Below are 57,229 nucleotides of genomic sequence, written 5' to 3'. Positions count from 1 at the left end.
GGCGTGCTCGGCCTCATGCCGAACGCTGCCCGACTTGCACCTGACGTTGGCGTCAGGTTTTAGCGTGGTGGCTGTTGGCGCTCCGCGGCTCCCTGCGGACATCGCCTTTCTACGTCAGTGATCTTCCGCGTCTGCTGTGAGCAGGTGCGACCGACAGCAGGAGTACTCATGCGCGCAGCCGTTTACCGTTCGCTCGGCGGCCCGGACGTCGTCGAGGTCGCCGAAGTCGAGAAGCCTGTTCCGGGCTTGAGCGAGATCCGTATCAAGGTCCAGGCGGCCGCGCTCAATCCGACCGATGTGGCGGCCTGGAGCGGGGGCTTCTTCCCCGCTCCGCCGGAGGGGGCCGCCTATGGCCTCGGCTGGGATGTCGCCGGCATCGTCGACGCCGTCGGCCCGGGGATCCACTGGACGCCCGGACAGCCGGTCATCGCGTTCAGTCACGGCTTGCCCCTGGGGCTGAACCGGGGCCAGGCCGAGTACATCGTGGTTCCTTCTCAGGCGATCGCCGCGGCGCCCGCCGGCGTCGACCCCGTCCATGCCGCCACCATCCCCCTCAACGGCCTGACCGCGGCCCAGTCCGTCGAACTGCTCGGCATCCAGGCGGGCCAGAGCGTGCTCATCACCGGTGCGGAGGGAGCGGTCGGCGGCTACGCGGTGCAGCTGGCCAAGCGCCGGGGAGCCGTGGTTATCGCCAGTGACCTCTCGTCCGACGGCGAGTTCGCGACGAAGGTGGCGGGGGCTGACGTATACGTGCCGGCGTCGCAGCCGCTCGTCGAGACCGTCCGCACGGTGCGCCCCGAAGGAGTCGACGCCGTTCTCGACACAGCCAGGCTGGGGCAGACCGCCATCGGTGCGGTGGCGGACGGCGGCAGGTTCGTGACCACACGGCTCGACGCCCTGCCCCAGACCGAGCGAGGTATCCGGGTCCTCCTGACGCAGGTCGGCCCGGACGCAGCGATGCTTTCGACGCTGTCCGATCTGGCCGCGGCCGGACACCTGGCGCTCCGCGTGGCCGAGACCTACCCGCTGCAGGAGGCCGCGCAGGCATACGCCCGCATGACCAGGGGCGGGCTCCAGGGACGTGTCGTCCTCACCATGGACTGAGCACGACACCCACCCTCTCGCACGACGGCCTCTGTCCCAGCTGGGACAGAGGCCGTCGCCGTCCGGTACCGGACGCACAGACCGTGACGAGGCCGTGCAGCCAGGCGGGCGACGTTGCGCGCGCAGCGACCCCACCGAGGCGACGACGGGGTCGGTCGCTGAGGCGTTCTTGTCGCACACCACTCATCAGCGGTGTGCGACAAGAACGCCTCAGGCGGTACTGGCGGCAGCGCCGCCGCGTACGGGGTGGCTGTGGTGCGGGTGGCTGGGGTCTGTCGCCACCGCGATGATCTCGTCGAGGCGGGCGCGCACTGCTGTGAGGTCGCCGATCTGGCGGTCGATGCGGGCCCGTTCGGTGATGAGGCTGTCGCTGAACCCGACGGGCGATTCACCCTCGTTCATGCACCGCGGCAGGACCTCGCGGACGAGCCTGCTCGACAGGCCGGCGGCGTACAGCTGCTGGATCATCCTGACCCGGGCGACCGCGCCGTCCGGGTACTGTCGCTGCCCCCCACCAGTACGGGTGGCGCCGAGCAGCCCCTGCTCCTCGTAGTACCGCAGTGCCCGGACGCTGACCCCCGCCTGTTCGGCGACCTCTCCGATCCGCATTGCTCCTCCTTGCCGGGTTGGCGTGGCGCCAGAGTTGCCCCTGACGTCAGTGTGAGGTTTCAGCGTAGCTGACGTCGTCATCACGGGCCTTTCTTCTTGTCCGGCAGCAGCGTGCCGGATCACGGTGAATCAGGTGGACATGCCGATCTGGCGCATGCCATCCGTGGATGGCATGCGCCAAGTCTGTGGTCCCGGCGGTGCCAGGAGGGTGAGGGTCAGTGGTTCGGCAGGAGGGTGCGCAGACGGGCGGCGTGCTCGTCGATCGACTGGGGACCGTTGCTGGTGAGCAGGCGGACACCCTCCTCCCAGATGACCTTGATGGCGGTCGGGTTGGTGGTCGTCTCCACCTTGTAGCCGGCGTTCCTGAGGGCTTCGTCGATGAAGTAGCCCATCCGTACCTTCTTGCCGGGGATCTTGAGGTAGCCGTTGCTGAGGACGAAGAGTTCGGCGGATTTGGCGACCGTGGTCACCCGCACGCCGTTGAAGGCGTGGTCGAGGTCGGTGACGACGGTGCCGTCAGCACCCACCCGGTACTTGGCCGAGGCCATGGCGACCGGGGCGTGGCAGATCAGCGAGATCAGCACCCCGTTCTCCCGCAGGGTGTGCAGGAGCTCGCCGAGCCAGGGGTTGTCGACGAAATCGACCATGGGAGCGTGGCCGCCCGGCATGTGCACGAAGTCGAACGCGCCCAGGTCGAAGGCGTCCTCGGGGTCACGGTGTCTGAGCACGAGCTGCTCGATGGACTGGTAGGTGTGCTCCGACAGGTCCTGCATCGACTTGACCAGGTCGTCCCGCAGCACCACGACCTCCTTGTCACTGCCCGGCAGCGCCTCGGAGACCGGCAGGCGGCCCAGGTAGCGGCGGGCGAGGGCGAGTTCGCTGTCCCGGCGGGCGACGAGCCCGGGCCGCTTGGCACGGAAGGTGTCGACATCGAAGCGGAACGCCTGCGCCGCGGTGGCCGAGACCGTCGCGGAACTGAACTTGTCCGCGGCGTGCATCGACAGGGCCAGGCCGTTGATCTCCAGCTGCGGGACGAGCCCGCCGGGGGTGGCGAAGGTGAACTCGTACTCGTCACCGAATTCCTTGAGGATCTGCGCCAGCTCGACCAGGTAGAACCCGGTCGAGACGCCGGGGTGGTCCGCCGGTGCGGTGAGCGGCAGGACAGCGGCCGACGGGACGACGATCAGTGCCTTGGGCTTCGACGAGGAGGTGGGGGCGTTCATGGCGGGGCCTTCTTTCACGCTGCGAGCTGGGGGAATGGAGAGGGCGCTCCTCGGTTGCGAAAAGTCGCGCCCTGTGGTGAGTGAGCCTGGATGTCAGGCGGAGACTGCGGCCGGTGTGTAGACCACGGCGGGGTCCAGAGCCAGGTTGGCCTTGGCCCGCGCGGACAGCGCGTCGGCGATGACCTCGGACTGCTTGGCCTCGACCCCGTCGAGCGCGGCCCTGACGACGTCGGCCGGATCGTTCTTCTCGAATGGCTGACCTTTAGCCATGTCGGTGTCGGTGGGTCCCAGATACAGGCCGGTGACCAGGGTGTTCTGCCGCGAGAGTTCCAGGCGGACACTGTTGGTCAGGCTCCACGCGGCGGCCTTGGCCGCGCTGTAGGCACCCCAGTGCTCGGAGGGGACCCAGGATGCGACCGACAGGACGTTGACGATCGCCCCGCCGCCACCCGCCTCCAGGATCGGGGCAAAGGCCCGGATCATGCGCAACGGGCCGTAGTAGGCGGTGTCCATCTCCAGTTCGATCTGGTCCAGGTCACCGTTGACCAGGCCATTGATGGTGATGATGCCAGCATTGTTGACCAGCAGCGTCACGTCCGAGGCGGCTTCCGCCACGGCGGCGACGGAGGCCGGGTCGGTGATGTCGAGCGCCAGCACCTCCGCTCCGGGCAGATCAACGCGCTCGGGGTTGCGTGCGGTGGCGTACACCTTCGTGGCTCCCCGCTCCAGCAGCTGGGTGACGAAGTGATGGCCGAGGCCGCGGCTCGCACCGGTGACAAGGGCGACGGAATTGGTGATGTGCATGGGGGGTGGTCCTTCACGTAGGTATGCATAGTCGGGAGCGCTCTGATGGGCCCGACAACAGCCACGCTAGAACCTGACGCCAACGTCAGGTGCAAGTCTTTTCCGGGTGAGACCTCCGCGAGAAGACAGACGCCGCTGCCTCACGGTGATCCCCGCGCCGTCGCGCGGGCGGGCGCCGGCCGACCAGCAGCACCGGGCCGGAGTCGGGCCGGGTGGCTTCAAAGCCTGGCCTGGGTGGCAGATTCGGAATGCTTGTCCGCCCCCGGCCTGCGGTGACTTCCGTGCGGCATGGACGCGAGGGCGGCGCGGGGCGTGTAGAGCTGGGCGAAGGTGGTTTCCTCCCAGCCGCATGTCCGTGGATCCCCGCCGCCCAGCGTGTCCTCCAGCCCTTCGCGCTGTCGACTGCGGTCTTGATCGTCGTTCGCGGGCGATTCTTCTCGAGGCTCGCGAGCCGCAGGATCACCTCATGTTGTGGCATGCCGGGCGTCGGTGGGGTGGTGGGTGACGAGGAGTTGCCAGGTCAGTTCGGCCATCTCGTTCGGTGTGCGGGGGCTGTCGCGTTGGAGCCAGTCGGTGGCCACGCCGAGGAGTGCGCCGGCGATGAATGCGGCGGGTACGTCGTGCGGGATGTCCGCCGACGCGACGCTGTCCGGCGCGGTGCCGGAGTTCACGCGTACGGCGACGTGGACGGTGGTGCAGATGCGACTGCGGATGTGATCGATGACGCGGGCGCTGCCCTGGGGTCCCAGCAGGCTGCGGTAGAGGCCCGCGTGGTCGGCGAGGTTCTCGAAGAATGCCACGAGTGAACTGGCGGGGTCCGCGTCCGACTCGGCCGAGGTGGAGTCGAGGGCGGGGACGGACGCGATCAGGGTGTCGATCGTCGAGGTGCAGGCCGCTTCGGCCAGTTCATGCACGTCCCGGTAGTGGTCGTAGAACGTCGTGCGGTTCACCCCGGCCCGTTCGGCCACGTCGGCGACGCTGATCTGCCCCAGCTCCTGTTCCTCGACGAGCTGGATCAACGCGCCCTGCAGGGCGGCGTGCGTGCGGCGCACGCGCCGGTCGCCCACAGGGGTGCTCTGTCTTGTCGTGGCCATGAGTCCACCTTACCTATCCGACGCATGTTGGTTTACCGACGGATGTCGGCTAACGTGCTTCTTGAGAGTGCTTCAGCCGACCAAGAGAGGAAACCGCCATGAAGATGAACGTCGCCGTGGACGAACCCAAGTGCGTGGCCGCCGGGCAGTGCGTCCTGATCGCGCCCGAGGTCTTCGATCAGCGGGAGGAGGACGGCGTGGTCGTGCTGCTCGATGGGACGCCCGATCCGGTGCTGCATCCGGTCGTGCGTGAGTCGGCCCTGGCCTGCCCCGCCGCCGCCATCCATGTGACGACGTCATGAGTCGCACCGTGCTGGTCGGCGCGTCGGCGGGCGGGCTGGCCACGGCGGAGGCGCTGCGCCGGGCAGGACATCAGGGGGAGATCACGCTCGTCGGTGACGAGCCGCACCTCCCGTACGACCGCCCGCCGCTGTCCAAGCAGATCCTCAAAGGGGAGTGGGAGCCGGACCGGCTCGCCCTGCGCGGGCGGGCGGACATCGACGCGCTCCGTCTGGACCTGCGACTGGGGGCGAAGGCGACCGGACTGGACATGGCCGCGCGCACGCTTCTGCTGGCGGACGGCGCCCGGCTGCCGTACGAGTCTCTCGTCGTGGCGACCGGCGTACGCGCCCGTCCGCTGCCCGGGACCGAGCAGGTGGCCGGGGTGCACACACTGCGTACCCTGACCGACGCGCTGGCGTTGAAGGCCCGCTTGGGCGCAGGTCGGCGGCTGGTGATCGTCGGCGCCGGGTTCCTGGGCGCCGAGGTGGCCGCCGTCGCACGCGGGCTCGGCGTGGACGTGACCCTGCTGGAAGCCGACGCGGTGCCGATGACGCAGGCGGTCGGTGAGGAGCCCGGGTGGTTCCTGGCGCAACTCCACCGTGACCATGGCGTCCGACTGCGCACGGGCGCGGCGGTGAGCGAAGTGCTCAGCGTCGGTGGCGAGGTCGCCGGTGTCGCGCTGGCCGACGGAAGCGAGATGCCCGCCGACGACGTCCTGGTCGCCATTGGTTCCCTGCCCAACACCGAATGGCTGGCCGGAAGCGGGCTCGCTCTCGACGGCGGGCTCGTGTGCGACGAGTTCAGTGCCGCCGCACCCGGTGTGTACGGCGTGGGGGACGTGGCCTGCTGGCACAACCCGCTCTTCGGCACGAAGATGCGCGTCGAGCACCGCACCAACGCCGGCGAGCAGGCCCTCACCGTCGCCCACAACCTGCTCAACCCGGACGAGCCACGGCCGTTCGCCCCCGTGCCGTACTTCTGGTCGGACCAGTACGACACCAGAGTCCAGGCGTACGGCTATCTGCGCGACCACGACGAAGCACTCGTCCTGGAAAGCGATGTCACGGCGCGGCAGCTCCTTGTGGCCTACCGCCGGGGAGACCGGCTCACCGGCGTGCTCGCCATGGGCAAGTCACCCAAGATCCTGCGCGCCTGGCGGGCCCTCATCGCCTCCGGCGCGGCCTGGGAAGCGGCCGTCACGGACACCGCCGCCGCGTGACCGCATCCGCGGGCCGACGGCGCCGACCGGGTGGGCGTCGCCGCCGAGCGCGCCAGCGACACCCCACCCGCCAGCCTTCGAAGTCGTCCACCCCCCCCTCAAGCCCTTCATGCCTTTTCAAGGAGAGATCCATGACTACGACGACCAGCACGACCGACCCGGTCGACCACACCGGTCTTCCCCCGTTCCCGGGAGTACGGTCCGGGCGCTGCCCCTTCGATCCGCCGACCGACTACGCGGACTGGCGTGAGGGCGAGGGTCTGCGGCGGGTGCTGTGGCGCGGCCGGCCGATGTGGGTCGTGAGCCGGTTCGCCGACATCCGCGAGGTTCTCAGCGACCCGCGACTCAGCGCGGACGACCGTACGCCCGGCTTTCCCGTACCGTCCAGCGCCGGGCCCGAGGCGGCCCAGCCCTTCATACGCATGGACGGCCCGGAACACATCCGGTTGCGCCGGATGCTCACCGGCGAGTTCACCGTCAAGCGGATGGAGCGGCTGCGCCCGCTCATCCAGGAGCAGGCCGATCACTTCCTTGAGCAGATGATCAGTCAGGGGCAGCCGGCGGATCTGGTGAGTGCCTACGCATTCCCGATTCCGTCCATGGTCATCTCGCTGATGCTCGGCGTGCCCTACGAGGACCACGCGTTCTTCCAGGAGCAAAGCGCCACCATCATCACGGCCGACGCCTCGGACGAGGAGAAGCACGCCGCGACCGTGGCCCTGGCCGGCTACATGTACGAGCTGGTGGCGCGCAGGGAGCGCGAGCCGGAGGACGACCTGATCAGCCGGCAGATCCAGCGGGTCGCCGCCGGGGAGATCAGCCGCGACACCGTGGTCGTCAACGCCAACACGCTGTTGGTCGCCGGGCACGAGACGACGGCCAACATGATCGCCCTCGGCACCCTGACCCTGCTGGAGAACCCGGACCGGCTCGCCCGGATCCGTGACACGGACGACTCCGCCGTCATGGCGAACGCGGTCGAGGAACTGCTGCGGTACCTGACCATCGTCCAGGACGCGATCTACCGCGTCGCCACCGAGGATGTCACCGTCGGCGGGCAGCTCGTCCGGGCCGGCGAAGCCGTGGCTGTGAACCTGCCCGCCGGGAACCGCGACGCGACCTTCTCCGCCGACCCCGACACCTTCGACCCGGACCGTAACACCAGCGGCCACCTCGCCTTCGGCTACGGCGCCCACCAGTGCCTCGGCCAGCCCCTGGCCCGGGTCGAGCTGCAGATCGCACTGCCCGCGCTGCTGCGCCGGCTGCCGAACCTCCGACTGGCGGTGCCGCTGGAGCAGATCGAGTTCCGGAACAACACCCTCACCTACGGACCCCACCGGCTGCCGGTCGCCTGGTGACCGGCACCGTGTCAGACAGGTGAACAGGCCGAGGAACCCGCCATTGCGGACCTGTACGCCAATTTGACGGAGCTGCAGATCTGTAGCCATCCCTCTTACCGGTCGTGCGCGAGTTCACCGGGACGCTGCTCGGTCACACCGGTCGTACGAGGCCGGTGTCGTAGGCGAAGATCACCGCCTGGACGCGGTCGCGGGCGTCGATCTTGGGGAGGATGCGGCTGATGTGGGACTTGACGGTGGATTCGGCGAGGTGGAGGTGTTCGGCGATCTCCGAGTTGGTCCAGCCGGTGGCGATGGCGGTGAGGACTTCTCGTTCGCGCTGGGTGAGGTCGGCGAGCCGGCGCTGTTGTTGTGGGCTGTTGCCGGGGAAGCGGTCGCCGAAGGTGTCGATGAGTTTGCGGGTCAGGCCCGGTGAGATGACGGCGTCGCCGGCGGCCACCGCGCGGACTCCGGCGACGAGTTCGTCGGGCTGGGCGTCCTTGAGCAGGAAGCCGCTGGCACCGGCGCGCAGGGCGTCGTAGGCGTATTCGTCGAGGTCGAAGGTGGTCAGGACCAGGACCCGGGAGCGACCGCCGGACTCCACGATGCGGCGGGTGGCCTCGATGCCGTCCATGCCGGGCATGCGGACGTCCATCAGGACCACGTCGGGCCGGAGTTCGGCGGTCATGCGGACGCCTTCGCTGCCGTTGGTGGCCTCGCCGACGACCGTCATGTCGGGCTGGGCCTCCAGGAGCATGCTGAAGCCCATCCGCTGCAGAGCCTGGTCGTCGACGATCAGCACGGTGGTCATGCGGGGTGCCTCTCCGGGGAGGGTGGATTGGGGACGAGGAGCGCCTGGACGGTCCAGCCGCCACGGTCGTTGGGGCCGGCGGTGACTTCGCCGTCGTAGAGGGCGGCGCGTTCACGCATGCCGACCAGACCCCGGCCGCCCCCGGTGCGGGTCCGGCGCTCTGCTCGCCGGGCGCGGGGCGGGCCTGTGTCGTCGACGGTGACGCGTACGGCATCGGGGCCGGCGGTGATGCGGAGGTGGACCGTCGTGTCGGAGGCGGCGTACTTGACGGTGTTGGTCAGGGCCTCCTGGACGATGCGGTAGATCGACAGCTGGAGGCCGGGCGTCATGCCGGTGAGGTCGCCCTGGGAGTCCAGGATGACGGTGGGGCCTGCTGCGCGAACGCGCTCCAGCAGTGCGTCGAGGTCGACGAGTCCGGGCTGCGGGGACAGTGGTGCGTCGTGTGGCCGGCCGTCGTCCTCGCTGATGACGGAGAGCAGGCGCCGCAGTTCGGCGAGGGCCTGGCGGCCGCTGTCGCCGATGATGCGGAGGGTCTGGGCGCCGCGTTCGGGTTTGGTGGCGGCGAGCGCGGCGGCGCCGTCGGCGAGGCCGACGATGACGGCGAGGGTGTGGCCGAGGATGTCGTGCATCTCGCGGGAGACGCGGGCACGTTCCTGTGCGACGGCGAGGTGGGCCTGACGGTCGCGCTCCTTGCGCAGCGCGACGACGTAGGCGTGGGCCAGCCGGGTGAGCAGACCCAGCAGGGCGAAGGCCATCAGACCGGCCACCGCCATCGGGCTCACGACCTCCGGACGGGTCGCGAACTCCAGCTGACGGCCTTGCCAGAAGACGACGGCCCAGGCGACCAGTTGGGCGGTGGACACGCCTATGGCGATGGCCAACTGCCGTGGGGTGCAGTAGCGGCCGACATTGAACAGGGCCACGACCCGTGCGGTCTCGGCGCCCGTCAGCACCCCCATCGGAAGGGTTGCCACGGCGACGGCGGTGACGACCACGAAGACCAGCATGGGGCGGCGTTCCCGCCACAGCAGGGGAACGCAGAACGCGAGCAGGAGGGCCAGCTGCAGCGGGACGGGGGCGGTGTTGTAGGGGTTGGCCAAGGAGCTCACGCCGAGTCCTGCGCAGAATGCTGGGACGCCCCAGTGGCGGACCCAGGAGTGGGCCCGGTCGGCTCGCCGCCATCTCGCGAGCTTGGAGAGCACTGAGACGATCACCTGCTGCTCGGGGTCCCCGGTCAGGGTCTTGAGGACCTGGAGGTCGTCCGGGTCTACGGGTTGGGCGCGGGCGCTCGGTGCGTTCACGGGTGTTTGTCTCCACGAGATGTCGGAGCCGCCCGCCGGTCCGCTGGGGAACCGGACCGACGGGCGGGGCTGGCGAGACGGCCGGGGCAGCCGTTTTCCGTCACTTCCTCCAGGGAAGTTTCTTCGTTGATGTCCCTATTGTCGGTTCTTGCTGCTGGGGCGTGTCGACGTTGGCGGTGGTCGCGTTGTCGTCGCGTCGGCCGTGCCTCTTGAGCCGGGACGGTCCTCGTACCCGGCCGCAGGCATGCCGGGCAGGCGCGAGAGCCTCGGCCTCTTCGTCGTTGTCGACGCCGGTGAGGGCTGGGGCGGCGCTGTATTCGGCCGTGCTCGCAGGGAGCCCCGATCCGGCGCCCACCAGAGCCGCCGCGCCCACTAGCTCGGGGTGCGGCCGCCCGGTGTCGGCCGACGCGGTGTCCAGCGCCCGGCGGAGCTTCTCACCTTGCCCGTCCACGTCGGGACCAACGGCTCTCTCGCCCTCGGAACGCGGTCGGCGAGCACAGGGCGTGACCCTGCAGTGATACTTGTCCGTCTCATGTTGAGATAGTAACGTCTCATTCAGAGACGGGGATGTCGCATCATCCAGGACAGGAGCTGTGTCATGAGAGGTCTCAACGGAAAGCGCATCGTCGTCGCCGGAGGGGCGTCCGGGATCGGCGCGGCCACCGCCGAGCGGCTCGCGGCCGAGGGCGCGGCGGTCGTGGTCGGTGACGTCAACATCGACGCGGCCGAGGCCACCGCCAAACGCCTCACCGATACCGGCGCAACGGCTCTCGCCGTCGAGTTCGACCTCGCCGATGAGCGTTCGGTACAGGCACTCGTCGACACCGCCGTCTCCCAACTCGGCGGAGTCGACGGCCTCTACAACGTCGCCGCCGACCTGTCCATGGACACGCTGGGGCGCGACGGCGACCTGCTTGCCACGGACCTGGCCGTATGGCGGCGCACCCTCGAAGTGAACCTGATCGGCTATGCGCTCACCAGCCGCGCGGTCCTTCCCCTGCTGCTCGAACAAGGCAGCGGCGCCATCGTCAACACCTCCTCCGCGTCCGCGCATGCCGGCGACCACATACGTGCGGCGTACCAGAGCAAGGCGGGGATCAACGCACTCACCCGCCACATCGCCTCCCGCTGGGGCAAGCAGGGCATCCGCTGCAACTGTGTGTCACCCGGACTCGTCGTGACTGAATCCGCGCAGAAGACGGCCCAGAACGCCGAGACCATGGCCATGGCGAAGCATGCCATGCCCAGCACCCGCTTCGGCAAGCCGGAGGACCTGGCCGGCATCGTGGCGTTCCTCCTGTCCGACGACGGCGAGTGGATCAACGGGCAGGTCTGGTCGGTCAACGGCGGCGGACTGCTCCGCGAGTGAGAGCGCACGGTGTGCCCCCCAGCGAGGTCGGCTTCCTCAGCCACGCCGGCCGCGTCCTCGCGGGGACCAGTCAGTCCGATCAACGACATGCCACGTTCGTTCGCGATCCCAGGTCGGCTGCTCCGGCTCGCTCCGTCACCGTAGGATTGATGTCTATGCCCTCGCCTCACATCGACGACATGCCCGGACCTCGCGCGCAGGCGCGGCGCTACGTGCTGTCGGCGGCGGCTACGGCACTCGCCGAGAATCCCGGCGCGAGCATGGCGGAGATCGCCTCCGCCTCCGGCATCGGGCGGGCCACGATGTACCGGTGGTTCGCCACCCGCGAGCAACTTGTCGAGGCGATCCACGCCCATGTGGTCGCCGAGGTGGACGAGTTGATGGCGCGGCGCCTGCGCGAGAGCGGCCCCGCCCTCGACGTACTGCTGCGACTGAGTGGCGACATCATGGCCTTCGGTGACCGCTACCGGTTCCTGATCGCCTCCAGCGACAGACGGCAGAACCTGACCAACACGGTCGAGTTCAGGAAGTACGTCGCCGACCGTCAGCAGGCCGGCGAGCTGCGCGGCGACCTGTCGCCCGAGTGGCTGGTCGCGGCCTACGGCGGGCTCGTCGTCGCCGCTCTCGACCAGCTCGACGAGCAGCGCCTCGGCAGCGCCGCGGTCGGTGACGAGCTGGCCCGCACCATCGTCGCGGCCTTCTCACGCGAAACGCAGTGACCCGCCCAGGAGCGTGACGGCCGCTCCTCGCTCTTGCGATCGGCCATCGTGGCTGCCGGTGACCGGGCGCTACCTCCCCGAGCTGTGGCGGGTGTTGCAGACGGCGACGTCACGCCTCCGGGAATGCACCCCGAGCACGCTGCAGTGCGAGCGAGCAGGCGGCCCTTTAGTACCGCAGGACCAATCGGCCCCGCCAGGTTCCGCCCGCAGGGGGCTGAGAGCGCGGAAACCCGCCCCTAGTTTGAGATCACAGGTCGACATCAGACCCGCACATCCCCCACGAGGCGTTACCAGCAGACGATCGCTGCGGCGCCGGAACAGACAAGGAGTAGTGCAATGCAGGGACTCAACACAAAGCGCATCGTCATCGCCGGAGGGGCGTCCGGGATCGGCGCGGCCACCGCCGAGCGGCTCGCGGCCGAGGGCGCGGCGGTCGTGGTCGGTGACGTCAACATCGACGCGGCCGAGGCCACCGCCAAGCGCATCACCAGTACGGGCGCAACGGCTTTCGCCGTCGAGTTCGATCTCGCCGATGAGCGTTCGGTACAGGCACTCGTCGACACCGCCGTCTCCCAGCTCGGCGGAGTCGACGGCCTCTACAACGTCGCCGCCGACGTCTCGGCGGAGACCTTGGGCCGTGACGGCGATCTGCTCGACATGGACCCGGCCGTATGGCGGCGCACGCTGGAAGTGAACCTGATCGGCTTCGCGCTCACCAGCCGCGCAGTCCTTCCCCTCCTGCTGGAGCAGGGCGGTGGTGCCATCGTCAACACCTCCTCCCTCGCGGCGCACGTGGGCGACCATGCGCGTGCGGCGTACCAGACGAGCAAGGCGGGGATCAACGCACTCACCCGTCACATCGCCTCCCGCTGGGGCAAGCAGGGCATCCGCTGCAACTGCGTGTCTCCCGGAGTCGTCCTGACCGAATCCGCGCAGACGATGGCTCTGAGCCCGGAGGCGCTGGAATTCACCCGCATGACGCTTCCCAGCCCCCGCTTCGGCAAGCCGGAAGACCTGGCCGGCATCGTGGCGTTCCTCCTGTCCGACGACGGCGAGTGGATCAACGGGCAGGTCTGGTCGGTCAACGGCGGCGCGATGCTCCGCGAGTAGCGACCACGAAGCCCTGCGAGCTCTTGGGCCTGCTCGCGGTTTTGACCGTGAGGTTGAGACAGGTCTTGGCCCAGTCGACGAGGGTGCCGGCGCAGGCGCGGTCGGGTACAAGTAGTTGCGCTCGAAGTCCGCGCAGCCTGCGGTCGCCGTCGCCAGGCCGCCCGCGCTCGCGTCGACCAGGTGGGCCGCAAAGACGGCGCGGCCCTCAGCCTCCAACGCGTCCAGCTCGTGGTCTTCGTGCTGTACGTGATGTCACGGACCCGGGAAACGCCACCGGCTACGTCCAGACAGGGTTCGAGGACATCTCGAACCCGGCTCAGTCCGTCGGTAACTTCTTCACCTGGCTCGCTGACCAGGCTGAGTAGCCCCCCACCCCTTACGCCCCTCCTGGAGCTCATATGATCCGCCACCTGATCCTCTTCAAGCTCAACGAGGGCGTCGAGCGCGATGACCCGCGGGTCATGAAGGGTGTGGACGCCCTCCGCGCGCTCGACGGCAGCATCAAGGAGATCCGCACCTGCGAGCTCGGCTGGAACTTCACCGACCGCCCCATCGCCTACGACTTCGCGGCCAACTTCGCGTTCGACGACGTGGACGCGCTGCACACGTACTTCGAGCACCCGGACCACCAGGCGGGCGTGGCGCTGTGGCGCGAGATCGCCACGTGGATCATCGCCGACTACGAATTCTGAGCCGTCCGCCGAACTCTCGAAGGGTACGGCCGCGCCTTCCCGCCCCGCACCCGCACGGTGCGGGGCTTTTACACCCGTTGCGCCTCCTGTCTTGAACTCTCGCTCAATAGCCGGAGCTGACGTGACGCCGGCTGCGACCGGCGTGAGATGCAGCGGACCGAACGGCCTGAGGGCGGTGCCGAGGAGGGGAGTCCCGCAGGTGCCGACCGGGATCAGTGCTCGGTGTCGGCCTCAGAGGCGACCCCGGCACCCTGGCTCGCTGCCCAGCTGGCCAGCAGCTTCAGGGCGTCCGCGGCCAGGGTGCCGGGGTCGGCGCTGTACACGGTGATGGACAGCCCCTGTTCACCGGGCAGGTCCAGGCTTTCGTGCACCAGCTCCATCTCGCCCACCGCCGGGTGGTGGAACCGCTTGGTTCCCTCGGTGAAGACGTGCACGTCGTGCGCGCCCCACATGGTGCGGAAGGCGTCACTGCGGGTGGACAGCTCACCGATCAGGTTCGACAGCTCCCGGTCGTAGGGGTTCTTGGCGACCTCGACCCGCAGCACCCCGACCCCGTCGCGGGCCACGCGTTCCCAGTCGGGGAACAGCCGGGTGGCGCGGGGGTCGAGGAAGACGAACCGGCAGGTGTTGACCGGTTCCGCCTCGAACACCTCGCTGAACAGAGTGCGGGCGAGCGGATTGGCCGCCAGGATGTCCATGCGGTTGTTGCGCACGTACGCCGGCTGGTCGTGCAGGGCCTCGACGATGCGCAGCACGCTGGGCCGCACGGTGGCCTTCTTCGGGCGGCGCCGGACCCGGGCCGCACTGGTGCTGGCCGCCCGGGCCAGGGCGTGGAGGTGATCCCGCTCGGTGTCGTCCAGCCGCAGCGCCTGGGCGAGGGCGTCCAGGACGCTGTCGGAGACCCCGGTGAGGTTGCCGCGCTCCAGGCGCGTGTAGTACTCGACGCTCATCCCGGCGAGCATCGCGACCTCACCGCGGCGCAGCCCGGGCACCCGCCGCTGCCCGTACACCGGCATGCCCGCCTGCTCCGGTGTGATCTTGGCGCGGCGGGACGTGAGGAATGCGCTGACTTCGGCCCGGTTGTCCATGGAGCCCAGCGTAGGAAAACGAGGCGCTCAGTGGGGGTCCCTGTCAGTACCCCTCACCGCAGGGTCTTCCACAGCAGGGCCGGAGGCGATCCCTTGGGGATTGTCCCACTCCCAGGATCCCGGCCGGGCCGCACCATAGCGGCGAGTGCAACACACCGTCCGCACACCGGTCCTCATGCCCTGCGACGTGCGTCTGGCTCGGTCTGGCTGGCGGAACGTAGTCAGCTCCCGGCCACCGCTTCCCATACGAAGTCGACATCCTCTACCGAGGTGATGGCTGCCTCGTCGGCTGTTCCCTGCCCGGCCACGAGAGCTCCCCAGTCGGGGGCCCGGCATTCGCTTCGGGGTGCGCCGATCACTTGCGTGGCCGACCATGTGAACGTACGCGGCGACCGCCAGGGTGTGCCCACAGCGCAGATTGCCCAGAACCGTGTCATCACCTTGGGCAAGAGCAAGGGCCAGAGCCCCTCGGCCGCCGCTCGGCTCACTCGCGGAGGCCGCAGGCTCGCGAGCGGAGTGCGCAGTTCCTGCAGACAGGCAGCATGATCCGCTGCTCAAGTACCGGCACCGCAGGACTGTCGGGCCGTGTTCAACCACCTAACGTCCCAAGTCGGAGTGCCCAAGTACCTCACATTCTGACAGCTCGTGCTGCTCAGCAAGTGATCGGAACTGTAAAACGTTCGGTGTAACTCCCGATCATGGAAGATGCATCGATGACCAGCGACAACATGACCGAGGCCGAGCCCGTCGGGCCATCTGAGGCGGCGTCGGCGAAGTCTGTGGACGACCGGCTGATTGACGAGCTGGTCGGCCGGGCTCAGGCCGAGGGCCTTCAGCTGACCGGCGAGGGCGGGCTGCTCCAGCAGCTGACCAAGCGGCTCCTGGAGTCCGCTCTCGAGGGTGAGATCACCGACCATCTCGGCTATGACAAGCACGATCCGGCCGGGAAGAACGGCGGCAACTCGCGTTACGGCACCCGCGCCAAGACCGTGTTGACCGATGTCGGCCCTGTCGAGATAGCCGTGCCTCGCGACCGGGAAGGCAGCTTTGAGCCGAGGATCGTCAAGAAGCGGCAGAAGCGTCTGTCCGGCGTGGACGAGATGGTCATCTCGCTCGCGGCGAAGGGCCTGACGACCGGGGAGGTCCAGGCCCACCTGGCCGAAGTCTATGGAGCCGAGGTGTCCCGGCAGACGATCTCAACGATCACCGACAAGGTTCTCGACGGGATGGCCGAATGGCAGAACCGGCCCCTCGACGCCGTCTATCCCGTGATCTTCATTGACGCCATCCACGTGAAGATCCGTGACGGCGCGGTTGCCAACAGGCCCATTTACGTGGCCCTGGCGGTCACTGTCGAGAGCCGACGGGACATCCTCGGGCTGTGGGCCGGCGACGGCGGCGAGGGCGCCAAGCACTGGATGCACATCCTCACCGAGATCAAGAACCGCGGTGTCAACGACGTCCTCATGCTGGTCTGCGACGGACTCAAGGGCCTGCCCGACGCGGTAGAGGCCGTCTGGCCCCGCACCACGGTCCAGACCTGCGTGGTCCACCTGCTGCGGAACTCCTTCCGCTATGCCGCCCGCCAGGACTGGGACAAGATCGCCCGCGTTCTGAAGCCTGTCTACACCGCGGCGACCGAAGAGGCCGCACTCGATCGGTTCGCCGAGTTCGCCGACGCCTGGGGCAGGAAATACCCGGCGATCGTGCGGCTCTGGGAGAACGCGTGGGAGGAGTTCACGCCGTTTCTCCGCGTCGACACCGAGATCCGCCGCATCGTCTGCACGACGAACGCGATCGAGTCCGTCAACGCCAGGATCCGGCGGGCAGTCAAGGCCCGCGGACACTTCCCCAACGAGCAGTCCGCGTTGAAGTGCGTCTACATGGCCATCATGTCCCTGGACCCCACCGGCAAGGGACAAGCCCGCTGGACCATGCGCTGGAAGACCGCACTCAACGCCTTCGACATCACCTTCGACGGCCGCCTCTCGGCAGCCCGTCAGTAACTCCAACAACCCCAGTTACACCGCTCGTTTGACAGACCCCCACCCTGCGCAACGACCGCGGCCGCTTCATCGACGACGAGTCCTGGGGCCGCGACCGTGACCGCGACCACCGCCACAGTGACGCCCGCCGCTGACACCCCCCCACCACGCGGGCGGCTGAGCATGCCACCCACCCCCGCACATGAGACAACGGCGCGCCCGGCCCACAACGGCCCGGCGCGCCACCGGCGTTTGGTGTGACGCTCTACGGGGCAGCCAGGCGGAGATCGGAGTGGCGCCGCCGCTTGATGCGTCGCCGCCAGGCACATCCCTGCGGCCTGTGGTCTGCACGGTCGTGGTCGTGGGGCGAGGTCGGATCGGTATGTACCGACGGCGAACTCGCGCGCCTGGTCCAGGATTCCAGCGTCGCTGGCCTGCCCGCTTTCGAGGACGGCGATACCTCCCGGATGCCCTCGAACCCGGCACGCGGTCCTTTCCCCGCAGGGCGCTGCACCTGATCACTGACGTCGCTCGATGCCCCGCCCGGTCTGGTTTCCATGGTGCGTTCATACCTCTGAGTGAGGTCGGTCGGGTTCAAGGTCGGCGGGAGTAGAGGTCTGCCTAGGGTGATTTCTGGGGTGGCGGGCAGCCGCTCCGATCGGCGCGTCGACTCATGTACGGGAGTTTGTGTGGCGCAGCAGCACACGACGTCACTTCGGCTCCGTCTCCGGTACCGCTTTGACCATCTGGTCTCGGGGGGAACGACCGCGCTCATCGGCTGGCTGGCCCTGGCCTGCCTCGCCGTTGTCGTTCCGGCGAGCATGGTCCTTGTCTGGTCCGACCGGGCTGCTCCGGCAACGCTCTCCGGCCGGCTCACCGCCGTGTGGGTCAGCGTCGGCCAGACGCTGAAGATCGGGGGTGCGGTCGGCTCCCCGCTCTACGTGCTGGCTTCCGTATCACTCGCGCTGGTGGCGCTGCTCTTCGTGTCGACCCTGGTCAGTCTGATCACCACGGGCATCAACCGGCGCATCATGTCGCTGCGCCTGGGCCACTCCACCGTGCTGGAGACGCGGCACACCGTCGTCCTGGGGTGGTCGGACCAGGTCTTTCCCGTGATCAGGGAGCTGGTGGCCGCCAACGCGAACCAGCGCCGCTCCGCCGTCGCCGTGCTCGCTCCGCAGGACAAGGTGTGGATGGAGGACGAGATCTCCACCCGCGTCGGCGACAGTGGCAGGACGCGGATCATCTGCCGCAACGGGAGCACCACCGACCCCACCGAGCTGTGCCGGGTGAGTCCGCGCACCGCGACGGCAGTGCTTGTGCTGCCTCCCACCGGGGACACCGGTGACGCCCATGTGGTGAAGACGCTGCTGGCCCTCGACGCGGCCGTCCCAGGGTCCGGTGAAGGGGAAGCGGTGGTGGTCGCCGCCGTCCGTGACTCCCGCAACCACATGACCGCCAGGCTGGCCGCCGGGCCCACGGGACACGTCCTGTGCGTCGACGACATCGTCGCCCGGCTCCTCGTCTCGACGGCCCGGCAGCCCGGCCTCTCGCTCGTCTACTCGGAGTTGCTGGACTTCGAGGGCGACGAGTTCTATGCGGTCGCCGCCGGGGGCCTGGTGGGGCGTACGTTCGGCGAGGCGCTGATGTCGTTCGCCACGTCCTCTGCGGTCGGCCTGCTGCACACCGACGGGAGTGTCACCCTCAATCCGGATCCGGGGGCGGCGATCGGCCCGGCTGACCGGATCATCGTCATCTCCCAGGACGACGACACGGCCGTGCGGGCGGACGTGACCTCCCATGTCGAGGAGGACGCGATCGTGACGGCCGGGCCCAGGACCGCCCAGGCCGAACGCCTCCTCCTGCTCGGCTGGAACCGCCGCGCCCCGCTCGTCATCGAGCAGCTCGACCAGTACGTGAGCCCGGGAACCACCCTGGACGTCGTGGCGCTCGGCGAGTACGCGGCCACGCGCGGCGCCCGAGCCCTCACGGCCGAGCGGTCCCACCTCGAAGTCTCCTTCCACGACGGGGACATCACCGACCCGCGCACCCTGGCCAAGCTGGACGTGCCCTCGTACGACAGCGTGATCGTGATCGGTGAGACGGAACTCGCGGCCCCGGCCTGCGGCTCGGCCTCGGACACGCCCGTCGCCTCCCTCGCTCCGGTGCCGGATCCGGAGGCGCGGGCGGACGACAGGACACTGGTAACCCTGCTGCATCTGCGGGCCGTCGCGGAGGCCGCGCAACGGGAACTCGCGCTCACCACCGAACTGTCCGACGACGGCAACCGGCTCCTCGCGCCCGCCCGGGACGGCGCCGAATTCATCGTGAGCGGCAGGCTGATCAGCCTTCTGATGACCCAGATCTCACAGAGCCCGTATCTCGCCGAGGTCTTTGAGGAGTTGTTCAAGGCCGAGGGCCACGAGTTCCACCTCAAGCCGGCCGCGGACTACGTCCGGGCCGGCCATGAGGTCTCGTTCGCCACCGCCGTCGAGTCGGCACGCCGTCGCAGGGAATGCGCGGTCGGCTACCGGCTGCGCGCGCGGAGCGCCACGGGCCCCGACTACGGGGTGCGGATCAACCCCGACAAACGGCAGCGGGTCCGGTTCTTGGAGGAGGACTGGCTGATCGTGCTCGCCGAGAGCTGACGGCGCCGCCGGGGCGGCCTCTACGCCGTGTGCACTTCCATGGCGGTCCGCACCGCGGATTCCAGGGCTCCCTCGATCCACGCGGGCTTGATGGAGGTGTGGCAGCCGGCGAAGTGCAGGTTGCCCTCGGCCTTTCGGACGTGGGCGAAGAGCTCGGTGTGCTGGCCGGGCAGCAGTACGGACGCCTCACCGTAGGCGTACGGGTCGCGCATCCAGGACTGGGTGCGGCCGACGCCGGTGTAGAACACCTCGATGCGTTGCCCGAACACCTCCTGGACCCCGGCGAGGGCACGCGGGTAGCGCTCCTCGTCGTCCAGGGAGTCCCACTTCAGGGCGTCGTCCGACCAGCTGTAGGAGGCGAGGATGACGCCGCCGGCGCTGCCTTCGACGGGGTAGGAAGGCTGGAACATGAAACGGTTGGGGTTGTCGGTGGCCGAGCCGCCGCCGATGACGCCGGCCGCCTCGGGCTGGTCGCGGGTGACCACGCGGCTGGCGGCGTAGTGGGAGCGCTGGCCTGCGGAGATGTGGCCCTCGGGGACGGAGGGGTGGGCGCCCAGCAGGGTTCCGTTCGTGGGCGTCTGCCCGGTCTGGTACTTCCGGTACAGGCCGGGCTGTACGGCCTCGAGCTCGCGCTTCCAGTCGGCCTCGTCGAACTCCCACCAGCGGCGGCTGAATTCGAGCAGCACCTTGGTGGCGGCGTCGTAGTGGAGTTCGGTGACCGCGCGCCGTTTGCCGTAGGAGAGCGCCGGGGTGATGGGGATGTGGCGCAGTCCGGAGAAGGGGACGGTGATGATGGCGGTGTCGGCGGTGAAGGTCTCGCGCCGTACGGGGTGGCCGCTGCGGCCCTCGGAGACGGTCTCGACGCTGACCTTGCCCTCGCCGTGGGTGATGCGGGTGGCACGGCGGTCGAGCCGCACGAGGTCCTTCACGCGGGCGTACATGGCGTCGGCCAGGGTGGCGGTGCCGTCGGGCAGTTCGTAGAAGGCGGTGTCGGGGCTGATCAGGGAGGCGCCGATGAAGCTGTGTACGAAGGCGAGGTGCAGGCGGGAGGTGAGGTTCTCGACGGTTCCGATCAGGTCGATGGTCCGCTCGTCGAGCCTGGCCTCCTCCGTCAGGAAGCGGTACATCGACATGTGGCCGTAGCGCTGGATGACGCGTGCCCAGCCCTCGACGAGTTCCTTGTCCTTCTTGTCCTCGATCTCCTTGCGTACGGGGGCGAAGGCGTCACGGACGATCTGCGAGGCGGTGACGGACTCGTACGCCTGCGGCACTCCGAAGGAACGATTGAGCGTCTGCGGTGCGCGCGCGTAGTCGGCGCGGCGGACGCGGATGCCGTTGACGTAGATCCACGTCCGGTAGGCGGGGCGGCCGGCCCCGTCCACGTCGACCAGGTGGAAGCGTCGGCGCTTGAGGCCGAGGCTGTCCATCAGTCCGGTGACCAGGGGGTGGCTGTCGGGGATGCGCATCGCGCCGGCCTCGGCGTACTGCTTCGGGTCGGCGAAGGGCTGTGCGGCGTTCTCGTGGCCGCCGGTGCGGAAGGTCTTGATCCGGCCGCCCACCCGGTTGGCGTTGGCCTCGATGACGGTGACCTGGTGGCCGGCCTCGCGCAGGAGGTGTGCGGCGGTGAGGCCGGCCGGCCCGGCGCCGACGATCAGTACCTTCTTGCCGCGGCGGCGCGAGCGGGGCAGACCGTTGTTCAGGAGGATGTCGGCGTAGCGCGGGACGAGCGGCTGGTCCTCGTCGTCCCGTAGGAGGATGGCCCGGGCGATCGTCAGGCAGGCGCCCCAGTCGGTGACCGCGGTGGCGGGGGCGGCCTGCGCGGTCCCGGCGGAGGTGGCGGCGACCGTCAGCCCGCCGGCTCCGGCGACGGCGGCCGCGCCGGCGATGACGGTACGACGGGAGGGCGCAGGTGCGGGCCCGCCGGGGTACCGGGAGCTTCAGGGGTTTCGGAGTTGGCGGGATCCATGATCATGACCCAACTCTTGCCGCCCGCCCGGACCCGAACGGCCAGAATGCACCCGCGCGGGAAAGTACCACCCGGACGTGCGTCGCGCGCCGTCCCGTGCTGACGAACTGAGTTTCGTACGGGCGGTCTTCGTTCCGAGCAGCCGAGCGCACTGGATGCACCGCCGGTGTTCCCCCTGGCCATGTGCCCCAGGCTTCTCCCGTCCGGCGGGGCCCAGGGACCTCACCCAGCTGGTGGTCAGCGAGCTGGTCACCAACGCCCGCAAGTACGCTCCCGGCCCGTTCTGCTCCGCTGATGGACGCGATCGCCGTCGCCGCCTTTCCGCTGCTACCGCCCCGGACGCTGCGCTACGTAGAGGCCCCAGCGCGCTACGACGGCGATGCTGTCTCGATCTTCTTGGGCGGCGCCATCACCGGGTGCCCGAACTGGCAGCGGGCGAGGTGACGGCGAAATTCTACGACCGCACCGGGACGAGGTCGCCGACCTCATCGAGCATCGGTTCGTGGGCGCGGGCGGTGTCTGCGACAGAGCTTTGGCAATGCAGATTCGCTCGTCCGAGTGGTCCTTGCCGTGGGTTCACCGGCATGTGCATGCCGAAGTCGTATACGGAGCAGCATCTGCGCATGGAGAATCCTGCATGCGATGGGACACCGTCGGCGGAGGGGATTTTGTCTGGACCTGAGGTCGTCTTTACGGCGGACTTCGCGTCTACCCGTCAATGGGTGGCAGGGCGTTCGTGGGCATATCCGAACGGCGGACCGGTCAACCCCGGCGACAACAAACTAGATCACCTGACGGCGGACCCCGCGTACAGCCGCTCGGGCACCTTCCGTGCCAGCCTCCGCAAGGACGGCCGGTGGGACACGGGCTTGCTCACCACAGAGGGGAGCGAGGAGGGTTTCACCGTCCGTGCGGGGGATGTGCTCGAGGCGCGGGTCAGATTGCCGTACGAGGCCGGGGCCTGGCCGGCGATCTGGACCTGGCGGGACGGCGACCAGGAGATCGACGTTTTCGAGTACCACCCCGACAACCCCGACCTCCTGGAGCTGACCAACCACGTTCGCGGCGGCCACCTCTACTACCGCGACCCTGCTATCGGCCCGGGCGCGTGGGTCGACCTTCGCGTTGAGTTCGGCCCGAGGTCCGTGATCTGGTGGGTGAACAGCAGCCGGGTGTTCGCCGACCGTCAGGGCGTGGGGCGTGCCTGGCACGCCTACCTCATCGTCAACCTGTCGGTGTCCGCGGGCCGTTATCACCCGCCACCGGCTCCCCACGTCAAGGAGATGTCGTACGAGGTCCAGCACCTCGTGGTGCGGCGGCCAGCCGCGCTTATGGAGGTACCGCCCGACGAGTCCGAGGCGGCGGCCGACAGCGACGGACCGTGAGCCTGTGGGTGACGGAGATATTCCGTAGGCCAGGAGCGGCGAACGCGGGGGGCTGTTACTCACTTTCGGGTGACGGCCCGCGCGGTTCCGGGGTGGCGCGGTGTGGTGGCTGCGAGCACTGAACCAACTCCTGTACGGGTGCGGGATCGTGTCGGGTCGTCAACATGGGGCGTCATTCGCATACGTGGATGAGACAGGTGAGAGTCACAGGAATATGGGCAACTGGTAACACACTCCATGTTTTCTGCCCAATTCCTGCACGGGGTGGACAGAGTGTGGGTGTGCGGCCAGTCCGGCCGCCACCCGCACACCGCACCGACTCCCACGGCGGCCGGAAGGCCGTTTACGGGGGAGGGGTGCCTGTACTCTCAGGGGTACTTCTTGTCCGCTTCTGCTTCTGTCACCGCCCGTCGTCTGGACGCTGCCGCGCTTGCTGCCGGTGCTCTGGTGTCGGTGGCGGTGCTGCCGGCGTCCGCGGCCGACCATGCCCGCCCGCAGCGCCCGAAGGTGGAGATCTCGGCGGTCCAGTACGACTCCCCGGGGCGCGACGACCGCTCCAACAGGTCGCTGAACAAGGAGTGGGTGGAGGTCACCAACACCACCCGTCACACGGTCAACCTCGACGGCTGGACCCTTGAGGACGCCTCCGGGCACACCTACACGTTCGACCACTACCGTCTCGCGGGCCGTGCCACGGTGCGTATCCACACCGGTGAGGGCCGCGACACCCGCACCGACCTCTACCAGGACCGCCGCCACTACGTGTGGAACAACGACCGCGACAAGGCCCCTCTGCGCAACGACCGCGGCCGCTTCATCGACGACGAGTCCTGGGGCCGCGACCGTGACCGCGGCCACCGCCACGGTGACGCCCGCCGCTAATACCGCACACCACATGGGCGGCTGACCATGCCACCCGACCCCGCGCACGTGAGACGGCGGCGCGTCAGGCCCGCAACGGCCCGGCGCGCCGCCGGCGTGATGTGCGACGCTCCATGGGCCGACACGGGCCGGCCCTGTGGCCGACCCGACCGCGTGCCAGCCTGGTGGCCCTCCGACCGGCCCGCTTATCCCAGCCGACAAGGCAATACGGACATAAATTAACGTACCGCCCTCTAGAGCTCGGTCGCTGAGCGTTTGATCGAGTCCAGTCTGCAGGGTCGGGTGGGCCGGACCACGCCAGCCGGGCGGGCCGTCCGGTAGTTGTTCGCTGCTGGAGCCGACAGCGTCAACTGGGATCAGCGGGCGAGGTCAGCGGAGGATCGTTGATCTGCAGATCTCTACGCATCACACTCCGCATCCGCCGGTACCGCTCCCAGAGCAGGTTGAGATCCACTTGGATTTCCTCGAAGGAGCCCCCGGGGACGGGATGGTCTTCCTGGAGGCATTTGGTCTTGCGGTACCCCTCGGAGAGTTCGTCGCCGACGCTGTCCAGTTCTGTGAGTACCGCGAGTGACGCGACCATCTGGGCTTCAGCGTAGGCCGCGTGGTGAGCGTGACGCGCTGCTTCCAGTTCTTCATGGGCAACCTCGGTGACGTCTCCTCGGTGGACGTGCCACAGGAACCTCATGAGTTGGATCCGGTGTATCGCCTGTACGCAGTGTTGGCAGTCACATAGCAAGAGCGTTTCAAGGCGAGTTCGGTGAGGGCTTGCTCTCGCAACCATTGTGCGTTGGCTACTTGTTGCTGCTGCTCGAACTGCTGCCTCTGCCCCCGTATACAAGCCGCTGAGAGAGCACTGGTGACAGCAAGGTTCCCGCCACACCGACGACCGCAGCCAAGAAAGCGATCACCTCACCACTCATACAACCCCCTTGTGCGCCTGGGTGGAATTTCGCCATGCCGATTGACCTACACCGGTTGCTCCCGCGCAAGAAGGCCTGGCCCGCGAAGCTGAAGGGGCTGCTCTGGCCGTCGGTAAGGCTCCTCGCGTTTCTAATAGCGGCCGTGATGGCCGCCAATGCCTCCTGGACGCGATCGGCAACCCCAGCCGGGAGGCGGTCCTGGCTCGCAACGTCTCAGGGCGGCAGCGCCGTGCCGAGCAGCAAACGGCCGCACACGAGGTCCGCCACCCCGTGTGCGGCGACCGCGGTGCCAAGTTCACCGACGACCGGTGGACCACCACCGTGCTCGACTGGGGCCGTCCACGCGACCGCCACCCGCACCTGCGCGATGACTGCAAGGCACGGGCGATCGACACGCGGAGCACGCCGAACTCGAACGCCAGGAGCAGAAGGAGACGCATCCCGAGTAGAAGGCTGGCGCTGGCAGAACAAGGGCCTCGCTCAGCTCGGAGGTCACCACACCGGCACGATCGGCGGACCGACGTTGGCGAGCACGTCCAGGAGGACCTGGCGGTGCCCCACGTACGGGCGCGGGCGAAGGTCGGGGAGGCCTGCCGCAGGGTGGGCCAGGAGGTCGAAGGCGGAAGCGCGCAGGTTCGCAGATTCCCGGACCACCCTGCGCACGAACCCGTCGTTGTTCGGTTCATTCTGCCCGGCCGGGCAGACGAGTTCGCGCGGGCGTGGCCGTCAGGGGCGTGAGGAACGGCGGATGGTCGTCACGCCCCGGAGCCAACCCCGTTGCGTCCGTTCGGCGCCGCTCAGCGCGCGGAATGCGAAGAGGCCGCGTACATGTGGCGGTGTGGCACTGACCCCTCCGATCGAGCGGTCATGATCGTCTCACGACGCGATGATCATGAAGAGTCTGCCGCGTTCCAGCAGGTGGCCGTCGGCGAAGGCGACCTCGCGGGAGTCCAGTCTGCGGCCGGGCAGTGGATGGGCCGCCCAGGTGCCGGCCAGCTCGATCAGGATCGCCCCGGCCCACCAGGTCAGCCGCGCACCTCCGTCGACCGCCGCGCCGATCAGCCACAGGGGTGCGGCCGCCGTGAACCAGACCAGGACGCGGATGAAGTGCTCCTGATTGACCTGGTCGAGGCCGACGGTCAGCAGCCATACGGTCTGGCCGATGTGAATGAGCAGGAAGGCGGCGACGAAGACCCAGCCGGCGTCGCCGAAGGCTCGTGGGATCGCGGCGTTCATGAACAGCCCCGCGAGCATGACCGCCAGCAGCATCCGCCTGGTCCGCGGGTTCTCGGCCGGGACGAGGGTGACCGCCCAGGTGGTGTACGCCCACGCCGCGTAGACGGCGAGGTAGAGCACGAGCGCCTGGGCTGCGCCGGTCCAGGTGGGGTGCACGAGGAGCCGGTGCGAGAGCTGGCCGATCGCGAAGACGTAGACCAGGTCGAAGAACAACTTCAGCGGCGTGACCCCGGCGCGCCGGGTCGCTGGTCACCTGCACGATGACTCTCCTCGGTGCGGGAGGCGTCCCGACTTTGTCGTGCCTCCTGGGGGGCCGGTGTCCGTGTGAACGGTCAGTCGGCGAGGAAGGCGCTCACCTGGCCGGCGAAGTCCTTGGCGTGTTGGAAGAGGAAGGCGTGCCCGGCGTCGCTGTAGGCGACGAGGGTGGCGTCGGTGACGTGATGGACGGCGGTGTAGGACGCCAGGGCGGGGATCATCGCGTCCTTGATGCCGGTGGCGTACAGAACGGGCTGCCGGATGGTTGCCAGGTCCGCGCGCACCTGCTCGAAGGGGATCGACGCGTCCTTCCCGATCGCGGCGATCTGACCCATGGCCGCCGCCTCGGACACGTCGGCGAGCCCGGTGGCCAGCCGTGTGGCCACCCTGGCGAGATGCTCGTACCCGGCGGCGCGGCCGGTGTCCGTCTCGGGGAAGAACAGGAACACCAGGTCGTCCCCGGTGTTCTCGGGTTTGGTCATGGTGGCCCGCACCTTCGGGTCCGGGTCGGGCGCGCCGGGCACCTGCCCGCCCGGGTTGGCGGCCGCCACGACCAGCTTGCGCACGAGATCGGGCCGAAGGCGGGCGATGTGCTGGGCGACGGTGCCGCCCAGGGTCCAGCCGAGCAGGTCCACCTGGGGCAGACGGAGGGCCTTGATGAACTCGACGGTGCCGTCGGCCATCCCCTCGACCGAGTCGCGCGGGGTGCCGGTGGTGTAGCCGGTGCCGACGTTGTCGAACACGATCACGTCATGGCCGGCGGCGAGGTGGTCCAGGAACTTCGGGTCCCACCAGTCGAGGGTCCCGCGGACCCGGTTCAGCAGGACCAGCGGGACACCGCCCCGCGGGCCGATGCGCCGGTAGGTGAACGTCGCGGAGGGTCCTTCCACGGTGAGGTCCTCGGCCGCGTCTGCAATGTATGTGCTCATGGCGGGGTTCGCTTTCCTGTCGATGTGTCGTGGAGGTCTTCTGGGAGTCGTCAGGCGGGCAGGTGGTTGAGCTTGCGCAGCTGCTGGTCGAACATGCGGGAGGGGACCATGCGGCGCATGGTGCGGACGCGTCCGGTCATGGCGCCGGCGGTGTAGCGCAGCTTGGGCTTGGCGTCGGTGGCCGCCGCGACGATCTCCTTGGCGACGACGGCGGGGTCGTCGCCGTCCTTGACCGCGCCGGCCATGTACTCCTCGAAGGCGAGCCGCCGCTTGGCGTAGACGTCCAGGGGCTGGTCGGGCCGCACGGTGGCCGCTTCGATCGCGGTGTTGGTCCAGGCGGGTTCGACGAGCAAGGACCGTACGCCGTACTCGCGTACCTCGTGGTCGACGGACTCCGAGTAGCCTTCGACGGCGTGCTTGGAGGCGGCGTAGGCCGCCATGTAGGGCTGCGGGATGAACCCGACGATGGACGAGATGTTGATGATCCGTCCGCTGCGCTGGGCGCGCATGTGCGGCAGGACGGCGTTCGTCATGCGGATGACGCCGAAGACGTTGATGTCGAAGAGGCCCTGGGCCTGAGCGGCGGAGCTTTCCTCGGCGGCGCCCGCCGAGCCGATACCCGCGTTGTTGACCAGGACGTCGATCCGCCCGAACCGGTCGATCACCTCGCCGACCGCAGCGGTCACCGAATCGTCGCTGGTCACATCGAGGTCGAGGAAGGTCACGCCCTTCACAGGGGTGATGTGCACGGTGTTGCGGCTGGTGCCGACCACGTCGTAGCCCGCCGCGGCCAGCGCGAGGGCGGCTGCCTTTCCGATGCCGGAGGACGCACCCGTGATGAGGGCTACCGGTCGTGTCGTCGTTGCCATTTCGGACTCCTGACTCAGGGGATCGCGTGTGTCTTGCCGTGTAGGGGATCGCTTCCGGCATCCCTCAATCGGTTTCACCAATGTATCAGATTTCCATGCAGTAGCAACAATAGAGCATCAATTAATCGGTTATCCGTAGCGTCAACGTATCCTCTACGGAGGGTCACCGGATGGGCTGACGCTGCCGGGCAGGGGTCGTTCCAAGGTGCCGCCGGCTCCATGAAGCAGACCCGCGGACGGCGGGCTGAGCTGCAACGACGTGTTGGGCCGGGCGGCCACGCAGGCCGTCGCCGTGACGGCCAGGACGACGCACCGACCCTTTCGCGGCCAGCACGCGCCGCCGGCCGCGGGGGCGCCTCAGTCGCCCATTGGGCCCATGGCTTCGATGGCGGCGCAGATGTGAGCGAATGGTCTGGGGTGCGCAGTCGTGACGCGGAGGGCTGCGAGGGCGCCGGGGGACTCTCTGCGTGGCTCTGCCCCGCCGGACGGGGCTCCGGCGGGGCAGGTGTGTTGATCGGCCGTCACCGTGTGCGGTGCCGGTGACCGTCTCGCGGTGATGGATTGATGGCTTGTCAGTGGTCGAGGAAGGTGTTCACCTCGGCGCCGAACTTGGCGGCGTACTGGAAGAGGAACCCGTGGCCGGCGTTCGGGTAGATGCTGAGCTGGGCGTTGGGGAGGTACTTGGCCAACAGGCGGGAGTTCTTGGGGGGCATCAGGATGTCGCTGTCCCCGTCTGCGACCAGCGTGGGCTGGAAGAGGGCGTTGAGCCGCACCAGCTTGGACTTGTCCGGGATGCCCCACTCCGACATCGCGGTGAGCTGCGCGTCGCGGGTCTGGAGGCTCGCGGGCGCGTCGTGGTCAGTGGTGCGCTGGCCGAGGCGCTGCAGGAACTCAGTTCCGGCGGCCTGGCTGGATGCGGTGTTCTTGAAGAACAGGAAGAGGAGGTCGGCAGGGCCGGGGTTGTCCGCCAACACGCTCCCCAGCACCTTGGGGTCGGACGCCCTCTGGTCGACCCCGCCCTGCGGGCCGGTGCCGGCCAGGACGACGCGACGGACCTGCCAGGGGCGCCGCAGGGCGACCTCCTGAGCCACCTGGCCGCCGAGGGAGAAGCCGAACACGTCGTAGCGGGGCAGCTTGAGGGCGTCGATGAAGTCGATGGCGTCCAGGCTCATCTGCTGGATGGTGCTGGGTGTGGTGCCGGTTGAGCCGCCGACGCCGACGTTGTCCACGAGGATGACCTCGCGCTTGGCGGCGATGGTGTCGATGAGCTTGGGGTCCCAGTTGTCGAGGGTGCCGCGGTAGTGCTGGAGGAAGATCAGGGGCACGCTGCCGGCGCTGGGGTTGCCGAAGCGCCGGTACTGGTAGGTGACGCCGTTGGCGACCTTGACCCGCAGGTTGGGGGCGGTGGTGGCGCTCTGGGGGCTCTGCGTCTGTACGACCGCGTGACGGGTGACGCTGGAGCTGTCGCTCACTGCGCTCGCCACACTCGGCGCGACGCCGGCGACGGCGGCGACGACCGACATGGTGGCCAGCGCCACTGCGGTGCGTCGGGAGACACGGGTGCGTAGCTTCGTTGTGGGCATGCCAATTCCTTGAGTCGGGCTCGGATGTCTCCTCCGGTAGGGGAGACGGGGTACCGGTCGTGAGCGACGGTCGTGCAGATGCCCGCTCCGTCGGTGCGGCGCGATCCCTTAACAGTGTCACTAAGGTATCAACTATCGCCAAAGTTGCAACCCCGGAGAATCAATTAATGAGATACCCGTAGCGTTCCCGTATCCTCTACAGGGGACCGGGTAGCGAACCAGACAGGAGACAGACATGGGCCGAGCACTGCGGGCAGATGCCGAGCGCAGTGTGCGCGCGATTCTGGAGGCGGCCGAGCAGGTCTTCGCCCAGGACGCCGGCGCCTCCATGGAACAGGTCGCCGAGGCGGCGGGACTGACCAGGATCACCGTTCACCGCCGCTTCGCGAACCGGCAGGCCCTCCTGGGGGCGCTCGCCGTCTCCGCCAAGCAGCAGCTCATCGACGCCATCAAGGAAGCCCGGCCGGACGCCGCTCCCGCACTCGTGGCGCTGCACCGAGTGACGGCGAACGTCCTACGGGTCAAGAACACCTGGCGCTTCACCCTCAGCCACGCCAACGCTCACACCCCCGCCGCAGCCGCCCTCTGGGGCGAGATCAACACCCACACCGTCGATCTCATGAACCGGGCGCAGCGCGAGGGGCTACTCGCCCCGGACGCAGACCTGGAGTGGACGCGGCAGGTGTACTACGCCCTCCTCAGCGAAGCCATCAACAGGCCCGGCGCGGAGCAGGACCCTGCCGCGCAGGACCCGGACGCACTGGCCACGCTCGTCATCGACACCCTTCTGCACGGCGCAGGACCACGCGGCTAAGTCGCAACGTCGCAACGGGACGCGAAATCCCCCCATCGCTGCCGACGCCGCCCGCAGCGCGTCAGCAGCGCTCATGCCGGCCCCCGTCCCCGCGCCGCGAGCTCTACGTCGTCAAGGCCGACGCCGACTCCCTGGCCAAGCAGCAGGACAGCACCTGCTGCACCGGCACGGCCGGCGAAGGAGTCGACGCGAAGGAACCGGCCGTCGCAGGCGGCTGCTGCTGAACGCCGATGAGCAACCGCCACACCAGCGGGGCCGTGACCGGGGCGGGAGACCGGCCACGGCCCCGCACTGCGCTGCCCGCCCAGGCACGCAGATCACCGCCGCCATTGACGTTCGGTTGCGGACAACGGACAACTTCAAAGCTTGTCCGTAACTTGGGTTTTGCGCTGTTGAGCTGTCCGCGGGATATCGTCCGGCGCCATGTCGATCACTGGATGGCGGGTGCACTTCACCCGCCATCCAGTGATCGACATGGCGGGCGCACTTCACTCGCCGAGCTGATGTGGCCGCGGGATGCGTGTGCCCGAGGGGCAGCCGTTCCTGATCAGGCCGGTCGGCATGTACGACGTCGAGTCGAATCGCTACTTCTCGGTGTGGCCGGCGTCGTCGCCGTGGAACACACAGGCCTCGCACCCCGGGATCTGCCTTCAGCGGGGCGGGGCGGACGTTCCCCGGACGACGAGACGGGGGGTGATGACTTGTTCCCCGGCGGGGATCTCCGCGCCCTCCAGGCGTGCGACGGCCCGGCCGACGGCGAGCCCGGCGAGGCGTGCGATGTCCTGTCCGACGGTGGTGAGGTCGATGTGGGCCAGGCGGGCCAGATGGCTGTCGTCGAACCCGACGACGGAGATGTCGCCGGGGACCGCGACGCCGGAACGGAGGAAGAGGTCGAGTACGCCGGTCGCGCAGCGGTCGTTGAAGGCCAGTACGGCGGTGGGGCGCGGGCGAGTGGCCGACAGGCTTCGGGCGGCCTCGGCGCCTTCCTCCTCAGTGAGACCGCCGGGGAGAATGCGGATGTACTCGCCCAGGCCGTGGCGGTTCATGGCGGTGCGGTAGCCGCGGCGCCGGTCGGCTGCGCCCGGTGCCCGGCCGCCGTCGATGTGGGCGATGTCGCGGTGGCCCAGAGCGACGAGGTGGTCCACCGCCTGGCGGGCTCCCTCGTCGTCGGCGGTCCGTACGACCTCCAGGCCCGGGACGGACGGCCGCAGCCGGCGGGCCACGGAGATGACCGGCAGTTGCCCGGCGAGTTCCGCCAGCCGCGCGGCGGGGGCCTGCGGGCCGAGCAGGATCAGCGCCTCGCAGCGGTCGTCGAGCAGCGTCTCGACGGCGCGCTGCTCGCCGCGCCCGGCGGCCACGGCACTCAGCGCGATCTGGTACCCGGCCGGTTCGGCCGCCGCGTAGATACCCTCCACCAGGTCGGAGTGGAACGGATGCTGGAGGCCGAACTGCACCCCGAGCAGATGGGAGCGGTGGCTGCGGAGCAGCCGGGCCCGGGCGTCGGGTCGGTAACCGATCTCCCGCGCGGCCTGAAGGACGCGCTCGCGGGTGGCCTCGCCGGCCCCCTTCGCGCCGCGCATCACGATGGAGACCAGCGCCGTGGACACCCCTGCCCGTGACGCCACGTCGGCGAGCGTCGGTCGCTTTTTGTTGGGGACCGCTGGGGTCGCCGGCAACCTGTCCTCCCTGGTCGGAGTCGTCTCCTACGGAGGCGACTATAGAACGTTCTAGCTTTCACGGCCACCGGAGCCTTGACAGGGGAGGGCAACAGCTGGCGTACTGCTGCTCCACGGAGTTCTAGAACGTTCTAGTTCCTTGAACGTTCTAGCCCAAAGTAGCGGAGAGAGGTACGTGGCGATGTACACACTGGCGGCCTGCGCCGAGATGGTCTTCCTGGATCTGCCGATCGACGAGCGGGCACGGCGCATCCATGACGCCGGTTTCCAGGTCGAGATCTGGGACTGGACCCGGCACGACCTTGCCGCTCTGGCCCGGACCCCGGCCGACTTCTCCTCCATGACCGGCTACATCCGCGGCAGTCTGACCGACGAGGAGGGCGCGGCCGAACTCCTGCGCACCGCCGAGGAGTCGCTCAAGGCGGCCGAGCAACTGGGCTGCCCTCGCCTGAACCTGCACGGCACCGGCCTGGACGGCCAGGGCCTGCCGGTGGTGCCGGTGACCGGTGAGGTCACCGGAGAGATGTGGATCGCCGCCCACCACACGCTCACCCGCCTCGCCGAGCTGGGCGAGAGCGCCGGGGTCGTCTTCACCCTGGAGAACCTCAACACCGCCGTCGACCACCCCGGGGTGCCGTTCGCGACGGCCGCCGACACCCTGGCCCTGGTCGCGGCCGTGGACCGGCCCGGCCTGCGGATGAATCTGGACCTCTACCACGCCCAGATCGGCGAGGGGAATCTGATCGAGCTGGTCCGCAGGGCCCATGCCCTGGGCCTGATCGGCGAGATCCAGGTGGCCGACGTCCCCGGCCGCCGCGAACCCGGAACCGGCGAGATCAACTACCCCGCCGTCGCCCGCGCCCTGACGGACCTCGGCTACGAGGGCACGGTCGCGATGGAGGCATGGGCCTCCAGCGACAGCGAGCTCGCTCTGGAGCGCTTCCGCTCCGCCTTCACCGTCTGACTGTCTCCACAGCCTGTACCTACCCTGACGACGACGTACGGAGCACCCGCATGACCACCCAGCAGCCTCTCGCCGTCGGCCTCATCGGCGCCGGACGGATGGGTTCGTTCCACGCCGAGACCCTCGCCCACCGCCTCCCGGGCGTCCGGCTCATCGCCATCGCCGACCCCACCCCGGGCGCCGCGCGGAGCCTGGGCGACCGGCTCGGCTGCGCCACCGCCTACACCGGCATCGGTGAACTGCTCGCCGACCCGCACATCGACGCGGTGGTGATCGCCACCCCGGCCCGTACCCACGCCGACCTGGTCGAGGCGGCCGCCAAGGCGGGCAAGGCGGTCTACTGCGAGAAGCCGATGGCGGTCACCCTCGCCGAGGCCGACCGCGCCATCGCGGCCGCCGCGGATGCGGGCGTGCCCCTCCAAGTGGGCTTCAACCGCCGCTACGACGCGGGCTTCAGGGCCGCCCACGAGAAGATCGCCGCCGGCGCCATCGGCACACCGCAGCTGTTGCGCTCGCTCACCCGCGACCCCGCTCTGGCCGACCCGGCCCGCATACCGCCGTGGACGATCTTCCTGGAGACCCTCATCCATGACTTCGACGTCCTGCGCCACCTCAATCCCGGTGCCGAACCCGTCGAGGTCTTCGCCATGGCGGACGCCCTGATCCGCCCCGACTTCAAGGACCGCGGCCTGCTCGACACCGCCGTTGTCACCGTCCGCTTCGACAACGGCGCCCTCGCCACCGCCGAGGCCAGCTTCCAGGCCGTCTACGGCTATGACGTACGCGCCGAGGTCCTCGGCTCGGCCGGGATGCTCACCATGGGCGACGTCCGCCGCACCCACCTGACCGCATACGGCCTGGACGGCGTCGCCGCCGAGTGCGTCACCTACGACCAGCACCTCTTCCACGACGCCTACGTGGCCGAACTCGCCGACTTCACCGACAGCGTCCGCACCGAGCGCACCCCCTCCGCCACCGGCGAGGACGCACGCGCTGCCCTGGCCATCGCCCTCGCCGCCATCCAGTCCGTCACCACCGGCGGTCCCGTCCGCGTCGACAAGCTCCAAGACCTGTGAAGCACGGGTCTTCGGCCACAGCGCGGACCCCGGCGCCGTGCGACACGTACGGGGTGACGGCCAGGTCAGTCCAACATGCGACACCCCCGCTGCTCGAGTGCGGCGGGGGTGTCGGTGACTTGTAGACGTCTGAAGAGGGTGAGCCGACGGACAGGGCAATGACGGAGGCGATCAGTCCACCGACACCGACACCGACGAGTGCGGCGATCCATGCGAGTGGGCCAGCCGCCCTTCATCGTCCTGACGTGGGCCATGGACAACGGGCAATGGCAAACCCTGTCCATAACTTGGGCTCCGCCGCATGATCGGGGGGAAGGGCGGGATTGGAGGTGGGGGTGGCGAGCATCGGATCCGGCAGAGACCAGGGCGAAGGCATGGTGGACGTCTTCCACCGCGTGCCGTGGGTGCGGGACGGTGTCGCCCGGTCAGCGGATCCGGGGCAGGGCCTTGTCCGGGTGCGCGGCGTGTACGTACTTCACGGCGATGCCGGGGTGGATGCCGAAGAGGCGGACGAGGTGGACCGGATCGGCGGTCTCCCGGGCCTCGTCCAGGATGCGGTCGGCCCATACCTGCCGTGGCAGCAGCCCGATCTGGTCGAACGCGGCCCGCATCGCGCAGTAGCTGATCTGCGGAGAGGCCGGGTGCCGGTAGGTCTGGGAGGTGATGAGCAGGTGCAGGTTGGTGGCCTGGGGCCAGCGGCGGCGGCGCTCGCGCAGCCAGTCGGCCGTCAGGTCGGTGCTCAGGTCGTCGAGGTAGACGAGGTGGATGCCTTCACCCCGGCGCACCGCCAGTGTCCGGCGGGCGAGGTCGGGGTCGGCCAGGTCGAGCCGGGCCACCTCGACGGCACGCACGGCGTGGATGGCGACCAGACCGACGATGAGGCGCGCGGCGGGACCATCCAGCCGGTCCAGGGCCCCGGCCAGTCGATCGGTGGACAAGGGTCGCGGCAGGTGTACTCCAGCGGGCAGCTGCAGCCCGGCCGTGGATTTGAGGAAGATCAGCCGCTCCTGCTTCAGGGCCCGGAAAATGCTGCGCAGCACGCTGAGCAGCCCGCGGGCCACGTTGCCCTGATGGCGGGCGAGTTCGCTCGTGATGTGATCGGCGGTGACCTGCCGCAGGTCCAGCCCGGCCGCCGTCCACGCAGTCAGGGTCGGCCAGGCGATGCGCAGGTAGCGACGGATGCGCCGGAAGCCGGCCGGGGCGTGCCGGTAGCGGCCGCGGCCGCGCAGCACCCGCACCCAGGCGCTCAGCTGGTCGGCCATCGGAGCGGGAAGCTGAGCGATCCGCGTGTGCAGGGCCCTCTCGTCGTACCGGTCGCGCCGTTCCTGGCTCAAGTCCGGTATGTGAGGGGGTGCTTGGTGCTGGACGTCGGTGAGCAGCTGTGCGGGTGTCTCGGAGAGTTCGTCCGCCTCCAGCAGCGCGTGCGCGTGGAGGAAGGAGATCACACGGCGCGTGGCGGCGGTCCCGGCCGCAACGGTCCCGGCCAGGGAACGTACGTCCCGCTCGGGGATCGGCACGTGCGGCCCCAGCCGGGCCAGCAGAGTATGCAAGACCACGGCCGCACCGCCCGGCACGTTGCGTTTGTCGGCGAGCCAGGACCGCGGGTAGGCGGCGGCGAAGGTATCCAGCAGGTCCTGCGCCGGAGCCGGCAGTGGGGACAGCGGGGGCAGCGCGAGGACGCGGGCGCGCTGCTTGCGCTGCCAGGTCCGCGGCATCGAGAACAGAGAAAGCTGCCCCGGGCCTACCGGCATCGCCACCTCCTGTCCCTCCGGGGAGGACTTCGTGAACGGCCGGGCACGTGAACGAGAGGCCGGACCGGACCGGTTGTGCACGACGAAACCCAGCTCCCCGGCCCGCCGCTTGAGCTGGTGCGCGAGCGGTCCGGCGAAGGCGAGTTGCGTGAAGGACACCGACGCCGACTCCGCCCCGACCTCGCGCACGTAGGCCAGGCAGGCACGGCACAAGCCCTCCTCCACGTGCAGCGGCAGATCGTCCCGCCGACATCTCGGACACCAGCCCACCCGGTAGCGCTCACGGTTGTTCCGCCATTCGCGACAGCCGCGGCACCGGGTCGCCGTAACACCCCAGCACGCACAGTCCGCGCAGGACCGCACCGGCCAGGCCGCAGGCGGCGGAGCCGTGCGCGGCCTCAACATCCCTGCCTGGGAAAGCAGTTCAGCGGCGGCAGTTTTCAACGGTAACCGCACCTGATCGAGCATCTCCTGCGCGACCAGTGCCTTCCCCCTCGGCGTCCCGGATCGCCAGCGCACACCTGATCAGCCGCAGCACCATCTGCGGCCATGTCCCGGACAGCCCCGCGTTCGCCGCCCGCTGCCCGGCGAGCGCCTGCAGGACCTCCTCCTCCGGCCACGTACGGCCACTGATCCGCCGGGCATCGCTCCGCTCCAGGCGCCGCCGGATCGGAAACAACGTCAGTTGCCCGCGCATCACCGCGGGACAGATCCTCGGGTCGTCGACCAGATGCCGCGCCTCGCGCGGCCCCAGATAGGGAGCAGCCGCGCCCCGGGGGCGCGGGAGGTTGCGGGCACCCTGCTGCCCCAGACCCAGCACATAGACGTGCAGCTGGGTCGGCTCCGGGAAGACGGCCTCGATGCCGGCCCGGATCTCCTCCCGCACCGCGATCACGCACGGACGGCACAGTCCGTCACCGTCCACAGCCCCGACCCGGCAGCACCGCGGACACCGCGCCGTCCCCCGGTTCTCCAGCCAGCCACGACAGCTCCAGCACAGCCCGTCCCACAGACGCGACACGCCCCAGTCCAGGCAGAGCCCACACTGCCGCACCACCACCGCAGCCCCCACCGTCAGTTCGGCGGCCGCAGCCGGCGCGGGCCGTCCCGGCGCGGCACCGGCCGCACTGGCCCCGCCTCGCCGCCGACCGCCCGCTCCTGCTCCTCCTGGCCCCCGGCGGCAGCCAGCGGCTCGGCCTCCATCAGGTCGGCCACCGTGCACCCCAGCGCCGCGCAGATCTTGTCCAGGTCCTCCAGCCGCACCGTCACCGGAGTGCCGCCCCACAGAGCGGCGACCTTGCTCAGCGACGGCGTGAACCCCACCTTCGCGAACGCCGCCTGCAGGTCGACCGGCCGCCAGATGTCCCTTTTGGCCGCTGCCCAGCGCAGATTCCACTTCACCGCAAACTCCCCCTATCCGCGACCAGCCGCTGCCCGGCCCGCGCCGCCGACTGCCGCCAGCGGTCCGCCTGCTCAGGATCGGCCTGGGCCGTTGCCAGGTAATTGACCGTCGTAGTCGTCCACATGTGTCCGAGCATCCGCTGCACCTCCCACAACGTCATGCCGCGCTCGTAGTTGTGGGTGGCGCACGCATGCCGCAGCAGATGCGGGAACAACTCCGGCACCGGCCCCGGCAGATACAGCCGCGACGCCGACTTCAGCGCCCGCCGGAACGTCGCCGGGACGATCGCCGGCGCGATCGGAAGGTTCAGCGCCGCCACCGGCTTCGGCAACCGCTCGGAGGGAAACAGCGGCGCCGCAGGATGCTCCGGGTCGTCCTGGAACAGGCCGCGGACCTCCTCCACGTACCACCACAGCAACTCGCGGCCCTCCTCGAACAGGAACGCCTCCCGCGGCCTCGGACCGGACCCGCGGGCCCCCTTGCCCTGGACCACGAACCGCCCCCAGCGGCCCAACTCCCAGTGCACGTCCCCGAGCGCCACCCCGCACAACTCCGCGGCCCGCACCCCGGACACGTAGGCGATCTTCGCCATCACGTAGTCCCGGCACGCCACCGCCTCCTTACGGGCCTGCGGCAAAGCATTCCGCCACGCGGTGAAGAACTCCCGCATCGCCCGCTGCGACGGAGGCACCCGCAACCCAAAGTCACCCCGGTGACGTGGCCGGTTGAACGGGTCGACCGGCGACTCCACGACCGCCCCGAACAGCCGGTGGACCTCCCCGGCGTACCGCTGCTCCAGGAACGCGAAGTACGCGTCGATCTTGCTGATCTTCGCAAGGACCGTCGACCGGGCACGCTTGCCCGGACCCGCGAAGTAACGGTCCAGAGCGGCCGGCGTGAGCTGCCACGGCGCGACGTCGTAGTGCTCGCACAGTTCGATCACCGGCTTGACCAGCTGGTCAATCGACGACGGCATCAACCCTGCCGCGTCCCGCGCCCACTGGTACTCCGCGAGTGTGTCGAAGAAGTACGACCGCTCGTCCCGCTGCCCCGAACGGTTCCGGTAGGTATGGAGAGAGAAGACCTCCGCCAGGCCGACCGCATCGCGTCCAGGGGCCAGGGAACGGGTTTCGGATTCCCCCATGAACCCGCAGATTACGAGTGCCACTCGCAGAATCTGCGCGTGATTGCGGGAATCTCACACCCTTGAGGGACGGCTCGAACACGGGTCTCCTACCTGCCGACTCCGCCCGATCGTGCCCCTGGTCCCCACTCAGGAACCCGTGCGTACTCCAGTTACGTACGTCGCAGGGTGCCGGTCGGCCAGTTCCCGGGCCCGGCTCGGCCTGGAGAGCGCGCGGGACTGCGCCGCCTCGAAGCTGATCCGTACGTTGCCGTTGTCGTCGGCGACGTGCACCACCGCCTCGCCGTCCAGGATCACGCCGGGCGGCAGGCGCATGGCGGCGACCGGCCAGGTCCATCCAGAGCGCGGTGACGTCGCGGCCGGTACGGGACTGCAGCCGGACACTCTCCCCGGTCCGCCACAGCACGGTCCGGTGACCATCGTTCTCTCGACTTCACGGTGTCTCACATGCCCTGCCAGTGCACGCCACTCACCAACTGGGGTGGCCACCCAGACGGTCGACGCGCGCTTGGATTCTTTGAGCAGGACTCTGTCTGCGGAGGGGCAGACTTGACCATGTTTTCGGGGCGACCATGAGGGATGGCGAGCTGGCGTCGGGTGTGTTGGTGGGTACTTGCTCTGCTGGGAGCTGGTGGGGCGGTGGGGCTGTTGGTGTGGGTGACAGCCGCACACCCGGAAGGATCGGGTCAGACCTGGGGCGTCGCCGGGTCGGTGGCTGGGGTCGCTGCGTTGGGGGTGTCGCTTTGGCAGTTGCGTGCGACGGCGACCAGCCCCGCCGTTCCGCCCGGGCAGCCGGAACCTGTGACCGGGGAGCGGGGGGCGATAGTGGCGCGGGGAAACGTGACGGGCTCCTCGACTCGATACACCAGCCCGATACCCCCCGCCTCCACGGCGCCGCCCCCCGGTGGAACGCCAGGATTGGTGGGCCGTGACGGCTCCATCGTCGCTGGCGAGGACATCGACGACTCCCACACCGAGTACCGGCCGTGACCAGAGAGCCGGAGAAGACAGTGGGGCAGCCGACGCCACCCGGCGCACTCCACGGGAGCGACGGCGCAATCGTCGCCGGCAGGGACGTGAATGCCTCGGTGACGCAGTACTTCAAGCAGGCGTCCGTGCTCCCACCCGAGGCCTATGCACCGATCCCGGACGACGCTGCGGCCGGTGGGGTGTCGAACATCGGGACTAGGCTTTTCGTCGGCCGTGCCGACGAACTCGCCGCGCTGGAGCAGGCGTTCGCCCGCCCCGGCGAGGTCGTCGTGCACGCGGTGCACGGGCTAGGCGGGGTCGGCAAGTCAGCGCTCGCCACGCACTGGGCGGCCCGACGGCACGAGAAGTTGCGCTGGCGGGTCACCGCCAACACCGAGGCCGCCGTCGACGCCGGGATGGCCGCGCTGGCGCAGGCCCTTCAACCCGGACTGGCCGGGCTGCCCGCCAAGCTGCAAAGCGAACGCGCAGTGGCCTGGCTCGCCAGCCATACCGGATGGCTGCTCCTGCTGGACAACGTCGAGGACCCCGCGCACATCCGGCCGCTCCTGGACCGCCTGCCGGGCGGCCGGGTCCTGATCACCACCCGCCGCGCGACCGGATGGCACCACGATGCCACCGCAATCCGGCTCGGTGTGTTGGCTCCGGCCGAAGCGGTCGACCTGTTCACTCGAATCCTCACCCACCACGACCCCCGCGACACCGACGGAGCCGACGCGGTGTGTGAGGAGCTCGGTTACCTGGCGCTGGCGGTGGAACTGGGTGCCGCGTACTGCGCCGAGACCGGCATGGGCCCTCGCGCCTACCTGAACCATCTGACCCAACGGCCCGCCGCGACGTTCGCCGCGGGCACCGCGGGCGCCGACTCCGATCGCACCATCGCCGGGATCTGGCGCGTCACCCTCAAACACCTAGCCGACACCCCGCTCGTCGGCAACCTCCTGCGGATCCTGGCCTGGTACGCCCCCGACGACATCCCCCGCAACCTGCTCGACGGCCTCGCCGAACCGCTCCAACTCGCCGACGCGATCGGTCGGCTCACCGCCTACAGCATGATCGTCGACAACCACAACGGCACTCTGACCGTCCACCGCCTCGTCCAGGCCTGCGCCCGCACCCCCGACCCCAAAGTCCCCCGCCACACCCCCGAAACCATTGATCACGCCCGCGACCAAGCCGCCGCTCTCCTCGCGGACGCTTTCCCCATCGACGTTGACCTACCGGAGACCTGGCCCCGGTGCAGGGCCCTCCTCCCACACACCTATGCCCTCACCTACCACCACTCGCCCGACCACGACACCATCCACACCGCCCACGTCCTTGACCGCGCTGCCGCCTACTGGAAGGGACAGGGCGCAGTCGCCACCGCCATACCCGCCTTGCGACGGGCCCTCAACGCCCGGGAGCGGGTACTGGGCAGGGAACATCCGCGCACACTGGCCTCGTGCGGCAACCTCGCGTGCACGTTCGAGGCAGCGGGGGATCTAGAGCGGGCAATTCCACTACACGAGCATGCCTTGGACGCGCGGGAGCGGGTGCTGGGTAAGGACCACCCCGACACACTGGCCTCCCGCAACAACCTCGCGTGCGCGTACCGGGCGGCAGGAGACCTGAACCGGGCAGTCTCACTGCACGAACAAACCTTGGCGGACTGCGAGCGGGTACTGGGTACAGAACATTCACGCACGCTGAGCTTGCTGAGCAACCTTGCGTTCGCGTACGAGGCAGCGGGAGATCTAAAACGTGCAATCCCGCTGCACAAGCGTGCCCTGGACACCCGGGAGCGGGTGCTGGGCAGGGACCATCCCGACACACTGACCTCGCGCAGCAACCTCGCAGGCGCGTACCGGGCGAGAGGAGATCTGAGCCGGGCAATTCCACTTCACGAGCGCACTCTCACGGACGTCGAGCGCGTATTCGGCAAGGACCACCCACGCACGCTCGTTTCGCGCAGCAACCTCGCGGATGCGTACCTGGCGGCGGGAGATCTGAGCCGGGCAATTCCACTTCACGAGCGCACTCTCGAGGACGTCGAGCGCGTACTCGGCAAAAGCCATCGCACCACGCTGGCCTCGCGCAACAACCTCGCGCGTGCGTACGAAGCGGCGGGGTATTTGCCCCAGGCGATCTCGCTGCACGAACAGAACTTGGCGGACTGCGAACGAGTACTGAGCCCGGACCACCGCGACACGCTGGTCTCGCGCAGCAACCTCGCGAGTGCGTACTGGGAGGCGGGGGATTTGAGCCGGGCACTCCCGCTCTACGAACGCACTCTGGCGGACTGCGAACGAATACTGAGCCCAAACCACCCCGACATTCTGGTCTCGCGCAGCAACCTCGCAAGCTTGTACCGGGAGATGGGGGACTTGAGCCGTGCAATCTCGCTGCAAAAGCGCACCTACGCGGACTCTGTCCGGACGTTGGGCGAGGACGACCCGCGCACGCTGACCTCTCTTAACAACCTCGCGCACGTGTACCTAGAGGCAAGAGATCTAGATCGGGCCATCACGCTGCACGAACGCGTCCTCTTCGCTCGGGAGCAGATTCTGGGCACGGACCACCGCGACACGCTGGTCTCGCGCAGCAACCTCGCGAGTGCGTACTGGGAGGCGGGGGATTTGAGCCGGGCACTCCCGCTCTACGAACGCACTCTGGCGGACTGCGGACGAGTACTGAGCCCGAACCACCCGACAACCGCTCTGGTGAGGGCGAACCTGGAGCGAGCGCGACCCACCTAACAATTTCGGCGGCCGTCGGCCGCTGTCGGGATGTTCGCGGCGGTCGGCCCGGCGATGACGCAGCGGCGGGCGGTCATCAGACCGAGTGCGGGGCCTAAAAGGCGGTCCCACAGGCATTGTCACCACTCCGGCAACGTGCGGTCTTCCGACGCGGGTTGGGGTGTGCTGCCAGCAGCCTGGCGTCACGCAGGTGAGACAACTTCAAGTGTCTGGAGAACCGTCGACCTTGATCTCGTACGCCCACGGGCCCGTCGGCAGCTGTGTCAGGGGGCGGGCCAGGGCGACGTCTACGGGCCACTCCACACGATCAGCCTGCGGCCGCCGTACGCCGGGCGCCTGCCGGCATCCTCGCGTTCGAATGAATGTTCGATATGGTCGGGGTGGAGGTGCGGGATGACGGGTGAGCGGGCGAGGGCGGGGCGGGTGGCGTCGGTGATGCATGTGAGGTGTCCGGTGGGGCTGCCGGAGGCAGGGGTATCACACCGGGTGCTGTAGGTGCTGGACGGCATCTCGCCGGTGGTGCAGGCGATCCCGCCGGGTGCGGCTCTGGTCGAACTCCGTGGCGCCGTCGGGTACTTCGGTATGGACGCGTGCGGGATCGCCGGCGTCGTACGGCTGCGGTCGGTCGCCCTCCTCGGGGTGGATCTCCGGATCGGCATCGGGACCTCCTGGACGGTCGCGGCCACCGCCTCCGGCCAGGTGACCGGGCCCGGCGGCATCCTGTCGGTCAGCCCGGAGACCACCGAAGAGTGGCTCGCCACGCTGCCGGTGGAGGCGCTGGTGACGCTCGGAGGGGGGCTTGTTGGTGTGCGGGGTGGTGTCTGGACTGGGGTGTTGCTGGTTCGCTGAGAGGTTGGGTGGATTGGTTTTGGAAGGAGGGCAGGGGTGTGGGCTGGGGTTGTGGGTGGTTTGTTGAGAGCGGCTGGGCTTGTTGTGGGTAGTGGTTGAGTGAAAAGGCCCGGCGGGTGTTTGTGCTGTTCAGGGGTTTTTGTCTGGTCCGGGGGTGGTGTTGTGCTGGGGCGGGTTTCCTGATCGGTTGTGCAGTGTCGGTGGGTGCGCGTGCGGGTCAGGGGAGGCCGGGGTGCGGTTAGAGCTGCAGGTGGGGCTGGGTGCGGGGGAGCTGCGTTCGCTGCAGGGCTGGTTGCGTGCGGATCCTGTGGTGCGCCGGTCTGTTGTGGTGGGGGTGCGGGGTGGTGTGCCGGGGCCGGGGGATATGGGCACGGTCCTGGATGTGCTTGAGCTGGTGACGGGTAATGGGTGGAGTGCGGCGTCGTTCGTGCTGGCGGTCGCGGCGTGGCGGCAGAGCCGGCCGCAGCGGCCGCGGGTGGAGATCCGGCGGGGGGAGACGGTCATCGTCCTTGCGGAGGGTTCGGAAGAGGAGATCGCGCGGGCGGTCCGGGCGCTTGAGGCGGCCGGCGGCGGTGCGGGTGGCGACAGGTGAGTGTGCTGCCCGATCCGGGGGCCTCAAGGGCTGTGCTGGTGGGCGCGAGCCGTTTTGAGTATCTGGAGCCTTTGCCGGCCGTGGCGAACAATCTGCGGGCTCTCGCCGATCTTTTGTGCGGCCCGTTGTCGCTGCAACTGCCCGTCCGGCACGTGACGGTTGTGGAGGATCCGGTGGCCGCGCGCACAGTGATGGGCGCGGTACGGCAAGCGGCCGCTGAGGCCACTGACACGCTGGTGGTCTACTTCGCTGGGCACGGACTGGTTGATGCGCAGGATCAGCTCGTTCTGGCTCTGCCGGATACCGAGTTCGGCCGTGTCGAGACCGGCCTGTCTTATGACTGGGTGCGCCAGGTGCTGCTGTTGGATTCCCGGGCCGAGCGGCATGTGGTGATTCTGGACTGCTGCTACAGCGGTCTGGCGTTGGGGAGGATGAGCGCCGGGAGGGGGCTTGCCGACCAGGCGGCGGTGGAGGGCAGTTTCCTGCTGGCGGCCGCGGCCGAGACCCGTACGGCTTTGGCGCCGGTGGGGGAGACCTATACGGCCTTCACCGGGGCTCTGCTGGAGGCCTTGCGGCAGGGCATACCGGGTGGTCCCGCGCTGGTCGATCTTGGGACGCTGTACCGGCATCTGCGCCTGACGATGGAGGCGCGTGGGCATCCTGTTCCGCAGGCGCGGGACCGCAACAGTGGTGCTCAGGTCGCGCTCGGACGTAACCAGGCGGATCTGCCTGCCGCGCCCGTTGTTGCTGCTGCTGCGGCCGGTGCGGATGCAGGGGCGCGTCCCTGGCCGGATCCGCGCGCGATCCGTACCGTGACCGGCTTCTTCACTGCCCTCGCGGAGGTGCGGGTGGTCAGTGGGCTGACTCACCAGGCGGTCAGTGAGCGTTCGGCCGGACGCATGGCGGCTGGCACCGTCGGCCGTCTACTCAACCGCGGCACTCTTCCGACGACTTGGGGTACCACGGCCGTCTACCTTTCAGCGTGCGGTGTTCCCGATGAACAGATCACGCGGTGGCAGAGCGCCTGGCAGCAGCTGCGCGCGCAGAACCTGCCGGCGGAGACGGCGAGCCCGGAAGCTGCCCGTGATGGCGGGCCTGAGAAGGCCAGAGCGTGGCAACGTCCTTTGTCGGCCTTCCGCCGGAGGCGGGATCACTGACCGGGTGTCACAGAGGCCGAGACCCTGGACGGCTGAGGGTGAGGCGTCTTGTCCGAGGTGTCGGAGCCGTCTGAGAACAGGGTGTTCCACGCGGCGATGAGCAGCACAGCGGCGCCCAGGAGGAGCCCCAGGGACGGCTTCTTCCATCGGCTGGACGCCGAGGACGGCTTCACGTAGTGCGCTGCTCGGTAATAGCCCTTGCGGGACTGGGCCTTCGTCTTTGCTTTCGCCACAGCTACACGCCCCCGTCCAGTGCGACTGCCTGACAGGCAGAGTTTCGCAGCGATGGGGGCGTGTTGCTTCCTGAACAGCCCGGTACGGCTGATTTCGCACTGTTGAGGGAACGGGGCGACAGCTGAGTTGGGCGGTCAGCGTTTTGGTGTGGGGCGGTGGTGGGTTTCGGCGAGGTGGTCGAGGCAGATGGCGTCGAGTGATTTTTTGGTGATGCGTTCGGTGCCGTCGTGGATGGCGGTGATGGCTGCTTGGCGGATGAGCCTTGTGAGGGATCCGATGCGGCCGGCGGTGCGTTGGTGGAGGTAGGGGGTGTGGCGGGGGAGGGTGCCGGGTTTGTGGTGGTGGAGGTCGAGGTTGTTTTCGATGTCGGTGATGACGTCGCGGAAGGGTTGGGTTTGGCCGTGGCGGGCGGGGAGGGGGCCGCAGTCGATGAGGGTGGCGCGTCCGGCGAGTTGGGCGCCTCTCACGCCGGTGAACAGGGGTGTGTCGGGGAGGTTGATGCCGGCGTAGACGAAGGTGGCGGGGAGGCGTTCGGTGAGGTCTTTGATGAGGTCGGCGGTTTGGGCGCCGGTGGTGGTGCGGGGGTTGAGGCGGTGGATTTCGTCGATGAGGACGAGTTGGATGCCAGCTTGGGTGTAGGTGTGGCAGACGGCTTCGGTGATCTGAGTCTGGGTCATGCGGGTGGTGGTGGGGATGCCGAGGTAGCGGGCGAATTCGGTGATGAGGGTTTTCGCGGTGGCGCCGGGCGGGACGAGGACGTACGCGACGGGTGCCGCGGCGTGGGCCGTCCCGGGCGGGAGCGGGTTTTTGCGGGTGTGGGCGAGGTGGCAGGCGCGGCCGACGTGGAGGAGGGCGGTGGTTTTGCCGGCTGCGGCGGGGCCGGTGACGATCAGTGAGGGTCGTGCGGTGGCCTGTTGGTGGCGGCCGAGGATCATCAGGGTGCGGACCTGGGTGGCGAGTTGGCTGATGGCGGGTGTGCGGATGGTGACGAAGCTGGAGTGGTAGGCGAGGCGTTCTTCTGTGCTGCGGGGCGCCTCGCCGGTCTGGGGCGGGGCGGGCGGGTCGGTGGTGGCGAAGCGGTGCCAGCCCTGTCAGGTGGTCAGGGGCCACGACGGCTCGGCCGCACCGCCGTCCGCGCCGGTGGTGCCGGCTGGTGTGCTGCTCGGGCTCTGTGGGTGTGGGCTTACCACTTGTCGGCTTCCTCGTATGCGTCGTAGAGCCCGAATCCGGTGGCCGCGGCGGGGTGGGTGTCGTCGTCGGGGATGTCGTCGAGGTCGTCGATGCTGTCGTCCTCGTCGCACTGCGCTGGGTCGTCGGCGCTCTGGCCCGTGTCGTGTTCGGGGTGGCGGGCTGCGGGCAGGGGAATGGTGGTGGTGCGGGCCACGAGTGCCTGTTCGGTCTTGGTGGCGTGGCCGCTGTGGACGCGGCGCATGAGCTGGTCGAGTGCGTCGGCGAGGTCGGCTTCGTGCTGCTCGGCGTCGTGGTGGTTGCTGTGCAGGGCGAGTGTTCTGATGTGCTGCCAGGTGCGGTCGTTGAACGGCTGGTGGACGTGGTCGCGGTGGATCCAGCCGATTTCGGTGAGGTGGCCGTCGGGCAGGCGGACCCAGATCTGGCGGACGTCGTGGGGGTTGTGGTGGATCTCCCATTTCCTGTTGCGTCCGGCGACCGGGGAGGGCTGGCCGCGGTAGGGGGCCAGCAGGTCCGCGTCGTAGGTGCGGTGGTGGATGCGGATGCCGGAGGCGGTGATGGCCTGCCAGCGCACGGGCAGCAGCTCGAGGTAGTCGCGGCCGGTCAACGGGACGGGGACGTATCCGGCGACGGCGATCAGCGCGGCCCACATCTGGTTCGGCGTGAGGGCCTTGCGGGGCATCATCGGGTGGCGCAGGCCTTCGTGGGGGCGGTGGTGGTAGTGCACGAGCCATTCGTCGAGGAGGTCTTGCAGGTGGGGGACGCTGTAGCAGGCCTCTTGTTCGGCGTCGGGGCCGCGGCGGGTGACGTCGGATCCGGTGTAGCCGGGCAGGTGCTGGCAGAACAGGTGGTTGATGGTGCCGAAGGCGCGCTCGACGATGCCTTTGGCGGTGGGGGCGAAGGGCGGGGCGGGCTGGACGCTGATGCCGAGGGTTTCGCAGGCGGCGGTGAACGCCCGGGAGACGAAGACCTTGCCCCGGTCGACGACGATCGTCTCGGGCAGGACGACCGGCCGGGCCGCCGCACCGGCCAGACGCGCATCCAGCGTGGCCAGCCGCTGGTGGGGGAGCGCCCGGTCGTGGTCCATGCGCAGGATGTCGGGCCAGGCGGGGCGGGCGGGGTGCGGGACGGCCATCTCCGCCAGCAGCAGGGCGGCGTCGACGGCCTTGGTCGCGCTCGGGCACAGCACGGCGGCCAGGATGGCGCGGGTGGCGACGTCGATGGCGATGGTGAGTTCGGGGCGGGCCAGGGTGCCGTCGTCGAAGAGGGCGAGGACGTCCAGGCGGGTGGTGTCGACCTGGACCTGTTCGCCGGGCCGCAGTGCCGTGGTGGGGGTGAAGGCGCGTCCGTCGAAGCTGGCGGGGGTCTGCCGCACGGGGCCACTGGGCAGTTCGCCGGGGCGGGCGAGGGTGGTGACGAGCCGGTACAGCGTGGCCTGGGACGGCGCCGGCACGGTGTTGGGGCCGTGCCGGTCTGTAAGGATCTGGTGGATCAGCGGGAACAGGCCGTTGATGGTGCCCCTGGAGCGGCCGCGCCGGCGGCGCAGCGCCTCGCGGACGGCGGCGACGACCCGTTCGTCGGCCCGCCCGGTGGGACTGGGGGCACGGGTGCTGCGGTGGTCGAGGAGCCCCCACAACCCTTGTTTGCGGTAGGCCAGGCGCATGCGCTGCACCGTGGTGCGCGAGACACGGCCGAAGCCGAGCGCGGTCAGCTCCTGGGCTTTGGCCTGTTCCCGCTCGGCCAGTGTGTGCTGTTCGGGGTTGTACTGCGGCCGTACAGTTCCGTCGCTGCCGGGCCCGCCGGCCAGGCCGTATTCGACTTCCCTGACGTGCCGCTGCCAGGCCAGCGCCTTCTCGCGCGCCGCGGCGGGGGCGCTCTCGAACAGCCCCCACTGCGGGGCGGCCTGGGGCGCGTCGGCCCCGATGACGCTGAAGCCGGGGTCGGCGAACAGGTGCCCGGCGAGCACGGCCTGGCCGCCGCCGTCCGGACCGATGAGGTGGATGTCCTGCCCGGCCAGAGCGACCACTTGCCACTTCACGCCGCGGAAGCGGACCTGCGCCCCGACCCTGACCGCCGGCCGGGCATGACGCCGCACGCTCATCCGGCGCCCTCCGTCGTGCCGGGGCTGCCCCAGCCGCACGGGCCGACCAGGACGCGTTCGTGTAGCGGCGCCTCCAGCGATGTCGTCAGCTGTCTGTGCCACAGGGCGTGGAAGACGGCGGGGAGGGCCTCGATCGGGTCGCCGGCGGCTTGGGCGCCTTCGATCAGCGGCCGCGGCCGCGAAAACGCCTCAAGGGCGGCCGCTTTCAGGCCGGGGCGGCCGGCGTTGCGGGGATGGCGGTAGCCGGCCAGCCATTTCAGGTTGGCGGCCAGGACGTCGTCGAGCGGCGCCAGGCGCCGGTAGGTCCAGCCGACGTGCGCACATGCCTCGGCCACCGCCTGGGCGGCGTTGAGGGCGCGTTCGCCGCCGGTGTCGGGGTGGCTGGGGCAGTCGGCCAGCAGGGCGGTGCCGTCGATGTGGCGGGCGAAGAGCTGCGGTACCCAGGAACGGACCTGCCCGCGGGGCGTGCGCCACAGCAGCCGCACCGGCCGCCCGGCCAGCCCGGTCACGTCCGGGTCGCTGTCCAGGACCATCAGCTGGGTGCGCATCGCGTTCGATCCGGCCGACACATGCCGTCCGGTCGTGGCCGACCACCACAGGCCCGGTCCCCACCGCCGCCCCGGGATCACCGGGAACGCGGACACCGGTGGCAGGTCCTCGAACGCCACCGTGAGGGCGGCGTCCGTCCACCGCTGCTGGACCGCCTGCCCGAGAGGGTCGAGGAAGACCGCCTCGAACCCAGAGCCCCGATCTGCCGTCACTCGCTTCGCCCGGCCCTCGGACCCGGCCGCACCCGCGTTGATCACCTGCTTAAGCCAAGCCGTATCCGCGTGCAGGCAGGGTGGTTTCCCCGATTCCTGCCACAAAGGGGTACCGCGTGCGCTAACGGTTGACGAGCCCTCTCGGAGGCCGCCCTCTCGGAGGCCGCCCGCACGCTGCCGCCGGTCCGTCAGCCGTCGTCGTCCTGGCCGGCCGTCAGCACGTCCATCAGGGTGTCGGCGGGCATGCCCGCCCACTGGGCGACCTCTTCGAGGGGCATCCCGGCGTTCACCGCGGCCAGGGCGGTCCGTTTCCAGGCGTTGTCGATGAGGGCGGCGCTGTGGCGCAGGGTGCGCAGGAGCTGCTGGGCGACGTCGGCGGTCGGCCCGGTCTGTACTCCGCGCAGCTGGATCAGCTGTTCCCCGGCGTCCTCGATCGCCCGGGTGATCAGCGTGCGCTGCTCGGCGGACACGGTCGCGCGCCACATCCTCCCCGAACCGGGTGCCTTCTTCTCCTTGCCCAGTACCCGCAGCTGCCCGGCCATGGTGGAGGGCTGGTGTTCCTGGCGCAGCCACCAGGGGTCGTTGTCGTATCCGGGCGGCCCTCCGGCGCCGCGCCGGATGCGGATGACGGCGCCCATCCAGGAGATCAGCGGGCCGCCGTAGTCGGTCGCGGCCAGCGGCCCCAGCCACGTACGGCCCACCCGCTCACCGAGCCGGCGGCAGAACGCCCCGTCGGCGGGCAGCGCCCGCGGCCGCCCGGCCCCGCTGTCCGTCCACACCAGCTGCGCCATGGCCGGGTCCAGCAGCTCGTCGGCGACGGCCACCACCTCGGGGAAGACGACCGCGTCCCGCCCCACGATCCGCCACCGCTCCAGATCCTCCCCGGCGTCACCGCCCGCGACCTGGTGCAGCCGCCGCGGCCACACCGCCTCCCGCTCCCAGGTGAGGGCCTGCTCCCACCACCGGGCCACCACCGCATACGCCAGCGCGAACACCCGCTCCGGCCCGGCCCCGGCCCGCACCGCCCGCCGCGCCACACCCGCCCACCGCCGCTGCGCCGCGACCACCTCCGGCACAGCCCGCACGTCCAGATGCTCAAGAGGCTGGTTGGCGTCCGCGTCCAGCAGCCACCGCCCGTGCCGGACACACACTCGCTCCCAGCGCGGCGTGTACCGCACCACCCGCACACCTGTCCCGATGCGCCGGGCCGTGCACAGGCGGCAGCCGAAGGCAACCGGCCCGGCGACCGCGCCGCCGGTCCGCCACGCCGCCGCCGGCACCCCGTTCTCTCCGGCCGACAGCTTGGCGTCCTCCTGTCCCCAGGACGGCAGCGCCCGCGCCAGGACGTCTTCGGTGACGCCGCACAGGCTCGCCAGGAGCTGCCGTCCGGGCGCGTTCAGCAGCACCTCGGCGTCGGCCCGCGCGCCTCCGCCGTCGTACGTGGGCGGGTAGTTGCGCCACTGCCAGTACGACCGCAACGCCTTCGCTTCCATCCCGTAGCGGCCTGCGATGCGGCAGATCAGCGACGCCGTCGTCTCTCCGGTCAGGGGAGCGGTCCGCAGCAGGCCTGGGTGATGGGTCACTCCACCACGGTCTCGTGTTCGCCGTTCCGGCGGGCGCTTTCGCACGGAGCTGTCTCTCCTGGTCCCCGCAGCAGCCCGCGGAGCACAGGCCCAAGGACGGCGGCCGCCGCGCCGGAAGCCTGGAGGAGGTCCGCTTCACCGACATCGAACGCCTCACCTTCGACCTGTAGCCCCCGAACAGCGACCACCGGCGACCACATTGACGCCCGCGGGACCGTGTGGTGGGGCTACGGCCTGCCCGACTCGGGCTCCGCACCTGTGTCGGCAGTGCGAATCTGGCTGGCCACCCTCCAACGCTCGTCCTGCAGCGTGCACTTCAGGAGCGCACATTCGAATGACGATGTGCTGCCGCCCTAACCCCAGCCGTCTTCCCGCGCAGGGACAGTCTCGTGACCAGGCAGATGTCACAACTCCTGGGAAAAATCGCACTGTTGAGGTGCGCGAGGTGCGTGAGGGTGGGCTGGAAGCCTGCACGAGAAGGGGAAGGGTGCGGAATGGAGCCTGTGATCACCGCAGCGGTGGTGACCGTGGCCGTCAGTGTCATCAACGCCATTGTGAAGATCGCTCAGCGGCGGTTGAACGTGTCTGTGGAGATGGCGCGCATCAGTGAGGCGGCGCAGACCGAGCGGGTCCGCTGCCTCACTGGGCGGTCCGCCGCACCTGCCCCCCACCGTGACGGCCGCGAGGCGGAGCCCGCCGGCCGGAGCGGGGGTGGCGAGCGTGGACGACGCCGTCAGCACTGACCTGCACCTTGCCGAGCCGCTGGAGACAACTGCCGCCCCGCTGCCGGGTATCCAGCTCGCCGGGGTCCTGCATGACGAGCAGTATCCCGCTCTGGTCCGCTTCCTGCTGTTGCAGGGAGCGTCCTGGGCCGAGGCCCAGGATGCCGTACAGGACGCTTTCACTCAGATGTGCGCGCCAGGCGTCACGATCACCTACCCTCGCGCCTGGCTACGCACGGTGGCATGGCGGTCTTGGGTAAGCCAGCAGGTGAAACTCGAAGAGACCTGCGCGGACCTGCCCGAACCGCAGATCGGCCTGCGCTGGCAGACCCCGGCCCACGCCGCCGAGCTGGGGGAGGAGGAACGCCAGGTGATCTCCCTTCTTCAGCATTTGCCGGCCAAACAACGAGCCGCAATGGCCTGGCATCTGGACGGTTTCACCACTGAGGAAAGCGCACGCGCGATGGGGACCACTCAGGCGGCCGTCCGCCAGAACCTGGCCCGCGCGAGAACCGCGCTGAAGCAAGGCCTGCGGCTGGAAGGCCGGTTCATCGACGAGAGGAGGAAGACGTGATGGGCAGTGATCACCGCGCAGCGGAAGGAAACGGCCGATACGACGACGACCTCGACGCGCTGCTGACAACTATGCACAGTCGACTGGGCATTGCCGTTGCTGACCGCCTCAACGCCCACGGCGGGCCGCCCGAACTGCGTACCCCGGACCTTGCTCTGGACCGCCTCCTGGCAGGGACCCACCGCGCCACGGGGAAGGCTGTCAGCCGCCGCCTGTCCCGGGACGACTACGCCGCTCAGCGCGATTCCGTACTCCAGGCGAGTCTCGGGCCCCGGGGTCACCTGGTCCGCCGCCCTGCGACGATCCGAGTGAAATACCGTGAGGGGGCACTGCGCTTGGTGCACAACTACTGGCCTTTCGACCTGGCCGAGGCCATGCGCACCGCTGTCCGCATCGTCCAGGACCTGTGTGACCTTCTGGGCGACGGCGCACAGCCGCTGGGCCGTGCCGACACTGTGGTGGAACAACTCCGAGAACACCTTGCGGGCATGTCCCGGCGGCCCCAACCGCACCGGTCCCAGGCTGCCCTCAGCGGCCTGGACTACCTCAACGCCGTCGAGTCCGCCCTCGCCGACCCGGCCGAGCGCCTCGCCAACGAACTGCACAGCATCCGGGAACTCCTGGATGAAGAACTGGCCCCCTCCGTCGCCGCACTCCAGGCAACCGGACGTGCCTACCTGTTCGGCGTCGGGGCAGTCGCCCAGGACCTCATCGACGATCTGGCCCACGGCTGTGGGCATGCCGACGCGCTGGCCAGAGTTGTCGCAGAAGTCGAGCGGGCCAGCAATGACTTCGTCGGAGCAGACCTCACCAGCGCCAAGCTGGACGATGTGCCCCTGGAGGGAATCCTGTGGGACGCAACAACTCTATGGCCGGCACAGTGGGAAACCCGGGTGCGCCGTGCCTCACTGCCGTCCGATGAAGAGCAAGGAGTCCTTGTGGTCGCGGCCGAGGGATGCGGCTCTGTGGTCCACGCCGATGCGTAGGACGTCTGCTCGGCGATGCTGCGTCCAGGTCGGAGCTGTGTTGCCTGTGTCAGGTGACGGGGATGGCGCTGGTCGTGCTCGCCAGGGAATTGCGTACGTGCAAGGGATACGTGAGCCGTCTTCGAGCTGACGCGTCCCGGACGACGTGCCGTCCGGGACGCGCGCAGAGCAGTTGCCGGTCCACGAGTAGTGCTGCTCACGGTGAACCTGATCGGTGCAGGCCGTGAGGCTCCCGGCAGTGGCTCACTCTCTGCCAGGCTGGACGGGACTGCCGTCCACTGATGCGGGGCTGGAGGGGGCCGGCACCGCTGCCTTTGCCCAGGGCACGCCCAGGGCGGCGAGGGCGGCCTGCTGGTCGGGGGTGAGCTTGTCCCACCTAGAACGGGTGTTCGAATTCCATACGCCCAGTTTCACGATCACCGGCTCGGCCTCGCCGTCGACCATGATCTGCTCGCTGTGCCCGCGCGGCGTGGGCCGGTCCGGGCCTTCCCGTTCGACCCACTGCGCGAGGGCCGTCAGGCCGCGTTGGAACGCTTGTTCCGCCTTCCTCGGCCTCTTCGCCGTGCGCGTGGCCGCCGGGGTGGGAGACGGCGTCTCAAGCGGCTGTACGCCCAGCTTGGTCAGCCGTTCCTGCTGCTCGGTGGATAGCAGCTTCCAGGTGCTCGCCTCGCGTTGCCGTTGGAGCCATCGTCCGATGTCGTCGCCGTCCATGAGTACGCCGGGTGCGATGTAGGGCAGGACACCGCCGGGTTCGTCCTCGACCAGATCGGCGAGGACGCGGTAGTGCCGCTGCCAGTCCAGCGGCCAGGGGCAGTTCCAGTCCGGGTCGATCGCCGCCAGCTGCTTGGCGCGCTCTGCTGCCCGTTCCTGGTCCTTTCCGAGGCCGCCCTTGCGGCGCAGATTGGCGATGTGCTGCCCGATGGGCACCAGACCCTCGGCCTCGCTCTCGCCCCAGAGGGCGTCCTGACGCGGAGCGACGTGGCCTGTGGCCTGCCGGTAGGACCGGAGGGCGGCGAGTTTGGTCTCCCAGGCTTCTTCGCCCGGTTCCCACACCATCCCGGCCTCGGGCGCGTCCAGGAGGGTCTTGCGCCGTTCTTCCAGTTCCTCGGCCCGCAGGGCTTTCCGCTGTTGGTGGACCCATCGCCCAAGGGGAAACGCCTTGGTCGCCCCGACCTCGGTCTCCACGTCGTAGGGGACGGCGTGCAGGCCGGTGATGTGGTGCTTCTTCCGCCAGCGGAGGAGGGCTTGGTAGCCCTCGAGCCACACCAGGGACTCCGGCCGGTACACGCGTGTACGCAGGAACGCGGCGATCGTGGCGGCGTCGCGGGGGCTGGAGAAGTGGAGCAGGGCCGATTCGGCAGCGGCGTCGGTGTCGTCCTGCTCCTGGTCCTTGCCGTCGCCCTCGCTGCCGGTCCCGACGATCTGCCCGTCCTCATCGCGTCGGATGTGCACCTTGCGCTTCCCGCTGCTGAGGGCACGTGAGGCGAGCTGCTCTACCAGGCGCTCATCGTGCGAGCGCAGGCCCTGAAGGACGGCTACAAGGGGGCGAAAACTGGCGGAGGCGACCATGTCGGTGGGGTCTTCGCCGGGCTCCAGAAAGACCGGCACGATGATGCGCGCGACCTTCGTGGAGCCGTCGCGGTTGAGCCTGAGTGCCCGGCCGATGTTCTGGACGATCTCGACCTGGGAGCCGCGGGTGTCGGCGAAGCAGACAGCTTCGACTCCGCGTTCGCCGGTGATGTCGACGCCTTCTCCGAGGACGCGAACGCTGGCGAGGAACGCGCGGTGGACCCGGTGGCCGGCGGCGTCGATGCCGTTGGCGAACTGCCGCAGGACCTCTCGGCGTTCGGCTACGAGGTGGTCGCCGCACAGCCACGCCGACCACACCCTCTCCGGCGGGACGTGGCGGCCGGTCTCCAGCTCGTAGAACTGCGCGTCGATCGACGATGCGGGGAGCCGGTCCGCGGCCGCGAGGTCGTCGTCGGAGGCGTCGTTCATGTACAGCTCCGCTGCCGTCTTCGGCATCTTCTCCGAGAACGCCGCCGCCTCCTCCACCTTCTGATGGAACGTCATCACGGTGCGCAGGTTGTGTGCGGCGGCGTGCTCCAGGAGCGCGGTCTGCAACAGAGCCAGGCGCCGGCCCCGCTGTGCCTCCTCGGATTCCCCGAGGACGGGGGAGGGGTCGTGGATTTCCAGGACGTCGATCTCGAATCCGGCGAGGATTCCCCGCTCGATGCTCTCCGAGAGCCCAAGCTCGAAAATCCATTCGCCGTAAGGCCCTTCGGGATCGCTGTGCATCGAGGCGATCTCCAGCTCCTGGCCGTCTTTCCCGCGCTGCGGCCGCGGGGAGGCAAAGATGCGGGGGGTGGCGGTGAGGTAGAGCCGGAAGTCGACAGGGATCCGCTGGTTGTCGTGGATCGCCGACCACGGACGCCCAAGATCGCCTGTAGTGGAGTGGGCTTCGTCCACCACCGCGAAGTCAAACGGGGCCATCGACTGGCCGTACAGCCGCTCCCCGCCCGCCAGAGCGGCCTCCAGCGGCCCGCGAACGCGACCTTGGCCCGTGACATCCTCCGGGTCCTCGCGGTCCACGAGGGAGGCGTACGTAGAGAACACCACCACCGGTCTATGACCGGCCCACAGCGCCAACTGGATGGGGTTGGTGGTGGTGCGGACCCCCAGCTGCTCCAGGACGTCGTCCTTCTCCAGCGAACACACCGCGACCATCGGCCCGTTGTGCCCGGCCCGGCGCCACGCCTGGACCGTCTGCACCAACAGATCCAGGGTGGGCACCATCACCAAGATCCGGCCGCTCCGGAAGCACTCCAGCGCGGCCACGGCGGCCGTATAGGTTTTTCCCGACCCGGTGGCCGACACGAGCGTGGCGCGGGCACCCCGCTCCGGAACAAAAGATCTTGCAGGGAATCCCACCCATTTCCGGATACGCACATTTGCATCCACCTGGTGTTCCCGAAGGGTGACCCCCTGCATCATCAGAATCCCTCACCAGTCGGTACGGCGTACATCAAAGTTCTCCGGGTGGAGATCCTGCCCCAGGTTCGCCCGGTACCTCTCCTGGAAGAACCCGAGCCTCTCCCTCTCTTCCGGGAAGGCCGTCAGCAACTCGAAGGCATACGAGGCGGCATCGATCGTGCGCCCCGAGCCGATCTCCTCATACAGCGACCACTTGCACCCCCGAACGGCCTCCTGGCACGCCTCCGCGACATCGTCCTGCTCCCCGAAGCACAGGGCACTCAGGACCAGGATCAGGCTGCGCCGCCACGCCAGCGGTACCAGCGGGTCAGCCAGAGCGGCCGTCACCATGGAGGCGGTGGCCACGGCTGGCATCATCAGGTTGGACTGGATGTACGCGTGATTGTCCGCCCAGCCTTCTCCTACTCGCTCAGGTGGCGCCCCACTCAACGAGGCAAGGAAATCCCGGGGGACGTGACCGGCGGCCCGCATGCAGCCACACTCCATTCCGTCCCAGTTGTGACGTGAGATCTCCGCCAATACAACCTGCCCGACTAAGGTGCCCCGCCAATCAACAAGAACCTAGGAGAAGGTGTGCCGCATTTTTCCCAACTCTACATGCTGCATCAACTCAACAGGCAGCATCCGGTCAACATCCGCACTGCATCGCGAAGGGCAGCTGCTCCACACCACGGAGTACCTGAGAACGTCACGGGGCGGCCGCCGTTGTCGTGAGTTCGCATACTCATGCACGAAGGCCCGCCCCCGTATCAGAATGGCCGTGTCATGACAGGTGATCAGGAGAGGCAGGCGTAATGAGCGCGAGGAAGACCGCCGCTGCGGCAATGCTGGCGGCCTTCGCCATGGTGGGCGTAGCAGCTACGCCCACCATGGCGGCTGATGGGCTTCTCCCTCACCCGGGACCGGAAGGACTGGTGTGGGTTGAAGAGATGACCGGGGACGGGGGAGTCGCATCCGGCGGGGCATGGGAGGGACTGCCGACCGTGCTCACCGTGGCATGCGAAGGCGGGGGCAGTGTGGGAGTGACGATGGAGTCACAGCAGGGACGAGTAGCCGAGTTCACCGTGGACTGCCCCGCCGGCACCGCGGGAGTGGGCTTGGTGACCATGGAGGCAGGCGTCGTACAGTCAGGATCCTTCACCATAGGAATAGACGCTTCAGACGAGAACATCCGCTGGGCCCTGACAGTCACTCAGCCCGAGTAAGAGGCAACCACCCCCTCCTCGCCGCCCGGGCCGCAGGCCCGTTGGCCGGCCCCGCACAGCGGGGCCGGCCCCTGTGGCGCGCAGCGCCACAGGGTGACTGAAGCGCAGCGGAGGCCACCAAGCGGGGACGTAGCCCCCGCAGCTCCGGGAGCGCAGCGGACGGAGCGTCATCCGCCTTGCGCAGCAAGGCGGATGAGCGGGACGCGCAGCGTCCCGCCAACGCTCCCGCGGAGCGGGAGCGCAACACCCCCGCGCAGCGGGGGTGTTCGCTTGCACATCGCGCAGCGATGTGGTACCCGCTCCGCGGG

50 protein-coding genes and 2 pseudogenes are annotated in these 57,229 nt (G+C 69.3%); 24 read left to right on the top strand and 28 right to left on the bottom strand.

Annotation, left to right across the window (positions count from 1 at the left end):
- Positions 1–168: 168 nt before the first annotated feature.
- A complete protein-coding gene (locus tag ACH4TV_RS42705; protein ID WP_398406792.1) occupies positions 169–1,104 on the top strand; it encodes an NADP-dependent oxidoreductase in 936 nt (311 codons plus the stop codon).
- Between the two features lie 210 nt (positions 1,105–1,314).
- On the opposite strand, the gene ACH4TV_RS42700 is transcribed toward ACH4TV_RS42705, so the two are convergent.
- The 4 genes from ACH4TV_RS42700 to ACH4TV_RS42685 form a co-directional block, all read right to left on the bottom strand.
- Positions 1,315–1,713: a MerR family transcriptional regulator gene (locus ACH4TV_RS42700; RefSeq protein WP_398406791.1), complete on the bottom strand. Its 399-nt coding sequence runs from the start codon at positions 1,711–1,713 to the stop codon at positions 1,315–1,317.
- Between the two features lie 215 nt (positions 1,714–1,928).
- Positions 1,929–2,936, bottom strand: coding sequence for a DJ-1/PfpI family protein (locus ACH4TV_RS42695; protein WP_398406790.1), 1,008 nt, complete (start codon positions 2,934–2,936; stop codon positions 1,929–1,931).
- 93 nt (positions 2,937–3,029) lie between these two features.
- A complete protein-coding gene (locus tag ACH4TV_RS42690; protein ID WP_398406789.1) occupies positions 3,030–3,740 on the bottom strand; it encodes an SDR family oxidoreductase in 711 nt (236 codons plus the stop codon).
- A 464-nt stretch (positions 3,741–4,204) separates the two neighbouring features.
- Complete coding sequence (locus ACH4TV_RS42685) at positions 4,205–4,834, bottom strand: TetR/AcrR family transcriptional regulator (RefSeq protein WP_398406788.1); 630 nt, start codon at positions 4,832–4,834, stop codon at positions 4,205–4,207.
- 104 nt (positions 4,835–4,938) lie between these two features.
- On the opposite strand from ACH4TV_RS42685, the gene ACH4TV_RS42680 reads away from it, so the two are divergent.
- From ACH4TV_RS42680 to ACH4TV_RS42670, 3 genes are all read left to right on the top strand, one after another.
- Positions 4,939–5,136 carry a ferredoxin gene (locus tag ACH4TV_RS42680; RefSeq protein ID WP_257569167.1) on the top strand — a complete coding sequence of 66 codons (198 nt, stop codon included), beginning with the start codon at positions 4,939–4,941 and terminating at the stop codon, positions 5,134–5,136.
- Positions 5,133–6,335 carry an NAD(P)/FAD-dependent oxidoreductase gene (locus ACH4TV_RS42675; RefSeq protein WP_398406787.1) on the top strand — a complete coding sequence of 401 codons (1,203 nt, stop codon included), beginning with the start codon at positions 5,133–5,135 and terminating at the stop codon, positions 6,333–6,335. The genes ACH4TV_RS42680 and ACH4TV_RS42675 overlap by 4 nt, the downstream gene beginning before the upstream one ends.
- Positions 6,336–6,466: 131 nt before the next feature.
- On the top strand, positions 6,467–7,693 hold the full coding sequence (locus tag ACH4TV_RS42670; RefSeq protein WP_398406786.1) for a cytochrome P450: 1,227 nt from the start codon (positions 6,467–6,469) through the stop codon (positions 7,691–7,693).
- A gap of 133 nt (positions 7,694–7,826) precedes the next feature.
- Here ACH4TV_RS42670 and ACH4TV_RS42665 read toward each other — a convergent pair whose 3' ends face one another.
- From ACH4TV_RS42665 to ACH4TV_RS42655, 3 genes are all read right to left on the bottom strand, one after another.
- Positions 7,827–8,483, bottom strand: coding sequence for a response regulator (locus ACH4TV_RS42665; protein WP_398406785.1), 657 nt, complete (start codon positions 8,481–8,483; stop codon positions 7,827–7,829).
- Positions 8,480–9,784 (bottom strand): sensor histidine kinase, encoded by a 1,305-nt coding sequence (locus tag ACH4TV_RS42660; RefSeq protein ID WP_398406784.1) that lies wholly within the window; start codon positions 9,782–9,784, stop codon positions 8,480–8,482. The genes ACH4TV_RS42665 and ACH4TV_RS42660 overlap by 4 nt, the downstream gene beginning before the upstream one ends.
- Before the next feature lie 100 nt (positions 9,785–9,884).
- Positions 9,885–10,235: a hypothetical protein gene (locus ACH4TV_RS42655; protein WP_398406783.1), complete on the bottom strand. Its 351-nt coding sequence runs from the start codon at positions 10,233–10,235 to the stop codon at positions 9,885–9,887.
- 147 nt (positions 10,236–10,382) lie between these two features.
- On the opposite strand from ACH4TV_RS42655, the gene ACH4TV_RS42650 reads away from it, so the two are divergent.
- The 4 genes from ACH4TV_RS42650 to ACH4TV_RS42635 all read left to right on the top strand — a co-directional run bounded on the left by ACH4TV_RS42650 (position 10,383) and on the right by ACH4TV_RS42635 (position 13,674).
- Positions 10,383–11,153 (top strand): SDR family NAD(P)-dependent oxidoreductase, encoded by a 771-nt coding sequence (locus tag ACH4TV_RS42650; RefSeq protein WP_398406782.1) that lies wholly within the window; start codon positions 10,383–10,385, stop codon positions 11,151–11,153.
- 155 nt (positions 11,154–11,308) lie between these two features.
- The gene (locus ACH4TV_RS42645) at positions 11,309–11,872 is read left to right on the top strand and encodes a TetR/AcrR family transcriptional regulator (protein WP_398406781.1); all 564 of its coding nucleotides are present in this window, start codon (positions 11,309–11,311) and stop codon (positions 11,870–11,872) included.
- A gap of 336 nt (positions 11,873–12,208) precedes the next feature.
- Positions 12,209–12,982, top strand: coding sequence for an SDR family NAD(P)-dependent oxidoreductase (locus ACH4TV_RS42640; protein ID WP_398406780.1), 774 nt, complete (start codon positions 12,209–12,211; stop codon positions 12,980–12,982).
- A gap of 398 nt (positions 12,983–13,380) precedes the next feature.
- The gene (locus tag ACH4TV_RS42635) at positions 13,381–13,674 is read left to right on the top strand and encodes a Dabb family protein (protein ID WP_398406779.1); all 294 of its coding nucleotides are present in this window, start codon (positions 13,381–13,383) and stop codon (positions 13,672–13,674) included.
- Positions 13,675–13,886: 212 nt separating this feature from the next.
- Here ACH4TV_RS42635 and ACH4TV_RS42630 read toward each other — a convergent pair whose 3' ends face one another.
- The gene (locus tag ACH4TV_RS42630; protein WP_398406778.1) at positions 13,887–14,762 is read right to left on the bottom strand and encodes a helix-turn-helix transcriptional regulator; all 876 of its coding nucleotides are present in this window, start codon (positions 14,760–14,762) and stop codon (positions 13,887–13,889) included.
- A 713-nt stretch (positions 14,763–15,475) separates the two neighbouring features.
- Here ACH4TV_RS42630 and ACH4TV_RS42625 point away from each other — a divergent pair.
- Both ACH4TV_RS42625 and ACH4TV_RS42620 read left to right on the top strand, forming a co-directional pair.
- Complete coding sequence (locus ACH4TV_RS42625) at positions 15,476–16,768, top strand: IS256 family transposase (protein WP_398406777.1); 1,293 nt, start codon at positions 15,476–15,478, stop codon at positions 16,766–16,768.
- Positions 16,769–17,436: 668 nt separating this feature from the next.
- Positions 17,437–19,395, top strand: a complete 1,959-nt coding sequence (locus ACH4TV_RS42620) for an NAD-binding lipoprotein (protein ID WP_398406776.1) — start codon at positions 17,437–17,439, stop codon at positions 19,393–19,395.
- Positions 19,396–19,415: 20 nt separating this feature from the next.
- Here the strand turns inward: ACH4TV_RS42620 and ACH4TV_RS42615 are convergent, their stop codons facing one another.
- Positions 19,416–21,281: an FAD-dependent oxidoreductase gene (locus tag ACH4TV_RS42615; RefSeq protein ID WP_398406836.1), complete on the bottom strand. Its 1,866-nt coding sequence runs from the start codon at positions 21,279–21,281 to the stop codon at positions 19,416–19,418.
- Positions 21,282–21,655: 374 nt separating this feature from the next.
- On the opposite strand from ACH4TV_RS42615, the gene ACH4TV_RS42610 reads away from it, so the two are divergent.
- The 3 genes from ACH4TV_RS42610 to ACH4TV_RS42600 all read left to right on the top strand — a co-directional run bounded on the left by ACH4TV_RS42610 (position 21,656) and on the right by ACH4TV_RS42600 (position 23,628).
- Positions 21,656–21,805, top strand: coding sequence for a hypothetical protein (locus ACH4TV_RS42610; protein ID WP_398406841.1), 150 nt, complete (start codon positions 21,656–21,658; stop codon positions 21,803–21,805).
- Positions 21,806–21,984: 179 nt separating this feature from the next.
- Positions 21,985–22,746, top strand: coding sequence for a beta-glucanase (locus ACH4TV_RS42605; protein ID WP_398406835.1), 762 nt, complete (start codon positions 21,985–21,987; stop codon positions 22,744–22,746).
- A 381-nt stretch (positions 22,747–23,127) separates the two neighbouring features.
- Positions 23,128–23,628: a lamin tail domain-containing protein gene (locus ACH4TV_RS42600; protein WP_398406775.1), complete on the top strand. Its 501-nt coding sequence runs from the start codon at positions 23,128–23,130 to the stop codon at positions 23,626–23,628.
- A 346-nt stretch (positions 23,629–23,974) separates the two neighbouring features.
- On the opposite strand, the gene ACH4TV_RS42595 is transcribed toward ACH4TV_RS42600, so the two are convergent.
- From ACH4TV_RS42595 to ACH4TV_RS42570, 6 genes are all read right to left on the bottom strand, one after another.
- Positions 23,975–24,211, bottom strand: a complete 237-nt coding sequence (locus ACH4TV_RS42595) for a hypothetical protein (RefSeq protein WP_398406774.1) — start codon at positions 24,209–24,211, stop codon at positions 23,975–23,977.
- Between the two features lie 832 nt (positions 24,212–25,043).
- A complete protein-coding gene (locus ACH4TV_RS42590; RefSeq protein WP_398406773.1) occupies positions 25,044–25,214 on the bottom strand; it encodes a hypothetical protein in 171 nt (56 codons plus the stop codon).
- Positions 25,215–25,427: 213 nt separating this feature from the next.
- Entirely contained in the window at positions 25,428–26,000 is a 573-nt protein-coding gene (locus ACH4TV_RS42585) for a low temperature requirement protein A (protein ID WP_398406772.1), read from the bottom strand.
- A gap of 119 nt (positions 26,001–26,119) precedes the next feature.
- Complete coding sequence (locus tag ACH4TV_RS42580; protein WP_398406771.1) at positions 26,120–26,971, bottom strand: alpha/beta fold hydrolase; 852 nt, start codon at positions 26,969–26,971, stop codon at positions 26,120–26,122.
- A 50-nt stretch (positions 26,972–27,021) separates the two neighbouring features.
- The gene (locus tag ACH4TV_RS42575; protein WP_398406770.1) at positions 27,022–27,840 is read right to left on the bottom strand and encodes an oxidoreductase; all 819 of its coding nucleotides are present in this window, start codon (positions 27,838–27,840) and stop codon (positions 27,022–27,024) included.
- A gap of 572 nt (positions 27,841–28,412) precedes the next feature.
- Positions 28,413–29,423 carry an alpha/beta fold hydrolase gene (locus tag ACH4TV_RS42570; RefSeq protein ID WP_398406769.1) on the bottom strand — a complete coding sequence of 337 codons (1,011 nt, stop codon included), beginning with the start codon at positions 29,421–29,423 and terminating at the stop codon, positions 28,413–28,415.
- Between the two features lie 235 nt (positions 29,424–29,658).
- On the opposite strand from ACH4TV_RS42570, the gene ACH4TV_RS42565 reads away from it, so the two are divergent.
- Positions 29,659–30,237 (top strand): TetR/AcrR family transcriptional regulator, encoded by a 579-nt coding sequence (locus tag ACH4TV_RS42565; protein ID WP_398406768.1) that lies wholly within the window; start codon positions 29,659–29,661, stop codon positions 30,235–30,237.
- A 650-nt stretch (positions 30,238–30,887) separates the two neighbouring features.
- Here ACH4TV_RS42565 and ACH4TV_RS42560 read toward each other — a convergent pair.
- Positions 30,888–31,913 (bottom strand): LacI family DNA-binding transcriptional regulator, encoded by a 1,026-nt coding sequence (locus tag ACH4TV_RS42560; protein ID WP_398406767.1) that lies wholly within the window; start codon positions 31,911–31,913, stop codon positions 30,888–30,890.
- Between the two features lie 181 nt (positions 31,914–32,094).
- Between ACH4TV_RS42560 and ACH4TV_RS42555 the strand changes: the two genes are divergently transcribed.
- Positions 32,095–32,877, top strand: coding sequence for a TIM barrel protein (locus ACH4TV_RS42555; RefSeq protein ID WP_398406834.1), 783 nt, complete (start codon positions 32,095–32,097; stop codon positions 32,875–32,877).
- A gap of 50 nt (positions 32,878–32,927) precedes the next feature.
- Positions 32,928–33,953, top strand: a complete 1,026-nt coding sequence (locus tag ACH4TV_RS42550; RefSeq protein WP_398406766.1) for a Gfo/Idh/MocA family oxidoreductase — start codon at positions 32,928–32,930, stop codon at positions 33,951–33,953.
- Positions 33,954–34,378: 425 nt separating this feature from the next.
- Here ACH4TV_RS42550 and ACH4TV_RS42545 read toward each other — a convergent pair whose 3' ends face one another.
- The 5 genes from ACH4TV_RS42545 to ACH4TV_RS42525 all read right to left on the bottom strand — a co-directional run bounded on the left by ACH4TV_RS42545 (position 34,379) and on the right by ACH4TV_RS42525 (position 38,565).
- On the bottom strand, positions 34,379–35,917 hold the full coding sequence (locus ACH4TV_RS42545; RefSeq protein ID WP_398406765.1) for a hypothetical protein: 1,539 nt from the start codon (positions 35,915–35,917) through the stop codon (positions 34,379–34,381).
- Between the two features lie 211 nt (positions 35,918–36,128).
- Entirely contained in the window at positions 36,129–36,599 is a 471-nt protein-coding gene (locus tag ACH4TV_RS42540; RefSeq protein WP_398406764.1) for a hypothetical protein, read from the bottom strand.
- A 179-nt stretch (positions 36,600–36,778) separates the two neighbouring features.
- Complete coding sequence (locus ACH4TV_RS42535; protein ID WP_398406763.1) at positions 36,779–37,105, bottom strand: helix-turn-helix domain-containing protein; 327 nt, start codon at positions 37,103–37,105, stop codon at positions 36,779–36,781.
- Positions 37,102–38,250: a tyrosine-type recombinase/integrase gene (locus ACH4TV_RS42530; RefSeq protein ID WP_398406762.1), complete on the bottom strand. Its 1,149-nt coding sequence runs from the start codon at positions 38,248–38,250 to the stop codon at positions 37,102–37,104. The genes ACH4TV_RS42535 and ACH4TV_RS42530 overlap by 4 nt, the downstream gene beginning before the upstream one ends.
- A 129-nt stretch (positions 38,251–38,379) precedes the next feature.
- Complete coding sequence (locus ACH4TV_RS42525) at positions 38,380–38,565, bottom strand: hypothetical protein (RefSeq protein ID WP_398406761.1); 186 nt, start codon at positions 38,563–38,565, stop codon at positions 38,380–38,382.
- A gap of 671 nt (positions 38,566–39,236) precedes the next feature.
- Here ACH4TV_RS42525 and ACH4TV_RS42520 point away from each other — a divergent pair.
- From ACH4TV_RS42520 to ACH4TV_RS42505, 4 genes are all read left to right on the top strand, one after another.
- Positions 39,237–41,975: a tetratricopeptide repeat protein gene (locus ACH4TV_RS42520; protein WP_398406760.1), complete on the top strand. Its 2,739-nt coding sequence runs from the start codon at positions 39,237–39,239 to the stop codon at positions 41,973–41,975.
- Between the two features lie 495 nt (positions 41,976–42,470).
- Positions 42,471–42,824: a hypothetical protein gene (locus ACH4TV_RS42515; RefSeq protein WP_398406759.1), complete on the top strand. Its 354-nt coding sequence runs from the start codon at positions 42,471–42,473 to the stop codon at positions 42,822–42,824.
- Positions 42,825–43,056: 232 nt separating this feature from the next.
- Positions 43,057–43,416 (top strand): hypothetical protein, encoded by a 360-nt coding sequence (locus ACH4TV_RS42510; RefSeq protein WP_398406758.1) that lies wholly within the window; start codon positions 43,057–43,059, stop codon positions 43,414–43,416.
- Positions 43,413–44,573 (top strand): caspase domain-containing protein, encoded by a 1,161-nt coding sequence (locus ACH4TV_RS42505; RefSeq protein ID WP_398406757.1) that lies wholly within the window; start codon positions 43,413–43,415, stop codon positions 44,571–44,573. Before ACH4TV_RS42510 ends, ACH4TV_RS42505 begins: the two co-directional genes overlap by 4 nt.
- Here ACH4TV_RS42505 and ACH4TV_RS42500 read toward each other — a convergent pair.
- The 5 genes and pseudogenes from ACH4TV_RS42500 to ACH4TV_RS42480 all read right to left on the bottom strand — a co-directional run bounded on the left by ACH4TV_RS42500 (position 44,567) and on the right by ACH4TV_RS42480 (position 50,440).
- The gene (locus tag ACH4TV_RS42500; RefSeq protein WP_398406756.1) at positions 44,567–44,806 is read right to left on the bottom strand and encodes a hypothetical protein; all 240 of its coding nucleotides are present in this window, start codon (positions 44,804–44,806) and stop codon (positions 44,567–44,569) included. The two genes, ACH4TV_RS42505 and ACH4TV_RS42500, sit on opposite strands and share 7 nt — an antisense overlap.
- Before the next feature lie 135 nt (positions 44,807–44,941).
- Positions 44,942–45,910 (bottom strand): annotated as a pseudogene (locus tag ACH4TV_RS42495) (TniB family NTP-binding protein).
- Positions 45,911–45,990: 80 nt separating this feature from the next.
- Entirely contained in the window at positions 45,991–48,096 is a 2,106-nt protein-coding gene (locus tag ACH4TV_RS42490; RefSeq protein ID WP_398406755.1) for a Mu transposase C-terminal domain-containing protein, read from the bottom strand.
- A complete protein-coding gene (locus tag ACH4TV_RS42485) occupies positions 48,093–48,857 on the bottom strand; it encodes a TnsA-like heteromeric transposase endonuclease subunit (RefSeq protein WP_398406754.1) in 765 nt (254 codons plus the stop codon). Before ACH4TV_RS42485 ends, ACH4TV_RS42490 begins: the two co-directional genes overlap by 4 nt.
- A gap of 188 nt (positions 48,858–49,045) precedes the next feature.
- Positions 49,046–50,440, bottom strand: coding sequence for a DNA-binding protein (locus ACH4TV_RS42480; protein WP_398406753.1), 1,395 nt, complete (start codon positions 50,438–50,440; stop codon positions 49,046–49,048).
- 92 nt (positions 50,441–50,532) lie between these two features.
- Between ACH4TV_RS42480 and ACH4TV_RS42475 the strand changes: the two are divergent.
- The 3 genes and pseudogenes from ACH4TV_RS42475 to ACH4TV_RS42465 all read left to right on the top strand — a co-directional run.
- Positions 50,533–50,610 (top strand): annotated as a pseudogene (locus tag ACH4TV_RS42475) (XRE family transcriptional regulator); the annotation flags it as partial.
- A gap of 550 nt (positions 50,611–51,160) precedes the next feature.
- Positions 51,161–51,736, top strand: a complete 576-nt coding sequence (locus ACH4TV_RS42470; RefSeq protein ID WP_398406752.1) for an RNA polymerase sigma factor — start codon at positions 51,161–51,163, stop codon at positions 51,734–51,736.
- Positions 51,736–52,722 carry a hypothetical protein gene (locus ACH4TV_RS42465; protein WP_398406751.1) on the top strand — a complete coding sequence of 329 codons (987 nt, stop codon included), beginning with the start codon at positions 51,736–51,738 and terminating at the stop codon, positions 52,720–52,722. The genes ACH4TV_RS42470 and ACH4TV_RS42465 overlap by 1 nt, the downstream gene beginning before the upstream one ends.
- A gap of 243 nt (positions 52,723–52,965) precedes the next feature.
- Here the strand turns inward: ACH4TV_RS42465 and ACH4TV_RS42460 are convergent, their stop codons facing one another.
- Positions 52,966–55,713, bottom strand: a complete 2,748-nt coding sequence (locus ACH4TV_RS42460) for a Helicase associated domain protein (protein WP_398406833.1) — start codon at positions 55,711–55,713, stop codon at positions 52,966–52,968.
- 12 nt (positions 55,714–55,725) lie between these two features.
- Positions 55,726–56,061, bottom strand: coding sequence for a hypothetical protein (locus ACH4TV_RS42455; RefSeq protein ID WP_398406750.1), 336 nt, complete (start codon positions 56,059–56,061; stop codon positions 55,726–55,728).
- A 449-nt stretch (positions 56,062–56,510) separates the two neighbouring features.
- Here ACH4TV_RS42455 and ACH4TV_RS42450 point away from each other — a divergent pair, with 449 nt between their 5' ends.
- Positions 56,511–56,921 (top strand): hypothetical protein, encoded by a 411-nt coding sequence (locus ACH4TV_RS42450; protein ID WP_398406749.1) that lies wholly within the window; start codon positions 56,511–56,513, stop codon positions 56,919–56,921.
- Positions 56,922–57,229 lie beyond the last annotated feature (308 nt).

The sequence above is a fragment of the Streptomyces sp. NPDC020898 genome (assembly GCF_044333925.1).
GTDB lineage: Bacteria > Actinomycetota > Actinomycetes > Streptomycetales > Streptomycetaceae > Streptomyces.
Note: the sequence above shows the minus strand (reverse complement) of the source record. Positions and strands in the feature narration are given on the sequence as shown.

Bases quoted from the DNA above. Each gene is read 5' to 3' on its own strand.
- ACH4TV_RS42705 (WP_398406792.1), top strand. From the start codon at position 169: ATGCGCGCAGCCGTTTACCGTTCGCTCGGCGGCCCGGACGTCGTCGAG.
- ACH4TV_RS42700 (WP_398406791.1), bottom strand. From the start codon at position 1,713: ATGCGGATCGGAGAGGTCGCCGAACAGGCGGGGGTCAGCGTCCGGGCA.
- ACH4TV_RS42695 (WP_398406790.1), bottom strand. From the start codon at position 2,936: ATGAACGCCCCCACCTCCTCGTCGAAGCCCAAGGCACTGATCGTCGTC.
- ACH4TV_RS42690 (WP_398406789.1), bottom strand. From the start codon at position 3,740: ATGCACATCACCAATTCCGTCGCCCTTGTCACCGGTGCGAGCCGCGGC.
- ACH4TV_RS42685 (WP_398406788.1), bottom strand. From the start codon at position 4,834: ATGGCCACGACAAGACAGAGCACCCCTGTGGGCGACCGGCGCGTGCGC.
- ACH4TV_RS42680 (WP_257569167.1), top strand. From the start codon at position 4,939: ATGAACGTCGCCGTGGACGAACCCAAGTGCGTGGCCGCCGGGCAGTGC.
- ACH4TV_RS42675 (WP_398406787.1), top strand. From the start codon at position 5,133: ATGAGTCGCACCGTGCTGGTCGGCGCGTCGGCGGGCGGGCTGGCCACG.
- ACH4TV_RS42670 (WP_398406786.1), top strand. From the start codon at position 6,467: ATGACTACGACGACCAGCACGACCGACCCGGTCGACCACACCGGTCTT.
- ACH4TV_RS42665 (WP_398406785.1), bottom strand. From the start codon at position 8,483: ATGACCACCGTGCTGATCGTCGACGACCAGGCTCTGCAGCGGATGGGC.
- ACH4TV_RS42650 (WP_398406782.1), top strand. From the start codon at position 10,383: ATGAGAGGTCTCAACGGAAAGCGCATCGTCGTCGCCGGAGGGGCGTCC.
- ACH4TV_RS42645 (WP_398406781.1), top strand. From the start codon at position 11,309: ATGCCCTCGCCTCACATCGACGACATGCCCGGACCTCGCGCGCAGGCG.
- ACH4TV_RS42640 (WP_398406780.1), top strand. From the start codon at position 12,209: ATGCAGGGACTCAACACAAAGCGCATCGTCATCGCCGGAGGGGCGTCC.
- ACH4TV_RS42635 (WP_398406779.1), top strand. From the start codon at position 13,381: ATGATCCGCCACCTGATCCTCTTCAAGCTCAACGAGGGCGTCGAGCGC.
- ACH4TV_RS42630 (WP_398406778.1), bottom strand. From the start codon at position 14,762: ATGGACAACCGGGCCGAAGTCAGCGCATTCCTCACGTCCCGCCGCGCC.
- ACH4TV_RS42625 (WP_398406777.1), top strand. From the start codon at position 15,476: ATGACCAGCGACAACATGACCGAGGCCGAGCCCGTCGGGCCATCTGAG.
- ACH4TV_RS42610 (WP_398406841.1), top strand. From the start codon at position 21,656: ATGGACGCGATCGCCGTCGCCGCCTTTCCGCTGCTACCGCCCCGGACG.
- ACH4TV_RS42605 (WP_398406835.1), top strand. From the start codon at position 21,985: ATGGAGAATCCTGCATGCGATGGGACACCGTCGGCGGAGGGGATTTTG.
- ACH4TV_RS42595 (WP_398406774.1), bottom strand. From the start codon at position 24,211: ATGGTCGCGTCACTCGCGGTACTCACAGAACTGGACAGCGTCGGCGAC.
- ACH4TV_RS42580 (WP_398406771.1), bottom strand. From the start codon at position 26,971: ATGAGCACATACATTGCAGACGCGGCCGAGGACCTCACCGTGGAAGGA.
- ACH4TV_RS42575 (WP_398406770.1), bottom strand. From the start codon at position 27,840: ATGGCAACGACGACACGACCGGTAGCCCTCATCACGGGTGCGTCCTCC.
- ACH4TV_RS42570 (WP_398406769.1), bottom strand. From the start codon at position 29,423: ATGCCCACAACGAAGCTACGCACCCGTGTCTCCCGACGCACCGCAGTG.
- ACH4TV_RS42565 (WP_398406768.1), top strand. From the start codon at position 29,659: ATGGGCCGAGCACTGCGGGCAGATGCCGAGCGCAGTGTGCGCGCGATT.
- ACH4TV_RS42555 (WP_398406834.1), top strand. From the start codon at position 32,095: ATGTACACACTGGCGGCCTGCGCCGAGATGGTCTTCCTGGATCTGCCG.
- ACH4TV_RS42550 (WP_398406766.1), top strand. From the start codon at position 32,928: ATGACCACCCAGCAGCCTCTCGCCGTCGGCCTCATCGGCGCCGGACGG.
- ACH4TV_RS42530 (WP_398406762.1), bottom strand. From the start codon at position 38,250: ATGGGGGAATCCGAAACCCGTTCCCTGGCCCCTGGACGCGATGCGGTC.
- ACH4TV_RS42525 (WP_398406761.1), bottom strand. From the start codon at position 38,565: ATGCGCCTGCCGCCCGGCGTGATCCTGGACGGCGAGGCGGTGGTGCAC.
- ACH4TV_RS42490 (WP_398406755.1), bottom strand. From the start codon at position 48,096: ATGAGCGTGCGGCGTCATGCCCGGCCGGCGGTCAGGGTCGGGGCGCAG.
- ACH4TV_RS42465 (WP_398406751.1), top strand. From the start codon at position 51,736: ATGGGCAGTGATCACCGCGCAGCGGAAGGAAACGGCCGATACGACGAC.
- ACH4TV_RS42460 (WP_398406833.1), bottom strand. From the start codon at position 55,713: ATGCAGGGGGTCACCCTTCGGGAACACCAGGTGGATGCAAATGTGCGT.
- ACH4TV_RS42450 (WP_398406749.1), top strand. From the start codon at position 56,511: ATGAGCGCGAGGAAGACCGCCGCTGCGGCAATGCTGGCGGCCTTCGCC.